The 57671-nt window shown below is 69.5% G+C and carries 50 protein-coding genes (1 of these 50 only partly in view); 25 read left to right on the top strand and 25 right to left on the bottom strand.

Features of this window, described 5'->3' with window-relative positions:
• Positions 1–463, bottom strand: the start of a protein-coding gene (locus H0524_RS01360) for a DUF3500 domain-containing protein (RefSeq protein WP_180197015.1). 485 nt of this gene lie to the left of the window's left edge; 463 of the gene's 948 nt are visible here — the first part of the coding sequence; the start codon lies at positions 461–463; its stop codon lies off the left edge, out of view.
• 395 nt (positions 464–858) lie between these two features.
• Between H0524_RS01360 and H0524_RS01355 the strand changes: the two genes are divergently transcribed.
• The 4 genes from H0524_RS01355 (at position 859) to H0524_RS01340 (ending at position 3904) form a co-directional block, all read left to right on the top strand.
• Positions 859–1353: a winged helix-turn-helix domain-containing protein gene (locus H0524_RS01355; RefSeq protein WP_180197014.1), complete on the top strand. Its 495-nt coding sequence runs from the start codon at positions 859–861 to the stop codon at positions 1351–1353.
• A gap of 202 nt (positions 1354–1555) precedes the next feature.
• Positions 1556–1954: a TraR/DksA C4-type zinc finger protein gene (locus tag H0524_RS01350; RefSeq protein ID WP_018725122.1), complete on the top strand. Its 399-nt coding sequence runs from the start codon at positions 1556–1558 to the stop codon at positions 1952–1954.
• A gap of 424 nt (positions 1955–2378) precedes the next feature.
• A complete protein-coding gene (locus tag H0524_RS01345) occupies positions 2379–2561 on the top strand; it encodes a hypothetical protein (RefSeq protein ID WP_029127764.1) in 183 nt (60 codons plus the stop codon).
• Positions 2562–2569: 8 nt separating this feature from the next.
• Complete coding sequence (locus H0524_RS01340) at positions 2570–3904, top strand: JmjC domain-containing protein (protein WP_180197013.1); 1335 nt, start codon at positions 2570–2572, stop codon at positions 3902–3904.
• Positions 3905–3924: 20 nt separating this feature from the next.
• On the opposite strand, the gene H0524_RS01335 is transcribed toward H0524_RS01340, so the two are convergent.
• The 5 genes from H0524_RS01335 to H0524_RS01315 all read right to left on the bottom strand — a co-directional run bounded on the left by H0524_RS01335 (position 3925) and on the right by H0524_RS01315 (position 8964).
• Entirely contained in the window at positions 3925–4590 is a 666-nt protein-coding gene (locus tag H0524_RS01335) for a hypothetical protein (RefSeq protein WP_180197012.1), read from the bottom strand.
• Positions 4587–7259, bottom strand: a complete 2673-nt coding sequence (locus H0524_RS01330) for an FtsK/SpoIIIE domain-containing protein (RefSeq protein ID WP_180197011.1) — start codon at positions 7257–7259, stop codon at positions 4587–4589. Before H0524_RS01330 ends, H0524_RS01335 begins: the two co-directional genes overlap by 4 nt.
• Positions 7252–8166 carry a hypothetical protein gene (locus H0524_RS01325; RefSeq protein WP_180197010.1) on the bottom strand — a complete coding sequence of 305 codons (915 nt, stop codon included), beginning with the start codon at positions 8164–8166 and terminating at the stop codon, positions 7252–7254. The genes H0524_RS01330 and H0524_RS01325 overlap by 8 nt, the downstream gene beginning before the upstream one ends.
• Before the next feature lie 8 nt (positions 8167–8174).
• Positions 8175–8435: a hypothetical protein gene (locus H0524_RS01320; protein WP_018215298.1), complete on the bottom strand. Its 261-nt coding sequence runs from the start codon at positions 8433–8435 to the stop codon at positions 8175–8177.
• Positions 8436–8583: 148 nt separating this feature from the next.
• Positions 8584–8964 (bottom strand): hypothetical protein, encoded by a 381-nt coding sequence (locus H0524_RS01315; RefSeq protein ID WP_180197009.1) that lies wholly within the window; start codon positions 8962–8964, stop codon positions 8584–8586.
• Between the two features lie 127 nt (positions 8965–9091).
• On the opposite strand from H0524_RS01315, the gene H0524_RS01310 reads away from it, so the two are divergent.
• The 3 genes from H0524_RS01310 to H0524_RS01300 are packed head-to-tail and all read left to right on the top strand — an operon-like array spanning position 9092 to position 12169.
• Entirely contained in the window at positions 9092–11635 is a 2544-nt protein-coding gene (locus H0524_RS01310) for an ATP-dependent Clp protease ATP-binding subunit (RefSeq protein ID WP_180197008.1), read from the top strand.
• Positions 11636–11651: 16 nt separating this feature from the next.
• Positions 11652–11819 carry a hypothetical protein gene (locus H0524_RS01305; protein ID WP_018725114.1) on the top strand — a complete coding sequence of 56 codons (168 nt, stop codon included), beginning with the start codon at positions 11652–11654 and terminating at the stop codon, positions 11817–11819.
• On the top strand, positions 11819–12169 hold the full coding sequence (locus tag H0524_RS01300) for a DUF3140 domain-containing protein (RefSeq protein ID WP_180197007.1): 351 nt from the start codon (positions 11819–11821) through the stop codon (positions 12167–12169). The genes H0524_RS01305 and H0524_RS01300 overlap by 1 nt, the downstream gene beginning before the upstream one ends.
• 65 nt (positions 12170–12234) lie before the next feature.
• Here H0524_RS01300 and H0524_RS01295 read toward each other — a convergent pair whose 3' ends face one another.
• Positions 12235–12474 (bottom strand): hypothetical protein, encoded by a 240-nt coding sequence (locus H0524_RS01295; protein ID WP_018725112.1) that lies wholly within the window; start codon positions 12472–12474, stop codon positions 12235–12237.
• A gap of 93 nt (positions 12475–12567) precedes the next feature.
• Between H0524_RS01295 and H0524_RS01290 the strand changes: the two genes are divergently transcribed.
• The 4 genes from H0524_RS01290 (at position 12568) to H0524_RS01275 (ending at position 17733) form a co-directional block, all read left to right on the top strand.
• Entirely contained in the window at positions 12568–13896 is a 1329-nt protein-coding gene (locus tag H0524_RS01290; protein WP_180197006.1) for a M20/M25/M40 family metallo-hydrolase, read from the top strand.
• Between the two features lie 53 nt (positions 13897–13949).
• Positions 13950–14612: a hypothetical protein gene (locus tag H0524_RS01285; protein WP_180197005.1), complete on the top strand. Its 663-nt coding sequence runs from the start codon at positions 13950–13952 to the stop codon at positions 14610–14612.
• Positions 14613–14881: 269 nt separating this feature from the next.
• A complete protein-coding gene (locus tag H0524_RS01280; RefSeq protein WP_180197004.1) occupies positions 14882–15823 on the top strand; it encodes a LysR family transcriptional regulator in 942 nt (313 codons plus the stop codon).
• Positions 15824–16251: 428 nt separating this feature from the next.
• Positions 16252–17733, top strand: a complete 1482-nt coding sequence (locus H0524_RS01275) for a LuxR C-terminal-related transcriptional regulator (RefSeq protein WP_180197003.1) — start codon at positions 16252–16254, stop codon at positions 17731–17733.
• Positions 17734–17829: 96 nt separating this feature from the next.
• Here H0524_RS01275 and H0524_RS01270 read toward each other — a convergent pair whose 3' ends face one another.
• The 6 genes from H0524_RS01270 to H0524_RS01245 form a co-directional block, all read right to left on the bottom strand.
• Complete coding sequence (locus H0524_RS01270; RefSeq protein WP_180197002.1) at positions 17830–19053, bottom strand: cytochrome P450; 1224 nt, start codon at positions 19051–19053, stop codon at positions 17830–17832.
• Positions 19050–22196: a non-ribosomal peptide synthetase gene (locus H0524_RS01265; RefSeq protein WP_180197001.1), complete on the bottom strand. Its 3147-nt coding sequence runs from the start codon at positions 22194–22196 to the stop codon at positions 19050–19052. The genes H0524_RS01270 and H0524_RS01265 overlap by 4 nt, the downstream gene beginning before the upstream one ends.
• A 6-nt stretch (positions 22197–22202) precedes the next feature.
• Entirely contained in the window at positions 22203–24017 is a 1815-nt protein-coding gene (locus H0524_RS01260) for an amino acid adenylation domain-containing protein (protein WP_180197000.1), read from the bottom strand.
• Complete coding sequence (locus H0524_RS01255) at positions 24017–24235, bottom strand: MbtH family protein (protein ID WP_180196999.1); 219 nt, start codon at positions 24233–24235, stop codon at positions 24017–24019. Before H0524_RS01255 ends, H0524_RS01260 begins: the two co-directional genes overlap by 1 nt.
• Positions 24236–24494: 259 nt before the next feature.
• Positions 24495–24686, bottom strand: coding sequence for a DUF5703 family protein (locus H0524_RS01250; protein WP_018215309.1), 192 nt, complete (start codon positions 24684–24686; stop codon positions 24495–24497).
• A gap of 90 nt (positions 24687–24776) precedes the next feature.
• Entirely contained in the window at positions 24777–25748 is a 972-nt protein-coding gene (locus H0524_RS01245; protein WP_180196998.1) for an aldo/keto reductase, read from the bottom strand.
• A 183-nt stretch (positions 25749–25931) separates the two neighbouring features.
• Here H0524_RS01245 and H0524_RS01240 point away from each other — a divergent pair, with 183 nt between their 5' ends.
• The 6 genes from H0524_RS01240 (at position 25932) to mshC (ending at position 31489) form a co-directional block, all read left to right on the top strand.
• The gene (locus H0524_RS01240) at positions 25932–26984 is read left to right on the top strand and encodes an LLM class F420-dependent oxidoreductase (protein ID WP_180196997.1); all 1053 of its coding nucleotides are present in this window, start codon (positions 25932–25934) and stop codon (positions 26982–26984) included.
• The gene (locus H0524_RS01235; protein ID WP_180196996.1) at positions 26981–27817 is read left to right on the top strand and encodes an undecaprenyl-diphosphate phosphatase; all 837 of its coding nucleotides are present in this window, start codon (positions 26981–26983) and stop codon (positions 27815–27817) included. The genes H0524_RS01240 and H0524_RS01235 overlap by 4 nt, the downstream gene beginning before the upstream one ends.
• Positions 27818–27893: 76 nt before the next feature.
• A complete protein-coding gene (locus H0524_RS01230) occupies positions 27894–28607 on the top strand; it encodes an MSMEG_4193 family putative phosphomutase (RefSeq protein WP_180196995.1) in 714 nt (237 codons plus the stop codon).
• A gap of 152 nt (positions 28608–28759) precedes the next feature.
• Entirely contained in the window at positions 28760–29347 is a 588-nt protein-coding gene (locus tag H0524_RS01225) for a DUF3090 domain-containing protein (RefSeq protein WP_180196994.1), read from the top strand.
• Entirely contained in the window at positions 29344–30183 is an 840-nt protein-coding gene (locus H0524_RS01220; RefSeq protein ID WP_180196993.1) for an SCO1664 family protein, read from the top strand. Before H0524_RS01225 ends, H0524_RS01220 begins: the two co-directional genes overlap by 4 nt.
• 67 nt (positions 30184–30250) lie before the next feature.
• Positions 30251–31489, top strand: a complete 1239-nt coding sequence (mshC, locus tag H0524_RS01215; protein WP_180196992.1) for a cysteine--1-D-myo-inosityl 2-amino-2-deoxy-alpha-D-glucopyranoside ligase — start codon at positions 30251–30253, stop codon at positions 31487–31489.
• 57 nt (positions 31490–31546) lie between these two features.
• Here mshC and H0524_RS01210 read toward each other — a convergent pair whose 3' ends face one another.
• Together H0524_RS01210 and H0524_RS01205 are read right to left on the bottom strand one after the other, a co-directional pair.
• Positions 31547–32338 (bottom strand): GntR family transcriptional regulator, encoded by a 792-nt coding sequence (locus H0524_RS01210; RefSeq protein WP_180197127.1) that lies wholly within the window; start codon positions 32336–32338, stop codon positions 31547–31549.
• 140 nt (positions 32339–32478) lie between these two features.
• Complete coding sequence (locus tag H0524_RS01205) at positions 32479–33348, bottom strand: PAC2 family protein (protein WP_018725092.1); 870 nt, start codon at positions 33346–33348, stop codon at positions 32479–32481.
• Between the two features lie 263 nt (positions 33349–33611).
• Here H0524_RS01205 and metH point away from each other — a divergent pair, with 263 nt between their 5' ends.
• The 5 genes from metH (at position 33612) to H0524_RS01180 (ending at position 42701) form a co-directional block, all read left to right on the top strand.
• Positions 33612–37127 carry a methionine synthase gene (metH, locus tag H0524_RS01200; protein WP_180196991.1) on the top strand — a complete coding sequence of 1172 codons (3516 nt, stop codon included), beginning with the start codon at positions 33612–33614 and terminating at the stop codon, positions 37125–37127.
• Positions 37128–37504: 377 nt separating this feature from the next.
• Entirely contained in the window at positions 37505–38845 is a 1341-nt protein-coding gene (locus H0524_RS01195; RefSeq protein WP_180197126.1) for a glutamate decarboxylase, read from the top strand.
• A 16-nt stretch (positions 38846–38861) separates the two neighbouring features.
• The gene (gadC, locus tag H0524_RS01190) at positions 38862–40340 is read left to right on the top strand and encodes a putative glutamine/gamma-aminobutyrate antiporter GadC (protein ID WP_180197125.1); all 1479 of its coding nucleotides are present in this window, start codon (positions 38862–38864) and stop codon (positions 40338–40340) included.
• 107 nt (positions 40341–40447) lie between these two features.
• Positions 40448–42022 (top strand): DHA2 family efflux MFS transporter permease subunit, encoded by a 1575-nt coding sequence (locus H0524_RS01185; protein WP_180196990.1) that lies wholly within the window; start codon positions 40448–40450, stop codon positions 42020–42022.
• A gap of 193 nt (positions 42023–42215) precedes the next feature.
• Entirely contained in the window at positions 42216–42701 is a 486-nt protein-coding gene (locus tag H0524_RS01180) for an iron chaperone (protein ID WP_180196989.1), read from the top strand.
• A gap of 158 nt (positions 42702–42859) precedes the next feature.
• On the opposite strand, the gene H0524_RS01175 is transcribed toward H0524_RS01180, so the two are convergent.
• From H0524_RS01175 to H0524_RS01155, 5 genes are all read right to left on the bottom strand, one after another.
• Positions 42860–43690, bottom strand: a complete 831-nt coding sequence (locus H0524_RS01175) for an ABC transporter permease (RefSeq protein ID WP_180196988.1) — start codon at positions 43688–43690, stop codon at positions 42860–42862.
• The gene (locus H0524_RS01170) at positions 43687–44637 is read right to left on the bottom strand and encodes an ABC transporter ATP-binding protein (RefSeq protein ID WP_180196987.1); all 951 of its coding nucleotides are present in this window, start codon (positions 44635–44637) and stop codon (positions 43687–43689) included. Before H0524_RS01170 ends, H0524_RS01175 begins: the two co-directional genes overlap by 4 nt.
• Positions 44612–45136: a VOC family protein gene (locus tag H0524_RS01165; RefSeq protein WP_180197124.1), complete on the bottom strand. Its 525-nt coding sequence runs from the start codon at positions 45134–45136 to the stop codon at positions 44612–44614. The genes H0524_RS01170 and H0524_RS01165 overlap by 26 nt, the downstream gene beginning before the upstream one ends.
• Before the next feature lie 136 nt (positions 45137–45272).
• Positions 45273–46049, bottom strand: a complete 777-nt coding sequence (locus H0524_RS01160; RefSeq protein ID WP_180196986.1) for an alpha/beta fold hydrolase — start codon at positions 46047–46049, stop codon at positions 45273–45275.
• A 244-nt stretch (positions 46050–46293) separates the two neighbouring features.
• The gene (locus H0524_RS01155; RefSeq protein ID WP_180196985.1) at positions 46294–47130 is read right to left on the bottom strand and encodes an AfsR/SARP family transcriptional regulator; all 837 of its coding nucleotides are present in this window, start codon (positions 47128–47130) and stop codon (positions 46294–46296) included.
• A 750-nt stretch (positions 47131–47880) separates the two neighbouring features.
• On the opposite strand from H0524_RS01155, the gene H0524_RS01150 reads away from it, so the two are divergent.
• A complete protein-coding gene (locus tag H0524_RS01150; RefSeq protein WP_180196984.1) occupies positions 47881–48711 on the top strand; it encodes an AraC family transcriptional regulator in 831 nt (276 codons plus the stop codon).
• Between the two features lie 298 nt (positions 48712–49009).
• The gene (locus H0524_RS01145) at positions 49010–50404 is read left to right on the top strand and encodes an NDP-hexose 2,3-dehydratase family protein (protein ID WP_180196983.1); all 1395 of its coding nucleotides are present in this window, start codon (positions 49010–49012) and stop codon (positions 50402–50404) included.
• A gap of 93 nt (positions 50405–50497) precedes the next feature.
• Here H0524_RS01145 and H0524_RS01140 read toward each other — a convergent pair whose 3' ends face one another.
• Genes H0524_RS01140 through H0524_RS01130 form a run of 3 tightly spaced genes read right to left on the bottom strand, consistent with a single transcriptional unit; the run spans position 50498 to position 52411 of the window.
• Positions 50498–51163: a sulfotransferase family protein gene (locus H0524_RS01140; protein ID WP_180196982.1), complete on the bottom strand. Its 666-nt coding sequence runs from the start codon at positions 51161–51163 to the stop codon at positions 50498–50500.
• Positions 51164–51207: 44 nt separating this feature from the next.
• Complete coding sequence (locus H0524_RS01135) at positions 51208–51621, bottom strand: carboxymuconolactone decarboxylase family protein (RefSeq protein WP_180197123.1); 414 nt, start codon at positions 51619–51621, stop codon at positions 51208–51210.
• Complete coding sequence (locus tag H0524_RS01130; RefSeq protein WP_033665819.1) at positions 51584–52411, bottom strand: gamma-glutamyl-gamma-aminobutyrate hydrolase family protein; 828 nt, start codon at positions 52409–52411, stop codon at positions 51584–51586. The genes H0524_RS01135 and H0524_RS01130 overlap by 38 nt, the downstream gene beginning before the upstream one ends.
• 470 nt (positions 52412–52881) lie before the next feature.
• On the opposite strand from H0524_RS01130, the gene H0524_RS01125 reads away from it, so the two are divergent.
• Positions 52882–54654 (top strand): FAD-dependent monooxygenase, encoded by a 1773-nt coding sequence (locus tag H0524_RS01125; RefSeq protein ID WP_180196981.1) that lies wholly within the window; start codon positions 52882–52884, stop codon positions 54652–54654.
• 159 nt (positions 54655–54813) lie between these two features.
• Here H0524_RS01125 and hemG read toward each other — a convergent pair whose 3' ends face one another.
• Positions 54814–56460 carry a protoporphyrinogen oxidase gene (hemG, locus tag H0524_RS01120; RefSeq protein WP_375371983.1) on the bottom strand — a complete coding sequence of 549 codons (1647 nt, stop codon included), beginning with the start codon at positions 56458–56460 and terminating at the stop codon, positions 54814–54816.
• A complete protein-coding gene (locus H0524_RS01115) occupies positions 56402–57508 on the bottom strand; it encodes a ParB N-terminal domain-containing protein (RefSeq protein ID WP_180196979.1) in 1107 nt (368 codons plus the stop codon). Before H0524_RS01115 ends, hemG begins: the two co-directional genes overlap by 59 nt.
• Positions 57509–57671 lie beyond the last annotated feature (163 nt).

The raw sequence follows: 57671 nt of genomic DNA, 5'->3' as shown, positions 1-57671 counted from the left end.
ACCGCACGGCGGCCGGGTTCGCCCCGAAGAAGATCGGAGCGGGGGAGACCTGGTCGGCGACGATGGTCATGCTGATCGACAGGTGGTGCCCCTCGACCCGCCACCCCCACGCCTCGTCCTGGATCGGGTCACCGAAAACCGCCACCCAGTAGTCGTCGCTGTGTCGGCCGCGGCGCCACCCCTCGGCTCTGTCGAGTACCTCCTCCAGCCCGATAATCGCTACCGCCTGCGCGTACGCCGACGGGCTCAGGGCGGTCGCCAGTAGCCGGTGGGTGGCTTTCCGGGCAGCGCGGGGCAGGTCGGCCAGGCAGACGCCGGGCCGGGGCCGGGGCCGGTACTCGATCCAGTGCCGCGCCCTCAGGTCGTCGAACCGGTGGGTCGCCCGGGCGTTCGCCGGCTCGTCCAGGGCGGTGAGCAGCGCCGCCGCGGCGGCGCGAAGCTGCTGGGAGAGCGAGTCCTCCACCTTTCCTTTATACCCCGCCGGAATGTGGTGACACGGGTCGTGGGGCTACGGAATGGTAAATGTGATTGCGGTGGGGACCCCCGGATCGGGGCCTCGCAGCGGCTCTGCTGTAATCAGTTGACCTCGTACGCAGAGCGAGCATACCGCTTCGATGTGTAAGTCAATTGTCACATTCATGCAACGCAGCTGCCCCTTGACCGCCGAACGGGTGCCGGGAAGCATCGGTGAAGCGGCGTCCCGGGCCGTTGGGGAGATACCCGGACCAGCCAAGGAGGACCATGTCGGTCAGCCCCGCTTCGTCGCGCGCCGGATGGCATTCGTCCCAACCTGCTGTTCCCGGTCGCCCGCCGGGAGGCCAGCGCCGTCCCACCAACACGGTTCCCCCGGTCCTCACGGTGACCCTGTCGATCCCGTTGGCCAGCGACGAGGCGCTGAATCCAGCGGCTCGGCGGTTGCTGGACGCGGCCCGAGAACTGATGGAGTGTGGAGACGGCACGGTCACCATGACCGGCAACGGGTTCTCGGAACGCCGCGTGGAACCGGTCCCGGCTGGCCGTTCGCCAAGCCGGTCGCTCGCCCCCACCATCCCCACCCTGCACATCCTCGCCTCCTCCCGGTCCGTGCTGCGCGACGGCGAGCCGTTGTCGTTGACCCGGCTGGAGTTCGATCTGCTGTTGCACCTGGTTGCCCACCCCCGCAGGGTTTTTACGCGGCTGCAACTACTCAATGCGGTCTGGGGCTACGAGCATGCCGGGGTGCGCACGGTGGACGTGCACGTCCGCCGGCTGCGGGGCAAGGTCGGCGTGGACGTCCCCCTGGTCACCACCGTCTACGGGGTCGGCTACCGGCTCGCCGACGACGCCCGGGTGGCCATCGACCGCAGCGGTTGACGGAGGCCGTCACCCGCGTTGGTCTGACGAAGCCGTCACCCGCGCTGGTGCTGCCTGCCGGGGCCCGGGTAGCCGGTTGGGCAGCGGTTTGGTCCGTGGCGGTGCGGGGTATTCGGTCGGCTCACACACGGGTCGTCAACCCGTGTAGCGACGACCAGCGCCGGTCCGGTGGACCGGAAGGCCCTCAGGAAGGCAGGCAGAAATGCTCGTCCACGACCCGGTCGACACGCCCCGACCCCAGGCGGAAGCCGATCAGATCCGGCAGTCCCTGCAGGCCCGCTACGACGAGCTCGCCGCCGAGTACGAGCAGGCTGTGGTGCAGAGTCAGGTGCTGCGCCTGGTCGAGGTCGGGGACACCGCGGGCGATGACCAGGCCGACAGTGGCACGAAGACCGCGGAGCGGGATACCGCGCAATCCCTGTTGCGTACGATCCTCGACCGCCGGGCACAGTTCGAGCACGCCCTGACCCGGCTGGAAGAGGGCACCTACGGCTTCTGCGAGGGCTGTGGCGCGGCTATTCCGGTAGAGCGGTTGGAGATCTTTCCATCTGCGACGACCTGCGTTACCTGCAAACAAACTCGGGAGCGTCGCGCGGCCTGACGCGTCGTCGCCGCCAGGGTGGCACGGCCGGAGCGGACGGAGGTGGCTGGAAGGTGACGCCGCAGACGAGAACGGAGCGCCGTCGGGGCGTCGTTGTCCACGTCGTCGGGACGCCCGGCGGTTGGCGCCGGGTGCCCCGGCCGGGCCGGTTCAGCCCGCTACGACAACGCCGCGGCCCGGTGGGGCCGCCGCGGCGAAACGACGATGGCCGGTGGGAGCCCGACGCTCGGGGGTGGAGCGACAGCTGAGCAGCCGCACCCGCCTGCCTTTCCGGGTGGCCGGGTGCGGACCCGGGCCGTTGACCGGCGAACGCCAACGTCGCAGTCCGGCGGCGGCTACCGTGTGGTGGGGAGGGCCGGAGGTGGGGTACACCCGCCGTAGGACGGACCCCGGCGTTCGGACGGGGCACAGCCGAGGAGCACCCATGGCACTCAACGACGACGACATGACGACCTCCGGCGGCGCCGGCCGCGCGGAGGGTCCGGCTGATGGTGGGGCGACCCCGGGTCAGCATGATGGTGGTGCCGACGGCAGCGCGGAGGGTCCGGCTGATGGTGGGGCGACCCCGGGTCAGCATGATGGTGGTGCCGACGGCAGCGCGCGCTGAACCACGCGGTGCCGTACCTCGACTCGCCGGGCGGCCCCGGTCGCCCGGCACTCCCGTTCGCCCCCGAGAAGCCCGAGCGAACCGGGGCGTCGGCGTTGACCCGGTGCGTCTCAGTCGAGCCGGCGAGGTTCGCTGCCGTGCACTGGGGACAGGCGCCGCTGCTGTCCCGCGCCGACGAGTTGCCCAACCAGAGCGGCTTCTGGGACCTACTCAGCCCGGCCGACGCGGACGAGTTGCTGAGCCGGCGCGGCTTGCGCACCCCATTCCTGCGGGTGGCGCAGGACGGCGTGTTGGTGCCGGCGGCCCGGTACACCGGTGGTGGGGGCGCAGGCGCCGAGATCGCCGACCAGGTTCTCGACGAGAAGATCCTCGACCTGTACGCCGGCGGCGCCACCCTGGTGTTGCAGGGCCTGCACCGCACCTGGCCGGCACTCATCGACTTCACCCGGGAACTCGGCTGGACGCTCGGGCAGCCGTTGCAGGTCAACGCCTACCTGACTCCTGCCGGCAGCCAGGGATTCGCCACCCACTACGACACGCACGACGTCTTCGTCCTCCAGGTTGACGGTGTGAAGCACTGGCGAATCCACCCGCCGGTGCTTGCCGATCCGCTGGAGCGGCAGCCGTGGGGCGGCCGAGCCGATGAGGTCTCGGCGACCGCCACGGGGGCCCCCAGCCTCGACGTGCTGCTCGCCCCCGGCGACGCGCTGTACCTGCCCCGTGGCTGGTTGCACAGTGCCAAGGCCCAGGAGCACAGCTCACTTCACCTGACCGTCGGCGTACGGGCGCTGACTCGATACACGCTGGTCGAGGAGTTGCTCGCGCTCGCCGCCGAGGAGCCGCGGCTGCGTGCCACCCTGCCATTCGGGATTGACATCTCCGACCCGGAGGCGGTGGAGCCCGAGTTGACGGAAACCGTGGAGGTGCTGCAGGACTGGCTGCGCTGCGTCGATCCGGCAGCGCTCGCCGCCCGGCTGCGGCAGCGCGCATGGCCGGCCGCCCGGCCGGCTCCGCTGTCTCCCCTTGCCCAGGTGGCCGCGTTGGGCGCGCTCGGACCGGACAGCCGGGTCACTCCCCGTCCGGGCCTGCGGTGGCAGCTCACCACGGCGGGAGAGCGGGTGACGCTGCGGGTCTTCGACCGCACGATCACCCTGCCGCAGATGTGTGCCCCGGCCCTGCGCGCGCTGCTCTCCGGGGAGGTCAGCCGGGTCGGGGACCTGCCCGGCCTGCCCGACGACACCGATCGGGTCACCCTCGTGCGCCGCCTGCTCCGGGAGGCGGTCGCCGTGCCTGCCCAGGGCAGCTGTCCGAACCGTCCCGATGGGGGCGCGACGGGTGACTGACGCTGCCGCGACTGACCGGCTCAGCGGGCAACGGCCAGGAAGAGCCCCGTCGTCAGCAGTCCGGCGACCACCACCACGGCCACCGGGCGCGGGCCGAGCACCGCATGTTGCCGGTCAGCGAGAATCTTCGCCGGGATCAGGCCGGCCAGCGGGCCGAGCAAGGTCACGACCAGCGCCAGCACCGGCAGCCCGACCGCCAGGTCGCCGCCGTACCGGTCGCCGGCCGTCCGGGCGACGGTGCCCAGGGCGTACGTGACCAGCGCACCGCCGAACCCGCAGCCGGCCAGCAGCGGATTGACGGATCCGGGCAGCTCACCGGGTTGACCGGTGCGGGCCAGGAGGTCCCGCACCGCGGCCAGCATCGGCAGGGGATTCCCGGCGACGCCGGCGACCGGGCCGGGGGGCCCGTCCAGCTGGCGGCCCGCCGGCCGAAACCGCCCGCGTAGCTCCTGCCACAACAGCCGGACTTCCGCCTCGACCCGCTCCTGCAGCCGGCGTGCTGCCGTCACCTCCCGTTCCGCGTGCCGGACCTGGTCCTCGGCATTCGCCACGGCCCGCCGCGCGGCCGCACACTGCTGCTCGTACCAGGTGTGTGCCTCGGCCCGCTGCGCCGACACCTGCTTGGTCAGGTCGGCCAGTCGTCGCACCTGCGCCGGGTACGACTCGCTCGGCACCGGCTGCCTCACCGCTGGTGCCCGTACGGGATGATGGTCCGCCCGGTGCGGTGCACCGCCCGGTCGAAGAAGAGGCCCCGCCATGGGCGGGGGTACCAGTCCGGCCCGCCGGTGCCGGGGTAGAGCGAGGCTCCCAGTTCCCCGCCGTGCGTGTCGAGTGCCACCCACGCGCCGATCTGGTCCGTGCGGGCGGCCGGTCCGCCGAGGTCGGCCCGCATCCGCGCGACTCCCCGCCACCAGGCCAGCACATGCGTCCGCCGCTCCGGCCCGTCATGCAGGACGCGGCGCAGCTGCTCCAGCCCGGTCTGGCCGCCAACCCGGGCGGCGAGCGCGCCGGCCGCCGCGTCCACGGCGAACAGCAGTAGGTAGTGGGGGGCACCGACGCCGGGGGCGCCCAGCCCGGCGGTGGTCTCGGCCATCAGCTCGGTTACGGTCTCCTCGTCGTACCAGGCGGCGTCGTCGGCGAGGTCGGTGTAGAGGGACCGGGCGGCGGCGTCGGCGTCCGGGTCCAGACAGGCGATGGAGAACCGTGCCGTTCCGGGACGGTGCTGCCGGGCGAGTGAGCGCCCCGCCGCGGCGAGTACGGCGCACGCCTCGTCAACGCGGGTGCCCAGCACGGCGAGGTTACGCCCGGGCGCGCGCGGCAGCCGAAGCCCTGCCGAGCGGGCCTGTACGTCGATGATCTCGCCGAGTATCGCCGTCGGGGCTCGCGGCGTCCCGGTCTCCGGTGCGCAGAGCGCCTGGTAGTCCGGGGCGTCGGTCAACCGGGGGATCGCGTCACCATCGAAGAGCCGCGCCGGGGCGGCGTCTGGCCGGCGCATCCGCCAGAGTCGGTGCTGCAGCTCGCTCCATGTCTCCCAGTCACTCGCCGACGGTATCCGGGCGACCTCGTTCCCCTCGGCCAGTCCCGACTCGGCGTTGACCACGGCGTGGTGGCGGGGTAGTGACTGTGCGGCGTCGTTGCGCTCGGCGAGGATCCGTAGCGCCTTGGGTAGGGCGATGCGGAGGGTGAACTGGGAGACCAGGGCTGGCCGCCCCCACAGCGCCTCGATTCCCCGGACGTCCTGCGAGGCGAGGACCAGGTGGATGCCCTGCGAGCGGCCGCGCCGGGCCAGGTCCTCCAGGAGGTCGGCGGCCTCCCGGGCGACAGCGTCGCGGCCGGCGAGCAGCATCTGGAACTCGTCGACCACGGCGACGATCCGCGGCCAGCGCCCGGCCGGGTCCACCGCGCGTAGCTCGGCGAGCTTCGTGACCTCGTACTCCTTCGCCGCGTCTGCGCGCCGGCGCAGCTCTTCGGCGAGGAAGCGAAGCAGGGCCAGACCGAACTCCCGGTCCGTGTTGACGTTGATGCCGACCAGCCGCACGTGCGGCAGCCAACTCGGGTCGCGGCGACCCTGTGCAAACCGGGCGAAAGAGACGCCCTCCTTGAAATCGAGCAGGTAGAGCTCCAACTCTGCCGGGGAGTAGCGGGCGGCGAGCGCACCGATCCAGGCGAAGATCAGGTTCGTCTTGCCGGTGCCAGATGGGCCACCGATCAGCGCATGCGGCGGATAGTCACCGATAGTGACCAGCACCGGTTGGCCGTCCGTTCCCTCGCCGATCGGCGCGATCAGGCCGGCCGCCGAATCTTCCCGCCACATCTGCTCCGGCGGTGGTAGCAGATCGCTGAAGGGCGTCGGCTCCGGGCCGGCGTTGACCCGGGCAGCGACGCCCCGGCAGGTCTCGGTAACCAGGGTCGCCGGGGGCGCCGGGTCGAGCGTGACCGGCGGTGCGCCGGCAAGCTCGACCTGGCCCGGTTCGACGCGGATCCGGGCTACGGGGGCGTCCTCCGGCAGGGTCAGGCCGCGTACCACCAGGTGTACGCCGCACGCCGCGCCGGTGCGGACCACCCGATCGAGTTGGCCGCGTACGTGCCGGGACGGCTCCTCCCCGCCGAGCAGTACCGCCACCCGCCACGGCTCTGGCCGCCGACCGGTGGCGGCGGCCAGCTCACGCAGGGACCGGTGCTCGCCCGCCAGAACGGTGGAGTTGATCCGGTGGATCTCCTCGACGAGGTCGTCGAGGAGCCGGCCCAGCCCGCCCGGTCCGACGAAGGTCAGCAGCCCGGCGGTGCCCAGCGGCGCGAAACCGGCCAGGCCGCCCCCGAGGTGCTCCGGGTCGTACCCGGTCAACCGAACCGCGCCCGGGTCGGCCCGGCCTACCGCCCGGAGCAGTAGCGCGGCCACCACCGCCTCGCCCGCCACCCGGTCGCTGCCGGTCAGCTCGACGTGCCCGGCGTCGAGTAGCGGCACCAGTGCGGGCACCGACTCCCCGCCCGGGACGGCGAGCGTGCCGACCCGTAGTGGGCCGGGCGGTTCCGTCCGGCGGGCGGGGGTTGGGTGCCACTGTGGCCAGTCGGTGGTGCCCGCGCCCGGGGCCTCCCGGCGGGCCGCGTCCGCCGCCCGCCGGGACAGCTCGGCGATCCGGGCCGAGTGATGGGAGTCGATCTCGGCGAGGCGTCGGTCACGCTCCGCGCCGACCCGTGCGGGCACTGCGGCGGCGGCCTGGCGGACCCGGTCGAGTCGGCCCTGTTCGGCGGCCAGTTCGGTCTGCGCCGCGGCCAGCCGGGTCCGCGTCGCACCGAGGGCCTCGCCGAGGGTTTGCCGGACCCGGGCCGCGAGCTGCGCCCGCCGGTCAGCCATCGGCGCCTCGTCGAGACGCGGGGTGCCCCGGGGTGATCGCCCCGCTCCGGCTCTCGGCCCGGAGCCGGTCCCTGGGTAGCTCGCGGCCGAGCCGGTCGAGCAGGACGCCGGTCAGCACCCCGGCGGTGACCGCCGGGTCGGCAGCATGTGGCTGCTCGGCGTCCTTTCGGCGGGGCGGCGGCATCCGGCAGACCCGGGCCAGCAGTGTCTCCACCACCGGCGCGGGCAGGCCCGGCAGTAGGTCGCGGGTCCGGCTGGCCAGGACTTGGCGGAGCCGCGGCAGGTCCTCGGCCCGGGGCGGGTGTCCAAGGAACTCCCCGGCCAGTTCCCGCAGCAGGGGAGGGGCCAGTGCGGCCAACCCCAACCCCACGTCGGCGTGGGCGCGGCCCAGCTCGGCGCGGAGTCGTTCCCGGTCGCCGGCGCGGACCTCGTGGACGACTCGCCGCAGCAGCTCGCCGGAGTCGGCGATCGCCTCATCCGGTGGCTCCGACCCGCTCCTGCCGCCGGTCAGCTCCGCGACCCGGACCGCCCACCAGCGGGGTGCGGCGGCCGGGCTCGGCGGGACAGTCGCCGTCGTCGGTGGCGTGGCACCACGGGGAGCATCGTGTGCCGGTTGCTGGTCGGGGGTGGTACGTGGGACGGGTGAGTCGTCGGCCGCCAGCCCGATCATGGCCAGGTACGCCGTCAGCTGCTCCTGGGCGACGCGCAGCGCGTAGCCGGCGGACTCGGCGTGTTCGACGGCGCTGGACAGCTCCGGCACCCCCAGCGGGTTGGCGGACTCCTGGCGTACCCAGCGCAGTCGCTCGGCGGCCAGCCCGAACCGGTCGAGCGCCTCGGCGAGTTGGCCGAGTGGCAGGTCATCGCTGGCGGCGCGCACCTGTGCGCCAAGATCTTCGACGATGGACACGGTGGCGCTCAGAGGGTCGCGACGTACAGCTGGGCCTGCTCGACCGCGACGAGTGTGGCCGCCAAGCACTCCTCCAACTCCTGCCCGGCCTGGGTCAGCGAGGCCTGGGCCGCATCCACCGTTTCGTGTCCGCTGCCCTCCAGCGCCCCGGCCAGCGTCTGCTGCGCCTCGGCCAGCTGCTCACCGGCAGCGTGCACAGCCTTCTGGCCGTCACCGATCTGTTGGAGCGCGACATCGATGGCTGCCTTGAGCTCGGCGACGCTCGCCACGACGGAACCTCCTGGGGCAAGGGGAGGCCTCCATTAGAGCCTATCGGCACCAGGAGAGAACATCCTCCCTGCCAGTATTCAGCCCTCCTGAGTGGTTGTCACCCAGAAGCGCGGGGAGGCCGACCACCCCGGATGTGTGGGGATGCGCTCAGCGGCCGGTCAACCAGCGTGGCCCACGTACCTCGGCCCCCCGCCGGAGCACGCGTTCTCGCAGCTCACGGTCGGCGGTGATGACGACCCGGCGGCGCTGCGGGTCGGCGGTGACCAGGTCCACCACCGCGTCGTCGCCGGACTGCTGGGCTGTCACCACCCGTACCCCCGGCACCGGCGGCACCCCGCGCGCCGCACCCTCAACCACCAGGACCACCTCGACCGGCGGCGGCAGCTCCGGTGGTACTCCGGCATCGGGCAGGCCGGTGAGGCTGTCCCGTAGTCGGGTGGTCGCCCCGACCCGGTCCCGCCACCAGCCGTCCGGCCGGGATCCCACCACATTGGCGGCGTCCACGATCAGCAGCGGTGTCCTGTTCATGCCGTCAGCCTGCCACCCGATCCGCCCGCGCCCGGGCACCCCTGGTGACCAGCCGGCGGAGTTTGTCCAGACGACTGCCGGGTAGCCCCTGGCGACCGTGCCGCGCCGAGCAGCGGAGGAGACAGATATGGGACCCGGCGACTTCGGCTCCGACCCATGGGACGAGTTCCTGGCCCGGTACTTCGGCCGGAGCGAGGGTGGGCGCCGGCCGGCACACCGGGTCGATATTACCCGGCTGATGACCGCCGACGCCCGCGAGATGCTCGCCGACGCCGCACGTCGGGCGGCTGAGCGGCACAGCACCGACCTGGACACCGACCACCTGCTCTGGGCCGCGCTGCAACGGCAGTCCCTGCGCGAGTTGGTCAAACGAGCCGGCGCCGAACCCGACACCCTGCTCAACGCGCTTGGCGGGCGGGGCGAGGGGGCGCCCGGGGGTGAGGTCCCGCCGAACTTGTCCCTCACCCCCGCCGCCAAGCGGGCACTGCTCGATGCCCACCAGCTGTCCCGCGCCATGAGCGCCAACTACATCGGGCCGGAGCACATCCTGATGGCGTTGCCGCTGAACCCGGAGTCACCCGCCGGCCGGATGCTCGCCGCCGGCCGGATCCAGCCGGAGTCGTTGCAGGCGGCGAGTGCTGACCGGGGTCCGACCACTGGGCCGCGGCCGGATCGGGGCACCCCCACTCTTGACCAGTACGGGCAGGATCTCACCGAGCTCGCCCAGAACGATCAGATCGACCCGGTCATTGGCCGGGCCGACGAGATCGAGCAGGCGGTCGAGATCCTGTCCCGGCGGACCAAGAACAACCCGGTGCTGATCGGTGAGGCCGGTGTCGGCAAGACCGCCATCGTGGAGGGGCTCGCGGAGCGGATCTGCGACGGCGACGTGCCGCAGACCCTGCTCGGCAAGCGGGTCATCCAACTCGACCTGGCCGGCCTGGTCGCCGGTACCCGCTACCGGGGTGACTTCGAGGAGCGGCTGAAGAAGGTCATTGACGAGATCCGGGCCCATCGCGAAAAGCTGATCGTCTTCCTCGACGAGATTCACACCCTGGTCGGGGCGGGTGGGGCCGGCAGCGAGGGCGGAATGGACGCGTCCAACATGCTCAAGCCGGCGCTGGCCCGCGGCGAGCTGCGGGTGATCGGCGCGACCACGCTGGACGAGTATCGCCGGGCCATCGAGAAGGACGCCGCGCTGGCCCGCCGCTTCCAGCCGGTCTTCGTGCCCGAGCCGGGGGTCGACGACACGGTGGCCATCCTGCGTGGCCTTCGCGACCGCTACGAGGCGCACCACCAGGTCCGCTTCACCGACGAGGCGCTGGTCGTCGCCGCGGAGCTCTCCGATCGCTACGTCACCGACCGCTACCTGCCGGACAAGGCGATCGACCTGATTGACCAGGCCGGCGCGCGGGTCCGGCTGCGCACCCGTACCCCGGACTCGGACGTACGCGAGTTGGAGACCCAGCTCGACGAGGTACGCCGCGACAAGGAGCAGGCCGTCGCCGACGAGCAGTACGAGAAGGCCTCCACGTTGCGCGACCAGATCGCCGACCTGGAGGCCCAGATCCGCCGGGTTCGCGGCGACGAGGGCAGCGCCAACCACGTGCCGCAGGTGGGGCCGCACGAGATCGCCGAGGTGGTGTCCCGGGCCACCGGCATCCCCGTTGCGCAGCTCACCGAGGAGGAGCGGGATCGGCTACTGCGGCTGGAGGGGCACCTGCACGAGAAGGTTGTGGGTCAGGACGACGCGGTCAACGCGGTCTCCGAGGCGGTGCGCCGTTCGCGGACCGGGTTGGCGGATCCGGACCGGCCGATGGGTAGCTTCCTCTTCCTCGGGCCCACCGGCGTCGGCAAGACCGAGTTGGCCCGGGCGCTTGCCGAGGCGTTGTTCGGCGAGGCCGACCGGATGGTACGGGTCGACATGAGCGAGTTCCAGGAGCGGCACACGGTCAGCCGGTTGGTCGGCGCGCCGCCCGGCTACGTCGGATACGAGGAGGCCGGGCAGCTCACCGAGGCGGTGCGGCGCCGCCCGTACGCGGTGGTGCTGCTGGACGAGATCGAGAAGGCGCACCCGGACGTGTTCAACATCCTGCTCCAGGTGCTCGACGACGGCCGGCTCACCGACAGCCAGGGCCGGACGGTGAACTTCAAGAACACCGTTTTGATCATGACGAGTAACCTCGGTTCGGAGCTGATCACCGGCACCCAGCGGGCAGTCGGCTTCGGCGCCGGAGCGGCCGGTGGGGAGAACGACGAGCTCCGCGACCGCCTGTTGCGCCGACTCCAGGAGAACTTCCGTCCAGAGTTCCTGAACCGCATCGATGAGATCATCATCTTCCGCCGTCTGGAGGCGGAGCAACTTCGGCAGATCACCGAGCTGCTGTTGGCGGAGACCCGCCGTCGGTTGCACGCGCAGGATGTCGATGTCGAGATCACCACCGCCGGCATCGACTGGCTCGCCGAGCACGGCTACCAGCCCGAGTTCGGGGCCCGCCCGCTGCGGCGGGTCATTCAGCGCGAGTTGGACAACCAGTTGTCCCGGATGCTGCTGGAGTCCGCGGTGTCGCCGGGCCAACGGGTGGTTGTGGACGCCCGTGACGGCCAGCTCACCATCGAGGTCGCCGAGGACGGCGGCTACACCGCGGCTACCACCACGCATCCCCGTTGAGCGCCGGGAGGCGGAGATGACCGTACCGGATGAGAACCAGGACAACACCGAACAGACCGAGCCGATCGTCGCCGCACCGACCGCGAACCCCGCCCGGGTACAGGTGCCACCTGAGGGCCCGGGGCAGGCCGGGACCGGCGAGCCGGACCCGGCGGCGACCGACGGCTGGCGAGAGGAGGGCTGATGGTACGCGAGCAGCGGCTCGATCCGCAGGTGGAGGAGCTCTGGGAGGGCTTCCACGAGCGGGTCAACGTGCCCTCCGAGAAGCTGCGGCAGTGGCTGCTCACCCGGGGCTCCGGCGAGGAGACGTTCGGCCCGGACCCCGACCTCGGCCTGCCCGAGCCGGGCCGGCACATCCTGCGGGTGCTCACCAAACGCAAGGTGGACCTGACCCGGGGCGACATCGAGACGATGCGGGACACGGTCGACGGGATCGAGAACCTGCTGGCGGCGAAGCCCTCGCGCGGCAACGCCGATGACCAGTGGCGGCATGCCCTGCTGGATCTGGGCCACGACGTCCTGGCGGAACGCTGACCGCTTCCGATCGGGTCGGGTGGGTCGCCGGCTTCGCGTTCACCAGCACCCACACCGACGGATCACTACGCACCGGGTTCCAGACTGGTGATCGTCAGGCCCGCCGCGTCGGCGGCGGCCTCCCGGTCGGCGCGGGTCTGCCGTTCCCGGGTGAGCAGGTTGGCGTACTCGGTGACGTCCGCCGGAGCGGGAACCGCCGGTAGCCGGCGCAGGAAGAGCTCCACGTCCCGGGCGGCGGCGGTGTGCGCGGCGGCCGTCTGCCGCAGTGTCTCGCGGTCGTCGGCGGCGGGGTATAGGTCGGTCATGTCCGTCTGTTACCCGGCGGCACGGCGTTCGCACCCCGTGGACCAGATCCGGCGCCACCCCCACCCTGGCCGCTCTCCTGGTATCAAGGAGCGATGAGGAGCGACGCCGCCTGCGCCCACCCCGCCCCCACCGACGAGGTCATCGGCCTCTGTCAGGATCTGCTGCGCATCGACACCACCAACACCGGTGACAACGACACCAGCGTCGGTGAGCGCCGGGCAGCCGAGTACGTGGCCGAGAAGCTCGCCGAGGTCGGCATCGACTCGGTGCTCTACGAGTCCGCGCCCCGCCGGGCCAACCTGGTCGCCCGGATTCCCGGCGCCGACCGGACCCGACCCGGCCTGCTCGTCCACGGCCACCTGGACGTGGTGCCCGCCGAGGCTGACGAGTGGTCGGTGCATCCGTTCTCGGGTGAGCTGCGGGACGGCTACCTCTGGGGTCGCGGTGCGATCGACATGAAGGACTTCGACGCGATGACGCTCGCGGTGGTGCGGCACTGGCAGCGCAGCGGGATCCGGCCGCCCCGGGACGTGGTGCTCGCCTTCACCGCCGATGAGGAGGCCGGCAGTGAGTACGGCGCGCACTTCCTGGTGGAGCACCACCCCGACCTCTTCGCGGGCTGCACCGAAGGCATCGGCGAGGTCGGGGGCTTTTCCTACTCGGTGAACGAGAACCAGCGGCTGTATCTGATCGAGACCGCCCAGAAGGGTATTGACTGGCTGCGGCTGCACGCCCGGGGGCGGCCGGGGCACGGCTCGATGGTGCACGACGACAACGCCGTCACCGCCCTCGCCGCGGCGGTCGCCCGGGTCGGCCAGCACCGCTTCCCGGTCGTCGTAACCGACACCGTGCGCGCGTTCCTCCTCGAGGTGTCCGAGGCGCTCGGCATCGAGCTGGACCCGGACGACCCGGAGACAGCCATCGGCAAGCTCGGCCCGATCGCCAACCTCGTTGGGGCGACCATCCGCAACACGGCCAATCCCACCCGGCTCGCCGCGGGCTACAAGGACAACGTCATCCCCGGACGCGCCAGCGCCACCATCGACTGCCGGAGCCTGCCCGGTCAGTCGGAGCTGTTGGAGCAGCAACTGCGCGGGTTGGTCGGCCCGGACATCGAGATCGAGTATCTGCAGCGCCAGCCCGCGCTGGAGACCACCTTCGATGGTGCCCTGGTCGAGGCGATCTCCGCCGCGCTGCGCGCCGAGGACCCGGGGGCCCGGCCGGTGCCGTACATGCTCTCCGGTGGCACCGACGCGAAGGCCTTCACGCGGTTGGGTATCCGTTGTTTCGGCTTCGCGCCGCTGCGCCTCCCCGCCGACCTGAACTTCTCCGCGCTGTTCCACGGCATCGACGAGCGGGTTCCAGTGGACGGACTACAGTTCGGCGTGCGGGTTCTCGACCGGTTCCTCCGCAACTGCTGAGCCGCTTCCGTACTTCGGCGCGGCGCCTTCCGAACACCGAAGGGACGCCCTACATGATCGACCAGCATGGTGAGCTGGACCCTGCCCTCGAACGCGTCATCGAGGCGGCCCGCCACCACCTGGCCGCCGTGCGCGCCGCGCAGGGCCGAATCGACGACGATGCCGTCTGGCAGGCGTACGTCGCGTTGAACAACGCCTCGTACGCCTACGACGAGCAGCTGATGGATGCCTTCGGCGAGGTTACTCCCTGGGATGTGCAGGCGATCGACCCGGAGGAGGCCGACGAGCGCTTCACCAGCCCCGACGGCTCCCCGGCCACCGACAGCCACCCACACGTCATCTCGGTACGGCAGCGTCGGGATTACCGGGTGCCGAGCGTCTCGGCGCTGATCCGGGCCGCCACGTCGGCCCGGCGGGCGGAGACCCCCGACGAGGACGAGCCGGCACCTGTCGAGGGGGTCGGCGAGGCGGTCCTGGAGCTGTTGCAGAGCGGGGACGGATCGCTCGCCGCGCTGGATGTGCCGGAGCTGGAGCCGATGGATGGCGTTGTCATGGTCAGTGAGGTTGACGCCGCGGTCGATCTCGAGGCCTTCGACGATGACGACCCGGTGGGTCCGTTTCAGCCCGCCGCCGAGGACCGGTTGGTCGGCCGGCTCGACGAGCACCCCTTCCTCGAGCTGGACGACGAGGAGTACGACCGCGCCCCACTAACGTGATCTTTGACCCGGGGTCGGTTGGTATCGACCCTGGCTGATCATGGCCGTAGCCCTTGGTTGATCGCTCTTCTTGTCGAGGGAAGAAGATCAGGACCAGGGGCTGCGGGATGATCAGCGATACCGCGGGCCGCTGACGGGCGGAGCGTCCTGGCCGCACTCGTTCGTGGTCGTCTTGGAGACCGGGCGTGATTCGCGGACAACCCAGCCGGCACCCCGCCGCGTGCCATGCGTCCAACGGCAGGATTTTCACAGCTCGATAAGCTGAGTGCATGGCTACGCTGCGTCAGCTCGAGTACTTCGTGACGATCATCGACGAGGGGTCCTTCACCCAGGCCGCCGCCCTGCTCAACATCACCCAGCCGGGGCTGTCGCACCAGTTCCACGCCCTCGAGAAGGAGATGGGCGGTCGCCTCCTGGAACGCCTGCCCCGCGGCCTGCGGTTGACCGCCGCCGGTCGGGCGATGCTGCCGTCCGCCCGAGCGACCCTGGCCGACGCCCGACGGGCCGTCACCGCGGCCCGGCGCGCCACCGGAGTCGCCTCGGGCGAGCTTCAGCTGGCCACGCTCTACTCGGTGAGCTACGGCATCCTGCCCGCGGCGCTGGCGCTCTGGCGCACCCGCCACCCCGATGTGCGCGTCACCCTGTTCGAGCACCGGCACACCACCGAACTCGCCGCCGCCATGGTGGACGGAGAGGCCGACATCGCCATCGGCCCGCCCCCACCCGGTGGGGAGGGCACCATCCGGCACCTGGGCGCGGAGGAGTTCTTCCTGGTCACCCACCCCGACGACCCCCTGGCCGCGGCCCCCGGCGGCACGGTCCGTCTCGCCGACCTGGCCGAGCGGGACTGGGTGCACTTCACCCCCGACAGCGGCCTGGCACAGCTCCTCGACCGGGCCTGCGCCGCGGCGGGCTTCCAGCCCCGGATCACCGTGCGCACCCAACAGGCGCCGTTCGCGGTCAACTTCGCCGCCGCCGGGCTGGGCCTGGCGCTCGTCCCTGGGAACGCTGTTCCTCCCCACTTCGAGGCAGCGCTGCTCCGCCCGGACCCCGCACTGCTGCGTCCCCTGACCGCGTACACCCGCAGCGAGCCCGACCCCATCGCCCACGCCTTCCTCGACATGCTTGCCGAGGAGGTTCCCCTCACCCCCACCCAGGTCCGCAGGCGCTTCCCCGCTCTGACGTCGGCGGACCGTACCACCATCCTCTGAGATCGTCCCGCGGTGGATGCTGCCACCGACGAGGCCCGCGCCCCTTCCTGACCCATTAATTGACCGATGTTGTCAGTAGCCTGTGCATCGATTTGCGACCGGCCCGTGAGCGAGAGGGCGAGCAGTCGTGATCCGGAGAGGCGACAATAATGTGGACTCGCCCGATTCCGGCACAAACGACTGGGCGCTGCTCAAACGCACGGCCTTCCTGAGTCTGCCACCGGCGTCCGCCGGGCGGGCCGCCCAATCGCCGCGGCCGGTCAGGCCGGCACCGCCTCCACGACCGTGTGTGACGCGGACCGCGAGGACGACGCTGTGCTGCTCGGTCAGATGGCCGGCGGCCCCGATGTGGTCGCCGGCGGCGACTGGTAGGGGAGTGTGGCCGGCTGGCGGGAGTGTAGGTCACTCAATATGATTCACCGACATAAATGTTACTTTTGGCAAAATGCGGAGGTCTTGATCCCTTGTGTCGGTGTAGTACCCTGGCTGTGTGCGCTAGGCGCCTCGGGGTGCGGGGTTCGGGAGAAAAGATCGCCGTGGATTCGCTAGCCGATGTGAACGACCGAGATCGTGATGGCTACCGCGTCCTGGTCCTCACCGACAATGAGCTGACACGTCGAGGTCTCAATGACATGTTGGGCAGTCTGACCGAGGTCACCGACGTAGAGACCCTTGTTGACATCCATCCGGATCACGTTCCGTTCGGTGAGCACGGTCCGGTCGATATTCTGGTGATCGCATGCGATGACCTGAACGGCAAGGAAGTCAACTGGGCCGCCAACGCCGCGGTCCGGCACGGCATCAAGATTCTCGTCCTGATCGAGCGCGGGGTCGACTGCCTCGACACGGTCATACAGTTTCCAAGCAACGGATTCCTCATCAAGGACAACGTGACCGAGAGGGCGCTCGCCTCGGCGCTGACCCAGATCGTCTCCGGTGAGGTGCCGATGCCCGCGATGCTCACGAAACGCCTGCTGGAGCGGGCGCGTGGCGGGGTGCCGCCGGAGCAGTCCGTCGCGCCGGAACTGACCCCGCACGAGCACGAGACACTGGTGCTGCTGGCCGGCGGGCTCAGCGACAAGCAGATCGCCCGCAAACTGCTGATCAGCCAGCACGGCGTCAGGCGCCTGGTGGCCAACACCCTCGCCAAGCTGAACTGTTCCAACCGGACGCTGGCCGTTGCGGTCGCCATCAAAGAGGGGCTGCTCTCGGAAATTAGCGGCGAGGAGTACGGCGAGGTGCTGTTCTCGCTGTTCGAGAAGTCGGGAATCGGGCTCGCCGTACTCGACCCCGCGTTGCGGGTGCTCGCCATCAACGACGTGTTCAGCCGGCAGTGCGGCTGCCCGCCCGAGGCCGTCAAGGACCGTAGCGTCCTCGGGCTCCTCGACCTCGATCTGCGTCCCGGCCTACTGCGCCAGCTCAGGCGGATGGTGCAGGGCGGCCACCGGGGGACCGCCCGGCACTGCTTGCGCGCACATTTCGAGCAGACCGGAATCGGTGGGCATCTGACCGTCCTGCCGGTGGGCGACGGCCATGGCAAGGTCCGCATGATCGTGGTGCAGTTCGCACCGGAAAGGAGTCAGGAGTCGGTTCCGGCGGTGCGGAGCCAGCGTAAGGTGACCGCCCTCGCTGCCCGCATTCTGGAGGGCGTGGCGGCCGGCGATTCCACGGTGCGGCTGGCGACCAAGCTCTTTCTGAGCCGGCAGGGAGTCGAATACCACGTGAGTATTCTGTTGCGGCAGTTCAAGGTACCAAACCGGACCGCGCTGGCTGCAAAAGCCTATTCGATGGGAATGTTCAGCGCCGGCTACTGGCCGCCCAAGGTGCTCCCGGAGTACATACGTGACGCCCCCTGCCCGGGCCTGAACCGGATGGGCCCGGCCGCGTCAACCGCAGCCCAGCACCCTTGATCTGCGCCAACCCGGCCGCCATCCGGTTTTTTGCGAGGCGGGCGAGCAGCCTCCGCTCGAACGCGATGCGGGCGGCCGAGATCACGGTCCATCCGGTCACCCATGCCGGCCGCCGCCAGCGGTGACGGGGTGTAGCTTGACGACGGCCCGGTCGAAGCCGTTGATGTGGTTGGACCGGACCCGCTCGACCGGCCCGGCCACCTCGATCCCGGCCACCCGGCGGGCCAGTTCGCCGAAGAGCACCCGCAGCTCGCTGGTTGCCAGTGCGCTGCCGAGACAGTAGTGGGCGCCGTGGCCGAAGGCCAGGTGCCGGTTGGGTTTGCGGTCGAGCCGGAACTCGTCGGGCTGGTCGAAGACCGCCTCGTCCCGGTTGACCGACCCGCCCCACACCACGACCTGCTGGCCCGCCTTGATGGCCCGGCCGGCGAGCTCGGTGTCGCCGACCGCGGTGCGCAGGGTGTGCGCACCCGGCGTGGTCCAGCGCAGGATCTCGTCCACGGCGGTGGGCAGCAGGTCCGGATTCGCGCGCAGCGCCCGCCACTGCCCGGGATCGGCGGCCAACGCGAGGAGCCCACCGACCGCGGCGTGCCGGGTGGTCTCGTTGCCGCCGGAGATCAGTCCGTCACAGTTGAGCAGGATCTCCTCGTCGGTCAGCGGCCGGCCGTCAACCTCGCCCTGCACCAGCGCGGTGACCACGTCCTCGCGCGGATCACGCCGCCGTTGCCGGGCCAGCTCGAGGTGGTACAGGAGGATGTCGGCGTGCGCCTCGACTGCCTCGGCCGTGGGGCTGCCGTGCTCGTCGACCGCGCCGAACGCCACGGTGGTGCGGTCGAGCAGGAAGTCCCAGTCCTCGCGGGGCACCCCGAGCAGGTCGCAGATGACCGAGACCGGCAGCCGGCCGGCGACCTCGACGAAGTCGCCGGCGCCCCGCTCGAAGGCGTGGTCCAGGCTGGCGGTGACGGTCTCCCGCATGTTCTGCTCCAGTCGCCGCACGGTACGCGCGGTGAACGCCGAGGCGATGATGCGCCGGAGGTCGGCGTGCCGGGGTGGGTCGGTGACGATGAGCATCCTGCGGGACGCGGCGGCGGCCGCCACCGGGTCGGCGCCCAGCCGGATACCCCGTTCCGACGAGAACGTCCTGCTGTCGCGCAGGACCCGCACCGCCTCCGCATGCGTGGTCACCGACCAGTAGCTGTCCTGATTCGGGCGTACGGTCCAGCGCACCGGGTCGTGGCGGCGCATCCACCGCCACACCGGGGGCAGCGCGCCGTCGCGGTGCAGCGTGGGATCCGCGACATCCACGTCGGTGACGGCCGTCATCGTTCGTTCTCCTCGGCCATCGCCAGCTCCATCAGCACCTCGGCGAGGTCCTCCAGAACCGGGTGCTCGAAGAGTAGGCGCACCGAGATGTCCAGGCCGGTCGCCGCCTTGATCCGGGCGATCACCTGCGCGGCGAGCAGCGAGTGGCCACCGGTCTCGAAGAACTGGTCGCGCACACTGATCCGGGGGGCGGCCAGCACGTCCTGCCAGATCCCCACGACGATCTCCTCCAGCGGGGTGCGCGGCGGCACGTATCCGGCCACCTCCGGCCGAGTCGGCTCACCCGCCTCGTCGATCAGGATGGTCAACGCGGCCCGGTCGACCTTGCCATTGCTGGTGAACGGCAGGCTCTCCAAAAAGACCCAGCGCGCCGGCCAGCAGTGGGCAGGCAGCTTCTCGGCCAGGTGTCCGCCCAGTTCCTCGGTGCCGGCCGCCGGAACGCCGGGCTCGCGGACCACGCAGGCGGTCAACCCGAGCACGCCGGCGGCGTCCTCGCGGGCCACAACCGTGCATTCCCGTACGCCCGAGACGGCGGTGATGGCGGACTCGATCTCGCCCGGTTCGATCCGAAAGCCGCGCACCTTGACCTGGTCGTCGGCCCGGCCGGCGAATACGAGCTCGCCGTCCGGCCGGCGGCGTGCCAGGTCACCGGTGCGGTAGAGGCGGGCGCCAGGCTGTCGGGAGTGTGGGTCGGGCACGAAACGCTCGGCGGTGCGGCGGGGGCGGCCGAGATAGCCGCGGGCCGTCCCGACGCCGCCGACGTACAGCTCGCCGAGAACGCCGGGCGGCACGGGGCGCAGGTTGTTGTCGAGCACCAGAGCGCTGTAGCCGGGGATCGCGGTGCCGATCGGCAGGCCGCCGTCCGGATCGGACGTCGCCGCCTCGTGCCCGGTGGCCCAGATGGTGGCCTCGGTCGGGCCGTACAGGTTGAAGCAGCGCGCCTGCGGCGTCCAGTGCCGCACCGTGCTGCCGGTGAGCACCTCGCCGGCCCCGATCACCACCCGCAGGCTCGGCACGTCAGCCCGGCCCAGCACGGCGATCGCGGACGGCGGTGCGGTCCACGACGTGACCTGGTGACGACGCATCAGCGCGGCCAGCGGTTCACCGGGCACGAGGTCATCCTGACTGCCCAGGGCGAGCGCGGCGCCCACACCGGCGGCCAGCCCGACCTCGAACATCGAGGCGTCGAAGCTGGGGGAGCAGAACTGCAGCACGGTGTCACCGGCGTGATGCGGCAGGCGGGCGCGTTGCGCGGCCATCAGCGCGGCGAACGATGCGTGGCTGATCTGGACGCCCTTGGGCTGCCCGGTGGAGCCCGAGGTGTAGATGACGTATGCGAGGTTCTGCGGCAGCGGGCCCGGTCCGGGCTCGGGGTTTTCGTGGTATGCGTCAGGGGCGACGAGCGGGATACCGGCCACCTCGGCGAGGTGCTCGGCGCCCGGGCCGGTGCCGATCAGAACGGTGGCGGCGGCGTCGGCCAGCATGTATTCGAGCCGAGAGGACGGATACTGCGGGTCAAGGGGCAGGTAGGCGCCGCCGGCCTTGAGCACGGCCAGCAGCGCGACGAGCCACTCGGGGCTGCGCGGCAGGCAGACACCGACCCGGGTCTCCGGGGCGACGCCATACGCGCGCAACGTGCGGGCCAGGCGGTTGGCGAGCACGTCGACCGCGGCGTATGTCATGGTCCGTTCGTCGAACCTGAGGGCTGTGGCGTCTGGTCGTTCCCGGGCCCAGCGCGCGAACAGTTCGTGTAGCAGCGGCGGGTCGGTCTCCACCGCCGGTACGGACGCGAGCAGCGCGGCCTGTTCCTCCTCGCCGAGCATCGGCAGCTCGGACAGCCGCAGCCCGGGCTCGGCCACCGCCGCCTTGAGTAGGGTCTGCAGGTGGGCCTGCAGGCGCTCGATGCTGTCCGCGTCGAACAGGGAGGCGTCATACTCCCAGGCGGCGGCCAATCCGGCGTCGGTGGGTGCCAGCGTCAGCGCCAGGTCGACACCGGGTGCCTGGGTGTCCATCCGCACCAAGTCGACGGTCAGGTCGTCGAGCCGGATGCTGTTCAGCGACACCTCGGCCATGTGCAGCACGGTCTGGAAGAAGGTCTGCCGGTCCCCGTCGCGGTCCGGGCGCAGCTCCCGCACCAGCCACTCCAGCGGTACCTCCTGGTGCTGGATCGCCTCCAGGGACACTTCGCGGACCTGCGCAAGCAGTTGCGCGAAGGTGGGATCCCCGCCCAGGTTGCTGCGGACCACCACGGTGTTGACGAAGCAGCCGATCAGCTCACCGAGGCCGGGCTCGGTACGGGCCACCACCGGGACGCCGACCATCACGTCGGTCTGGCCGCTGTGCCGGTGCAGCAGCGTGTCGAACACCGCCAGCAGCACCATGAAGACGGTGGCACCGCGCTCGGCCGCGAACACGCGGACGTCCTCGACCAGGTCGCCGGGCAGGGTGGACACCAGCAGACCGTCCCCGGCCGCCACGCCGTTGTGGCGCGGCCGGTCGGTGGGCAGCTCGATGGCGGCCCCGGCACCTGTGAGCCGGTGCCGCCACACGTCCATCGCCGGCCTGAGCGTCTCCGGCGTCAGGTTCTCGCGCTCCCAGACCGCGAAATCCGCGTACTGGATCGGCAGGTCGCCGGCCAGCGGTTCGCCGGCGCGCAGGCGCCGGTAGTTTTCCACGATCTCCTGGTAGAGCAGCTGCAGCGACCAGCCGTCGGCGATCAGGTGATGCAGGCCCAGGGCCAGGCGGTGCTCGTCGTCGCCGAGCCGCAGCAGCGCGGCCCGGAACAGCGGTCCGACCTCGATGTCGAACGGCCGTTGCCAGGCCCGCGACAGCCACTCGTCGGCCTCGGCCGCCGCATTGGTGCCACCATCGCAGGCCACTGTTTCCAGCGGGACGTGCAGCGCGGGGCACACCACCTGCATCGGGTCGCCGTCCCGGGCCACGAACGTCGTGCGCAGCGCCTCGTGCCGGCGGACCACCGCGTCGATCGCGGCCTGCAGCAGGCGGGGGTTGAGCGCACCACGCAGGCGCAGCACGGCCTGGATGTTCCAGGCGTGGCCACCGCCCTCCATCTGTTCGAGGAACCACAGCCGCCGCTGCGAGTATGACGTCGGCGCGACGAAATTATCCTCGATAAGATCCATGCCTACCTACTCCTTGACCTCAGACAGCCGCCGGGCGGGGCGCTGGACAGGGGTGATGGCCGGGCGTGCCGCGCCACCGCTGGCCGCCGCGGCGATCGCGGCGGCCAGCCCCTCGACCGTCCTGCCGTGCGTCAGGAGGGTCTCCAGCCGCAGATGTACGCCGTGCGACTGCTCGATCCGGGCGATGACCCGCGCGGCGAGTAGCGAGTGCCCGCCGGCCTCGAAGAAGTCGTCCCGGATCCCGATCTCGGACTGCCCCAGCACCTCCTGCCAGATGCCGACCAGGTCCTCCTCGACCGCCGTGCGCGGCGGGACGGGAGCGGCCTCGCGCCAGCGCTGGGTAGCCGCGCAGGCCAGTATGGCCTCGTAGTCGATCTTGTGGTTCGGGGTGAGCGGGAACTCCGGCAGCAGGATGATCGAGGCGGGCAGCATGTAGTCGGGCAACTCGCCGGCCAGGTGCTGGCGTAGCATGCCGCCGGTCACGCCGGTCTCCTCCGGCAGCGGGATTGCGTACGCGAGGATCTGCTGGCCCAGCAGGCCGGTCGCGCCGAGCAGCACCACCGCCTGCCGCACCAGTGGGTGCCGTTCCAGCGCCTGCTGTATCTCGTTGAGCTCGATCCGGTGCCCGCGGACCTTGACCTGGCCGTCGGCACGGCCCTGGAATTCCAGGGCACCGTCCTCCCGAAACCGGCCCAGGTCGCCGGTACGGTACATGCGCGCGCCCGGCACGTCGGAGAACGGGTCGGGGACGAACGCGGCCGCGGTCAGCGCCGGATGGCCCAGATAGCCGCGGGCCACCCCGACACCACCGATGCAGATCTCGCCCGTACCGCCGGGTGGCACCGGCCGGTCGCCCAGATCACCCACGACGTACAGCGAGACTCCCGGTAGCGGGTAGCCGATCGGCACCGAGGGGAGCTCGCCGAGGCATGGGGCGGCCCGGTAGAGGGAGGCGGCGACGGTGGTCTCGGTCGGTCCGTACCCGTTGAGGAAGCGGTGGCGGTCGGCGAAAGCCGCCGCCAGCTTCGGCGGACACGCCTCGCCTCCGGAGACGACCACGGTCAGGTCGGGGAACTCCCGGTCGGAGATGGTCATCAGGACCGACGGCGGAAGCGCCACGGTGTCGATGCGGTCGTCCCGCAGCCGGGCGGCCAGCTGGTCGGCGGAGGAGACCTCCTCCCTGGTCGCGATGACCAGTGTGCCGCCGTTGGTGAGGGTGGCCAGCGTGTCGACGACGGAGAGGTCGAAGCTGAACGACACGCATTGCAGGGTGCGCCGCCCCGGGCCGACCTCCAGCGCCGGCGCCATACCCGCCAGCAGGGCGCTCAGTGAGGCATGGGTGACCTGAACGCCCTTGGGCTGCCCGGTCGAACCCGAGGTGTAGATGACGTACGCCAGGTTCCCGGGTTGCGGCCGGAGGCCGAGGATGGCTTCCTCGTGATGGGCGTCGATGGCCAGTACGGGAATGCCGCCGGTGTCCGCGAGGTGGTCACCGATGATGACGGTGGCGCCAGAATTGGCGAGCATGTATTCGAGCCGTGCCGGTGGATATTCAGGATCGAGCGGCACGTAGGCGCCGCCGGCCTTGTGGACGGCCAGCAGCGCGACGACCCAGTCGGCGGTGCGGGGCAGGCAGATACCGACGCGAGAATCGGGGGCTACGCCGTGGGCGCGCAGGGCGTTGGCGAGGCGCTTGGCGCGGGCGTCGACCTCGGCGTACGTCAGAATCTGGTGGCCGGTTCCGACCGCCGTGACGTCTGGGTATTCGCGCGCCCACCGCTCGAACCGCTGGTGTGCCAGCAGGGCCGGGCCGTCCTCCATCAGCAGGCCGTCGCCTGCTGTTCCATGCGCTTACGCAGGCTGAGTGGGCGCATGTCGGTCCAGACCTCCTCGATGTGCGCCAGGCACTCCTCGCGGGTGCCGACGGTGCCCTCGTCGCGCCAGCCCAGGGCGTTCTCCCGACCGGCCGGCCAGATCGAGTACTGCTCCTCGTGGTTGAGCACCACCTTGTAGGGCTGGCTCTCCTGGGAATCGCTCATCGCTTCTCCGTCGAGTGGGCGGGACATGCCGGATCCCATTCGATCGTGACCGCGGCCCTTCCCGCCGCCGCACGAAGAGGGTCTAGGACAACACCTGGACTTCTCCCGTGCCGGTGGCCGAGGCGCTGCCGGGAATGACCGAAACGGCGAAGGGAAGCATTGGGCGGGTAGTGGTTTCGCTGGACCAGCGTGGTCGCCCTCGCCGCCGCTCACTGGTATCTCGACCGCCGCCCGGTGCGGGACCCGCTCCCGCGGCTAGCTAGTAGGAGAGGCCGGGCGGTGGCGGGCTGATCCGGCGACGGCGCAGCACGACCTGCCGGGTCCCATCCCGGAACAGCCGAACCCGGGCCAGCTCCCAGCCGGAGAACTCCGCCTGAATGGCGAGCTGCGCGGCCGCGGTCAGCCGGTCAACATTCGGGGGCAACCGTAGCGGCGCGTATTCGTAGTCCATGGCCCCATGCTGCCCATCCGCCCAGCCCGGCGCCACCCTGCCCGGCCCGGTTATCCCAGGCCAGGCGGGGTGCCCCTCCCCGGCCGGGGGTCAGCCGTCGCGCTCCGGGTAGCCGACCGGGACGGCGGAGACGTCGTCGAGCGCTGTTCTGATCTCCTCCGGCAGGGTCATCTGCTCGACCTGGAGGGCGCCGAGTAACTGCCCCACCGTGCGCGCGCCGAGGATCGGCGCGACGACCCCGGGCCGGTCGCGGATCCAGGCCAGCGCGACCTCCAGCGGGGAGACGCCGAGGCCGCCGGCAGCGGTGGCAACCGCTTCCACGATGCTGGAGCAGCGCGGTTCCAGGTAGGTCGCGACGAACCGCTCGAAATGCGGTGAGGCCGCCCGAGAATCCGCTGGTCGGCCGTTTCGGTACTTGCCGGTCAGGACTCCCCGCCCCAGCGGTGACCAGGGCAATACCCCCAGCCCGAGAGCCGCGCAGGCCGGTAGCACCTCCCGCTCGATGCCGCGTTCCAGTAGCGAGTACTCCACCTGGGCGGCGACCACCGGGGCGCGGCCGGGCCAGGCCGCCTGCCAGGCCGCGGCACGGGCGGTTTGCCAGCCCGAGAAGTTGGCGACGCCGACGTACCGGACCCGCCCGCTGGCGACCGCGTGGTCCAGTGCCGCGAGGGTCTCCTCCAGCGGTGTGTCCGGGTCATAGCCGTGCACCTGGAACAGGTCGACGTGGTCGGTGCCGAGCCGCCGCAGGGACGCGTCCAGGGTGCGTAGTAGGTGCCCACGGGAGCCGTCGCGACGCCGGCCGTGGCCCGGGCGCAGCCCTGCCTTGGTCGCGATCAGCAGCTCCTCGCGGGGGACCAGGGTGCCGAGCAGCGAGCCGATGACCGATTCGGCGTCACCGTCACCGTATACATCGGCGGTGTCGACCAGGTTGCCGCCGGCGTCGAGATAACCTTTCAGCTGGGCCGCCGCATCGTCAGCTTCGGTGTCCCGGCCCCAGGTCATGGTGCCGAGCGCGAGCCGCGAAACCGCCAGCCCGCTTCGGCCGAGCGGTCGCTGTTGCATGGTTGAATCTTATTTCCATCACGGGTCGCACCGATATCCTCGCTGCCGTCCAGTCTGCCGCCTGTTCGTCGCCGCGCCTCCTCGGGTACCTCGCTGCCGGCGCTGTTGCGTGAGCCGGTGATCGAGGGCGGCGATGGTATTGCGTAACCTGATGCGACCTGTGGTGTGGATGGGGGAGGACTAGTGCGACTCGGGCTCAGCCTCGGTTACCAGACGGCGTGGAGTACACCTGCAGACCATCTGGCTCTGGCCCAGGAGGCGGACCGGCTCGGCTACACGGTGGTGTGGGCGGCGGAGGCGTACGGCTCCGACTCGCCGAGCATGCTCGCCTGGATGGCCGGCCAGACCAAGCGGATTGAGCTCGGTAGCGCGGTGATGCAGATTCCGGGCCGCACCCCGGCGATGACCGCGATGACCGCCGCGACCATCGACGCGCTCTCCGGTGGCCGGTTCCGGCTGGGCCTGGGGGTGTCCGGTCCGCAGGTCTCCGAGGGCTGGCACGGCGTACGGTTCGCCCGCCCGCTCGCCCGGACCCGGGAGTTTGTCGACATCGTTCGGCTGGCGGTGGCCCGCAAGCAGGTCGCCTACACCGGCGACTTCTACACCCTGCCGCTACCCGACGGACCGGGCAAGGCGCTGCGTCTGGGCTTCCACCCGCCCCGGGAGTACATTCCGACCTACCTGGCCGCCGTCGGTCCGAAGAACCTGGAACTCGCCGGCGAGATCGCCGACGGCTGGCTCGCCGTCTTCTACGCGCCGGAGTTCGCCGCGGAGCAGCTCGCTGCGATCCGCGCCGGTCGGGCCCGCGCCGGGAAGGAGCTGTCCGGCTTCGATGTGGTTCCCTCGGTGCCGGTGGTGATCGGTGACGATGTCGCCAGCTGCGCCGAACTGGTCCGCTGGTACGCCGCGCTCTACATCGGCGGCATGGGCAGCCGGCAGCAGAACTTCTACAACCAGCTCGCCACCCGGATGGGGTACGGCGAGGCCGCGCGCGAGGTGCAGGAGCTGTACCTGGCCCGGCGGCACCGCGACGCGGCCGCCGCGGTGCCGCTGGAGCTGATTGACCGCACCTCGCTGCTCGGCCCGAAGGAGCGCATCGCCGAGCGGATGCGGGAGTTCGCCGCTGCCGGCGTCACCACGCTGTCGGTGACCCTCTTCGTGGCCGACCGGGACAGCGGCGTGCAGACCCTTCGGACCGTCGCCGAGGCGCTGGATCTCGCGGGAGTCGGCGAGTGACCTGGGTCGAGGCCATTGTCCTGGGCATCGTGCAGGGCCTGACCGAATTCCTGCCGATCAGCTCGTCGGGCCATCTGCGGATCACCTCCGCGATCTTCTTCGAGCAGGACGCCGGGGCGTCGTTCACCGCCGTCACCCAGCTCGGCACCGAGGCGGCGGTGCTGCTCTACTTCGCCAAGGACATCTGGCGAATCAGCCGTACCTGGGTCGTTGGAATCTGGGATCGGTCGGTGCGCAGCAGCCTCGACTACCGGATGGGCTGGTACGTCATCGTCGGCTCGATTCCCATCGGCGTCTTCGGCTTCTTGTTCAAGGACCAGATCCGGGAGACTGCGCGGAACCTGTGGCTGGTCGCCAGCACCCTGATCCTGTTCGCCTTCGTACTGGCGTTCGCCGAGTACTGGGGCCGGCAGACGCGGACGCTGCAGAACTTCCGGATGCGCGACGGTGTGGTGATGGGTTTCGCGCAGGCGATGGCGTTGATTCCCGGCGTGTCCCGGTCGGGGGGGACGCTCACCGCCGGCCTGCTGCTCAACCTGACCCGGGAGACCGCGGCCCGATACTCATTCCTGCTGGCCATTCCCGCGGTGGTGATGTCGGGCGTGCTCAGTCTCGAGGACGTCTTCGCTCCGGCGGCGCCGGGCACCTCGGTGCCGAGCGGGGCGCAGATGATCGTGGCCACTGCGGCCGCCTTCGCCGTGGGTTACGCGGCCATCGCCTGGCTGCTGCGCTACGTGGCGCACCACACCCTGTACATCTTTGTGCTGTATCGGGTGGCGTTGGGAACGCTGGTGCTCGCCCTGCTGCTGACCGGCACAATCAGCGCCACCTGACCCGTTGTCGCCGACGCGCCCGGGTGCGGACACCGCCCGGGCACATCGGTGGGCCAGGCGTGGGGCAGGCTCTAGGGTGGTCACCGTGGCGACGCTACTGCTCTTGCGACACGGCCGGACGACCGCGAACGCTGCCGGCGGGCTGGCCGGTCGGCAGCCGGTCGAGCTGGACGAGACCGGCCGCACCCAGGCCACCGCGGTCGGCGAGCGGCTCCGGCTGCTTTCCTGCCCGACCGTGGTGACCAGCCCGTTGGTCCGTTGCCGGCAGACCCTGGAGCGGGCGTTGCCCGAGGCCGTGCCGGTGGTGGAGGAGGGGCTGACCGAGTGCGGATACGGCAGCTGGGAGGGGCAGCCGCTGAAACAGCTCGCCAAGGACGCGCTCTGGCCGGTCGTGCAGCAGCACCCCAGCGCGGCGGTCTTCCCGGGCGGGGAGGCGATGGCGAGCATGGCGGCCCGGGCGGTGGCCGCGGTGCGCACCTGGGATGCTCGGGTGAGCGCGGAGCACGGGCTGGACGCGGTCTGGCTGGCCTGCACCCACGGCGACGTGATCAAAGCGATCGTGGCGGACGCGCTCGGCCTGCACCTGGACCTCTTCCAGCGGCTCATCGTGGATCCGGCCTCGGTCACGGTGATCCGCTACACCCCGCTGCGTCCCTTCCTGGTGCGGCTCAACGACACCGGCGGCGATCTGACCGCATTGGTCCCGCCCCCGCCGAAGCGGGGCAGGCGGAAGCGTCGTACCGCGGACTCGGACGCCACGATCGGGGGCGGCGCTGGGGCAGGGGTCTGACCCGTTCCGGTGATCACGTCGGCGCTGGCGAGGGGCAACGCGGCCCGGGCGGCCACGGCGGGACCGAGGGGGCGTCGCGATGCGGAGGCGCCTCGCGGCGATTCCGGTCGGTGGGGTGCGCGCCCTGCGGGTGCGCCGGATAGGGTCGAGGTATGACCCACCAGGTGTACGCCTTCGAGCCGCCGGAGCGGTTCGTCGCCGGAACCGTCGGGCCGCCGGGGGATCGCACGTTCTTTCTCCAGGCCCGCGGCGGTGGCCGGCTGGTCAGCGTCGCGCTGGAGAAGGTCCAGGTCTCACTGCTGGCGGAGAAACTTGAGGAGTTGCTCTCCGAGGCGCAACGGCGGTTTGGGGTGAAGCTGCCGGAGACCGGCCCGGTTGGTGGGGACAACGACCCGCTGGACGCCCCCGTCGACGAGGAGTTCCGGGTCGGCACCCTGGGGCTGGCCTTTGACGTGGACACGGAGACGGTCGTGATCGAGGCGATCGCGGTCGGCGAGGTCGAGGCTGAGGTTGGGGCCGCCGAGGCTGCGGCTGAGGTCGAGTTGGACGAGTCGGACGACGAGGAGCCAGACGACGACCTGGACCGGCTGCGGGTGCGGTTGACCCCGGAGGCGACCCGCGAGTTTATTGGACGGGCCCGGCGGGTGGTAAACGCGGGCCGACCGCCGTGTCCGCTCTGCGGCCAGCCCCTCGACCCGGTCGGTCACCTCTGCCCGCGCCACAACGGCTACCACCGGTGACCTCATCTGAGCTGCACCGGAGCCGGGATTGGCACCAGCCGCACCAGGACGGTGATCAGCTGCTTCGGCTGCTGCGGGAGGGTCCGCTCGAGTTGGAGGGGCGGCTGGTGGACGCCTCGAACACGACGCTCCGCGCGGTCCTGACGTTGGACGGGATGACCGCGCGTTGTGTCTACAAGCCGGTGCGGGGTGAGCGGCCGCTCTGGGACTTTCCAGATGGCAATCTCGCCGGGCGCGAGGTCGCCGCGTACCTGGTGTCGGCGGCCACCGGATGGGACCTGGTGCCGCCGACGGTGCTGCGCGACGGCCCGCTCGGCCCCGGCTCCTGCCAGCTGTGGATCGACGGGCCGGTGGAGCCGGAGCCACTGGTCGGGTTTGTTCCGACCGACAAACTGCCGTCCCGGTGGTTGGCGGTGGCCGCGGCCCGGGACGAGGAGGGCATCCCGTACGCCCTGGCGCACGCCGACGACCCGCGGCTCGCCCGGCTGGCCGTACTGGACGCGGTTATCAACAACGCCGACCGCAAGGGCGGACATGTTCTGGTCGGCCCGGACGGCCGAATCCACGGCGTGGATCACGGGGTCAGCTTCCACGTGGAGGAGAAGCTGCGCACGGTCTTGTGGGGTTGGGCGGGCCGCGAGCTGCCGACGGACGTGGCGGAGGCGCTCGCGACACTCGCCGGCGCGGTCGCCGGGGAACTGGGCGGTGCTCTCGCCGAGCACCTCACGGTCAGCGAAGTCGCCGCGGTGGCTTCCCGGATCGGGCGGCTGCGGGCCGCCGGACGATTCCCGTTGCCGTCGCGTCAGTGGCCGGCGATGCCGTGGCCACCCATGTGAGCGGCTGTCACGTTAGTCACCTCTCGTGTTCCCCGGAGCCCGCTGACGGCTGGTTAGGCTGGCGGTCATGGACTCTTGGGCGGGACACGAGGTGCCGCGGCTGCCGGGCCAGGGCGGGCCGCTGATGTTGTTTGACTCGGCCCGGCGGGGCGTGGCCGCCAGCGCGCCGACCGGCACCGGCACCATGTACGTCTGCGGCATCACCCCGTATGACGCCACCCACCTCGGGCACGCCGCCACCATGATCGCCTTCGACCTGATCCAGCGGGCGTGGCGGGACGCGGGGCGGGACGTGACGTACGTGCAGAACGTCACCGACATCGATGATCCGCTGCTGGAGCGGGCCGCTCGGGATGGCGAGGACTGGAAGGTCCTGGCGATGCGGGAGACCGCGCTGTTCCGGGAGGACATGGCGGCGCTGCGGATCCTCCCGCCGGAGCACTACGTCGGTGCGGTGGAGTCGATCCCGGACATCGCCGAGCGGGTCCTGACCCTGGTGAAGGAGGGTGCTGCCTACCGGCTCGAGGACGGGACCGGCGATGTCTACTTCGACATCGCGGCCGCCCCCCGATTCGGGTACGAGTCCCACCTGAGCCGGGAGCAGATGCTGGAGATCTTCCCCGAGCGCGGCGGTGACCCGGATCGGGCCGGTAAGCGCGACCCGCTCGATCCGCTGTTGTGGCGTGGTGCCCGCGCCGACGAGCCGTCGTGGCCCGGCGGGGAGCTGGGCCCGGGCCGCCCCGGCTGGCACATCGAGTGCGCCGTGATCGCGCTGGACCTGCTCGGTGCGCAGATCGATGTGCAGGGTGGCGGGAATGATCTGATCTTCCCGCACCATGAGTGCTCGGCCGCCCACGCCGAGCTGTTGACCGGGCAGACCCCGTTCGCCGGGCACTACGTGCACGCGGGCATGATCGGCCTGGACGGCGAGAAGATGTCCAAATCCCGCGGCAACCTGGTCTTCGTCTCCCGGTTGCGAGCCGATCAGGTGGATCCGATGGCGGTCCGGCTGGCCCTGATGAGCGGGCACTACCGCGGCGACCGCACCTGGAACGACGAGCTGTTGGCGACCGCGCGGGAGCGGCTGGGCCGATGGCGGCGGGCTGCCGCGTTGCCCGGCGGTCCGTCCGCGGAGGCGTTTCTGGCCACGCTTCGGGCGCGCCTCGCCGACGATCTCGACACCCCGGGGGCGCTCGCTCTGGCGGACTCCTGGGCGGAGGCGGCGCTCCTCGGTGCCGGCAACGACCCGGGGGCACCCGCGCTCTTCTCCCGGGCGCTGGACGCCCTGCTCGGCGTCCGTCTGTGACCTACTGGGCGGTCCGACGGCCGGAAGATGGCCCCCTCGGCGCGGGTGGCCTCGCCATCAGCCCAGGACGAGACCCGGGCCCGGCTCCGGTTCGGTCGCCGGGGCCGGGATCTGGTACGCCTCGGTCAGGGTGGTGACCGGGCCGGGCCAGGTGGCCTGGGCGACCTCGATCGGTTTACGGCGTTCGTCGTAGGCGACGTGCAGCAGGTGTAGCACCGGGGTGTCGGGGCGGATCTGGAGGGTCTCCGCCTCGTCTCGGCTGGGCTGCCGGGCACTGATCGTGTCGGTCGCGGTAGCGTACCGCCGGCCGGTGGCTTCCTCGGCCTCCTGGTAGAGGGGGCGGCCGAAGGCCTCGGCCCGCTCCAGCGAGGTGCCGGCGGTGTCGGTCGGTAGGAACCAGGCGGCACCGACCTCCACCGGGGAGTCCTCGGCCCGGACCAGGTGTCGACGACAGAGCAGCTCGGTGCCGTCGGATACGCCGAACGCGTCGGCGACCTCGGGCGGTGCGGGGGCGGGCCCGACGGAGACGAGCTGTTGCCGGTACCGGGCGGCGAGGTCGGTGTGGTAGCCACGGAAGCCGCCGTACCGGCCCCGGGAGAGCCGGTTGAGGCGGCGTCGGGTGCCGCGGACGTACGTACCGGAGCCAGGCTTCGTGATCAGGATGCCCTCGACCCGGAGTTGGTCCACGGCGCGTTGCACGGTCTGCTTGGCGACGCCGAACATTTCGGCGATGGCCGGGATGGAGGGTAGCCGCTCGCCGGGACCCCAGTCACCGCGGCGCACCTGTGCCTTGATCTGCGCGGCGATCTGTCGGTGCGGGAATTCGGCCGCTCCCGGGTTGATCTGCATGCCCGCCTCCTCGGTCATCAACTAGGTTCCTAGGATGCCGTAGCGAGTGGGTTCCTGTCCACAACCGACTGGGGCAGACAGAAAGACAGTGGCCCGCCACCGGTGAAGGTGGCGGGCCACGAGGATCAGCGCGCTACGGGCTACCAGGAGCCGGCGGTAGGACCGGCGGAGCCGCCGCGCCGGCGCAGGTACTTCTCAAACTCCTGGGCGATCTCGTCCCCGGTCAGTGGGGTGATGCCGGCGTCGCCGACCCGTTCCTCCAACTCGCGGACGTACTCACCGAGCTCGGCGTCCTGCTCGGCGGCGCCCCGGACCCGCTGTTCCCACTCGGCGGCCTCCTCGGCGAGGTCCGCCATCGGCACCGGCAGATCCAGCACCTCCTCGACCCGGTGCAGCAGGGCCAGGGTCGCCTTGGGGCAGGGTGGGTTGTTGGCGTAGTGCGGCACATGCACCCAGAACGACACCGCGTTCACCTCGGCCCGTGCGCAGGCATCGTGCAGGACCCCGACAATGCCGGTGGGCCCGTCGTACCGGGTGGGAGTGAGCTGGAAGCGCTGTGCCGCGCCCTTGTCGGAGGCGCTTCCGCTGATCGGTAGCGGTCGGGTGTACGGCACGTCGGCCAGGAGCGCGCCGAGCAGCACCACCCGTTCGACCTCCAGGCTGTGGCAGATCTCCAGCACCTGCTCGCAGAAGGTGCGCCAGCGCATGCTCGGCTCGATGCCGCGGATCAGCACGACATCCCGCTCGGTACCGGCAGGGCTGGCGGCCATGAACCGGGTGGTGGGCCACTCCACCCGTCGGGTCTCGCCCGCCGACATCGCGATCGTGGGGCGGCTGACCTGGAAGTCGTAGAAGTCCTCCGGATCCAGCTCGGTCACCGGCCGGGCCTGCCACACCTGTTCCAGGTGTTCGACGGCGGCCGTCGAGGCATCGGCGGCGTCGTTCCAACCTTCGAAGGCGGCGATGGCCACGGGGGACCGCAGGACCGGCAGTCCGTCGAACTCGGTCACGCGGTCACCTCGTCCCGCCCGTCGGGGGCGGTGCCGGGCAGGTGCCCGATCGGCCGGCCACCATGCGTCGTGGCGTCGCTGTAGTCCCTCACGTCCGTCAGCCTACGTGCCAGGGGTGGGAACCGGACCGTCGGCCGCGCCGATCTGTCAAGCGACGAAACAAACACTCGGGTGACAAAGGGGCAGCGGGTACTGGATACCCCACGTGGGATCCGGTAGCCGGGGATCGACCACACCCCGTGTGGTCGCAGTAACCTGAAGCTGTGGTGATCTCCGTGCTCGACGCGCTGGCCGACCGGATTCTCGTCGCCGACGGGGCGATGGGGACCATGTTGCACGCGGCAGACCTGACTCTCGATGACTTCGATGGGCTGGAGGGCTGCAACGAAATCCTCAACGTGACCCGGCCGGACGCTGTCCGTGGCGTGCACGAGGCATATCTGGCCGTGGGTGCAGACTGCGTGGAGACCAACACGTTCGGCGCGAACCTGGCGAACTTGGCCGAGTACGGCATTGAGGGGCGCATCCGTGAGCTGTCCGAGGCTGGCGCCCGGCTGGCCCGCACCGCCGCCGACGCGTACGCGACACCGGAGCAGCCGCGCTTCGTCCTGGGCTCGATCGGGCCGGGCACGAAGCTACCCACCCTGGGGCACGCCACGTACGCCGCGCTGCGGGATGCGTACCAGGAGAACGCCGTTGGCCTGATCGCCGGCGGATCCGATGCGCTGATCATCGAGACGTGCCAGGACCTGCTCCAGGTGAAGGCAGCGGCAATCGGCGCGAAGCGGGCGATGGCCGAGCTGGGCGGCTCGGTCCCGATCATCTGTCATGTGGCGGTGGAGACCACCGGCACCATGCTGCTGGGCAGCGAGATCGGCGCCGCGCTCACCGCGATCGAGCCACTCGGCATCGACCTGATCGGGCTGAACTGCTCCACCGGGCCGGCGGAGATGGGTGAGCACCTGCGCTACCTGTCCCAGCACTCCCAGACTCCGGTGTCGGTGATGCCGAACGCCGGCCTGCCGGTCCTCACCTCCGACGGTGCGTACTTCCCGCTGACGCCGGACGAGCTGGGCGATGCCCTGGCGCAGTTCGCCACCGACTACGGTGTGGCGCTGGTCGGCGGCTGCTGCGGGACCACGCCGGAGCACATCCGGGTGCTGGCCGGACGGATGCGGGGCCGACCGCCGGCGGTGCGCGAGCCACAGCCCGAGCCCGGCGCCTCGTCGATCTATCACCATGTCCCCTTCGCGCAGGACGCGAGCGTGCTGATGGTGGGGGAGCGGACCAACGCCAACGGCTCCAAGGCGTTCCGTGCGGCCATGCTCGCGGAGGACTGGCAGGCGTGCGTCGAGATCGCCCGTGGCCAGGCGCGGGATGGCTCGCACCTGCTGGACCTCTGTGTGGACTACGTGGGCCGCGACGGCACCCAGGACATGCGCGAGCTGGCCAGCCGGTTCGCCACCGCCTCCACGCTGCCGATCGTGCTGGATTCGACCGAGCCGGGCGTGATCGAGGCGGGGTTGGAGACACTCGGTGGGCGATGCGTGGTCAACTCGGTCAACTTCGAGGACGGCGACGGCCCCGACTCCCGATACGCCCGCCTGATGTCCGTGGTCAAGGAACACGGCGCCGCGGTGGTGGCACTGCTCATCGACGAGGAGGGGCAGGCGCGTACCAAGGACTGGAAGGTACGCGTGGCCACCCGGCTGATCGACGATCTGACCGGCCGGTGGGGGATGGCCCGGTCGGACATCCTGATCGACGCCCTGACCTTCCCGATCGCCACCGGGCAGGAGGAGACCCGGCGGGACGGGATCGAGACCATCGAGGCGATCCGGGAGATCGCCGCCCGCTACCCGGGGGTCAACTTCACCCTGGGTATCTCCAACGTCTCGTTCGGGCTCAATCCGGCGGCCCGGCAGGTCCTCAACTCGGTGTTCCTGCACGAGTGCGTCCAGGCCGGGCTGACCTCGGCGATCGTGCACGCCAGCAAGATCCTGCCGATGTCGAAGATTCCCGATGAGCAACGGGAGATCGCACTCGACCTGGTCTACGACCGACGCCGCGCAGGGTACGACCCGGTCCAGCGCTTCATCGAAGCCTTCGAGGGGGTGGACGCGGCCTCGGCGCGGGCCAGCCGAGCGGAGGAACTGGCCGCGCTGCCGCTCCAGGAGCGGCTCAAGCGCCGGATCATCGACGGCGAGCGCAACGGTCTCGAGGCCGATCTGGACGCGGCCCTCGCCACCGGGTTGGCGGCGATGGTCGTTATCAACGACATTCTGCTGGACGGGATGAAGGTGGTCGGCGAACTGTTCGGGGCCGGCCAGATGCAGCTGCCGTTCGTACTCCAGTCCGCCGAGGTGATGAAGTCCGCGGTGGCGTACCTGGAGCCGCACCTGGAGAAGGCCGATGACGGCGGTAAGGGACGGATCGTGCTCGCCACCGTGAAGGGCGACGTCCACGACATCGGCAAGAACCTCGTCGATATCATCCTGTCGAACAACGGCTACGAGGTGGTGAACATCGGGATCAAGCAGCCGATCAACGCCATCCTCGACGCCGCCGAGCAGAACCGCGCGGACGCGATCGGCATGTCGGGGCTGTTGGTGAAGAGCACCGTCATCATGAAGGAGAACCTGGTCGAGATGGCCACGCGGGGCGTTGCGGAGCGCTGGCCGGTCCTGCTGGGGGGTGCGGCGCTGACCCGCGCGTACGTCGAGGACGACCTGCGATCGATGTTCCCCGGCCAGGTGCACTACGCCCGGGATGCCTTCGAAGGGCTCTCCCTGATGGACCGGGTGATGGCCGCCAAGCGCGGTGGCGCACCGGTGGAGGACCCGGAGCGGGAGGCGGCGTTGGCCGCGCGGCGGGAGCGGCGGGTGCGGCAGCGGGCGATCGTCAGCCAGTCGTTGCCGGGGCTGGACGACGCCTCGGTCCGCTCCGACGTGGCCACCGATGTCGAGGTGCCCACCCCACCGTTCTTCGGCACCCGGGTGGTCAGGGGGCTGCCCCTCGCCGACTACGCGGCCCTGATCGACGAACGGGCGACGTTTCTCGGGCAGTGGGGGCTACGCGGTGCCCGCGGCGGGAAGGGCCCCAGCTACGAGGAGTTGGTGGAGACCGAGGGCCGGCCGCGGCTGCGCTACTGGCTGGACCGGCTCATCGCCGACCAGGTACTGGAGGCAGCTGTGGTGTACGGCTACTTCCCGGCCTACTCCGACGGCAACGACCTGGTCGTGCTCGACGAGAACGGGCACGCGGAGCGGGCCCGGTTCACCTTCCCCCGGCAGCGCCAGGAGCGGCGGCTCTGCCTGGCCGACTTCTTCCGTCCTCGCGGCGGCGAGCTGGACGTGGTGGCGCTGCAGCTGGTCACGGTTGGCCAACTGATCAGCGAATATACGGCGAAGTTGTTCGCCCGCAACGAGTACCGCGACTATCTGGAGGTGCACGGGCTGTCGGTGCAGCTCACCGAGGCTCTTGCCGAGTACTGGCACCAGCGGGTCCGCGCCGAGCTGAGCCTGCCCGACGACCGTACGGTGGCCACCACCGACCCGGCTGACCTGGCCGGGTTGCTGCGTAACGACTACCGGGGCTGCCGGTATGCCTTCGGCTACCCGGCCTGCCCGGACCTGGAGGACCGGGCGAAGCTCGTGGACCTGCTGGGTGCGGAACGGATCGGTGTGCAGCTGTCGGAGGAGTTCCAGCTCGTTCCGGAACAGGCCACCGACGCAATTGTCGTGCACCACCCGGAGGCGGGTTACTTCAACGCCAAGTGACACCAGGTCCGTCCGGCCAGGTCTCGGTGAAGTGATCCACCTGTCGCTAGCCGGGCAGGGGGGTGGGTGAGATCCACGCCAGCTGACCGCTGTTCTGTATCGCCTCGCCCATGGTCGCGACAACCGATCGGGAGTTGCGGTGCGGTGCCAGCCAGATGGTGAGCCGGTGTCGGTGGTGTTGTCGGTCGGGTGAGGCTGTTGCGATTGCCGGCGCGGGGATCTGCTGTGGGCGTAGGGTGTGTCCGACGAGCCTTTGCCGCCGGGAACGCTGTTGGCCAATCGTAGCCCCTGGCCGCTGGCAAACCCTGGGAGGGTAAATGCCGGACATGGAACAAGATTTTGACATGGTTGCCTCGGATTCACTTCTGTTGAATCCGATGTTCGCGCGTCCAGGCCAGTCGACGGAGCGTACCCGGTTTTCGATTCCGGACGCCGCCACTCTGCCCGAGACCGCATACCAGATCGTGCACGACGAGGTGGCCCTCGACGGGAACGCCCGACTGAATTTGGCGACTTTTGTTGGCACCTGGATGGACGATCATGCCGAGAAACTGTTCGCGGAAACCTTCGACCGAAATCTTATCGACAAGGACGAGTATCAGGCAACCAGTGCAATAGAGAAGCGATGTTTGGTCATGCTGGCAGATCTCTGGCATGCCCGGGACCCGCGGAGCACTATCGGTGCGTCCACGACCGGTTCCTCGGAAGCCTGCATGTTGGGGGGGTTGGCGCTCAAGCGTCGTTGGCAGCATGCGCGTCGCCGTGCGGGCAAGCCGACCAGTCACCCCAACCTGGTGATGTCGAGCGCGGTGCAGGTGTGTTGGAAAAAGTTTTGCAACTACTGGGATGTGGAGCCCCGCTTCGTTCCGATTTCCGAAGAGCACAAGACCTTGGACGGTCATGACCTTGCATCGTACGTGGACGAGAACACGATCGGGGTCGTCGCGATTCTTGGCGTGACGTATACCGGAATGTATGAGCCGGTCCAGCGCATCGCGGCTGCCTTGGACGAAATTCAGGACTCGACCGGGCTTGATGTAGAAATTCATGTGGACGGAGCTACCGGTGCGTTCGTGGCGCCCTTTGTTCAGCCAGACATGGTCTGGGACTTCCGGCTCCGGAGAGTAGCGTCGATCAACGCCTCCGGTCACAAATACGGACTGGTGTACCCCGGGCTGGGATGGGTGGTCTGGCGAGACGAGGCGGCGTTGCCCGAGGACCTGATTTTCTGGGTTAACTACCTGGGTGGCGAAACACCGACGCTCGGGCTAAATTTCACCAGACCGGGGGCTCAGGTGCTCTTGCAGTACTATCTCTTCCTGCGTCTCGGTCGAGAGGGCTTTCGGCGGGTGCAGCTCGCCATGCATGATGTCGCGCGGTACTTGTCCCAGGAGGTCGCAAAGATACCGCATCTCGAGCTGTGGAGCGATGGTAACGATATTCCGGTGCTAGCCTGGCACCTGCGGGGTGGGTACACCAAGAATTGGAACCTGTATCATCTGTCCGACCGCATGCGTATGAAGGGATGGCAGATTCCCACCTATGCAATGCCCGATAATCTCACGGACCTCATGGTGCAGCGGATCGTGATTCGCAATGGGCTCAGCCGTGACCTCGCCGAGGTGTTTATTGCTGAACTTCGTGGCGAGATAGCGCACCTTGACTCTCTCGAGTCTCCTATACCCGCGGTCGGTCAGCGACCTGGGTTCCATCATTGAATCTTTGCGAGAGCGCATGGCTCCGTCAGATAGCCGACCCGCGGGCAAAAACTCGGCGAAGATCAGTGTCCTGGGGCTGGCGATGCTCAACATCGTCGCGGTGGTCAGCCTGAGTGGCCTGCCGGCTGAGGCCGAGTACGGGTTGAGTGCTGCCTTCTACTATGTCTTCGCTGCGGTCTTCTTTCTCGTGCCAGTCTCGCTGGTCGCCGCTGAACTAGCCACCGGGTGGCCGGAGAAGGGAGGCGTGTTCCGGTGGGTTGGTGAGGCGTTCGGGGCCCGTTGGGGATTCGTGTCCATCTTTCTACTGCTGGCCCAGGTGACGATCTTTTTTCCGGTTCTTCTCACCTTCGGGGCGATCTCGCTCGCCTACACCGGCCCGGAGGCAACGCTGGATGAGAAGTTGTCCGGCAACCGACTGTACATTCTGCTGACTGTGCTCGCGGTCTTCTGGGTCGCCACCGCGATCGGCGCCCACGGGATTGCCGCGTTTACCCGTGTCGCGAAGTGGGGCGGCATCGTCGGCACTATTCTTCCCGCCTTGCTCCTCGTGATCCTCGGTCTTGTCTACCTGAGCTCGGGCGGGCAGTCGCAGACGCCGCTGGGTTGGGGTGAGGTGGTCCCGGATTTCGCGCGGTTCAGTAACCTGGCGTTGGCCGCGAGCATTTTTCTCTTCTATGCCGGCATGGAGATGAATGCGATCCATGTGCGGGACGTGGAGAATCCCACCCGGCACTATCCGCTGGCGGTGCTGATCGCAGCGGTGGGAGCGATGAGCATCCTGGTGCTGGGCACACTGACGATTTCCTTTGTCGTACCGCGATCCGAGATAGACCTGACGCAGTCACTATTGATAACTTTCCTTGATGTTTTCCGCTGGCTCGGCCTTGCCTGGGCGGTGCCGATAGTCGCGGTCGCCTTGGTGATCGGTGTTCTGGCCGGCATCGTAACCTGGGTCGTCGGCCCGTCAACCGCGATGCTGGCGGTGGCAAAGGCCGGCTATCTGCCGCCTTTCTTTCAATTGACCAACAAATACGGGATGCCTACCAGAATCTTGCTGTTCCAGGCGATTTCGGTTAGTGTCCTGGCAGTGCTGTTCATTGTTATGCCATCAGTGGAGGCGGCCTTTCAGGTCCTCAGTCAGCTCGCTGGTATCCTCTATCTTCTCATCTATCTGGGAATGTTCGCCGCGGCGATCCAGCTACGGTACAGCCAACCTGATCGACGACGGCCGTACCGAGTTCCGGGTGGGCTTCCGGGAATGTGGGTCATCGGTGGCATCGGTTTCGTCGCCTCGGCGCTCGCACTCGCCTCCAGCCTTGCACCCCCAGATCAGATCGGTGTCGGAAGCCCCACCGTCTATATAGGACTGCTTGTGGGGTTGGCGGCCATGATCATCGCGGTGCCGCTCAGCGTGTACGTACTGCGTAAGCCGGACTGGTGTGACCCTGGTCGTGATGTCGCGCCGTTTAGCTGGGAGACGCAAGGCGATCGCTAACCCGGTCGGTGCGCTGGGGCGCCGGGGTGACGGTTGACCGGCGGCAAGGATTCACCGGAACCGCCCAATAGCCCACGGGTCGCCGATGGTCCGCCTACCGTGACCTCGTGGACGCCGGAGCGGAAGCTGAGACAGGCGAGGGGCGCCCGTGGACGCGGGCCCAGAAGTGGACGATAGTCGCGGCTGGCCTCGGCGTCTTCATCACCCTGCACGACGTGCTGGTAGCGAATGTGGCGCTGCCCCGAATTCAGGCATTCTATGATTTGGGGGAGTCCGGGCTGCAGTGGATCGTCGCCACCTACACCATGGGAATGGCTATCGCCATCATGCCCGCGGCCACCGTGGCTGATCGGTTCGGGCGGCGGCGGCTGTACCTGACCGCAGTGGTGGTCTTCACCGCGGCCTCGGTGACGGCCGGACTAACCTCGACCTTCACCGTCATGCTGGTGGCGCGGGGGATGCAGGGAGTGGCCGCGGCCGTCATCACGGTCACCGCACTGGCCCTGGTCTCGGCGACTTTCCCGCACAAGCGGCAGCGTTTTTTCGCCCTCGGGCTCTTCGCCGCGGTCGCGGACATCGGGCTGGCGCTCGGCCCGCCGCTCGGCGGAATCCTGACCGAGGTGGCGAGCTGGCGGGTCGTCTTCTTCGTCAATGTTCCGGTCGCCGTGCTGGCGGTCGGGCTTACCCTTCGGTACGTCGCCGAGTCGCGCGAGTCCACCCGCCGTGTTGTCGATCTACCCGGGCAGCTGCTGTTTGTGATAACAGTCGGTGCGTTTACTTTTGCCGTTATCGATGGCCATGACCTGGGCTGGGGATCGCCGCTAATTCTGGTGGCGTTCGTCGCCTTCGCCGTTGGTCTCATTGCCTTCATTGTCCATGAGCTCCGCACCCGTTCACCGATGATGGATCTGCGGCTCTTCACCAGCCGCGCCTACCGGTTGGGCAATATGGCAATATTTTTCGGTTTTTTTACAGTGTATGGTGCTTTGTTAATCGTCACCCAATACTTTCAGAACGTCCGGCTCTACACCCCGGTGGAGGCGGGTCTGCTCATCTTGCCGTCCTCCCTCGCCTCGGTGGCGGTTTCCCCGGTCGCTGGCTTCATCGCCGCCCGCCGTGGCGCCCGCCTGCCGGCCCTCGTCGGCCAGACTCTGCTCGTTGTCGGACTGGCCATCATGGTGGTCGGGGTGGCATGGAGTGTCGTCGCCGTCGTGCTGGGCTTTCTGCTCCTGGGTGCCGGTCTCTCCCTGATCATCCCGCCGGTGCAGGGGCTGGCGTTGAATTCGGTGCCGGTGGAGCGCGCCGGCATGGCCTCGGGCATCATAGCCACCCAGCGAGGTCTTGGATCAACCGCCGGCTACGCGGTACTGGGAACGATCGTCTCGGTATGGGTCGCTTCTTTCTTGGACGACGACCTGGCCAGCACCATTCCCGACCGTGCCGAACGGGCTGCTGTTGTCGAGCAGATCGTTGACGATACCAATCCGAACGCTTTTGAGGCGATAGTCGGGCCTGGTCGGCCCGTTGACCATCCCGAGCCCGACCAGGTGGCGGCGATTCGGACGGTCGCAGACCACACCTTTGTGCGGGGTATGCAGCTCGGCCTGGGGCTCGCCGCTCTGGTCGCCCTGATCGTCCTGGCGATCCTCATCCGGAGTTTTCGCGACTCCCAAGATCGATAGATTGTGGTCCCTAGCTCGGGCCTGCCCTCCGAGTGATATGCGAGGTGAAATGTCGCTGCTTCCGTGGGAGGAGGTGGTGCCGGGCGCCACGCTGATGATGGATTGGTGTGGAATCGAGAAGGCGTTGCCCGCTACAGGTGGTTAGCTGGAGAAACATGTTGAGTACCGGACGGACAAGAGGAGCAGTGCGTACGTGAGCGTTACGTCGAAAGCTGGTAAGGACAGCAAGCAGACAAAGTCGTCCCAGGAGGAAGGGTTCTCCGAGGTCGAGCGGGCCGCCATCAAGGACCGGGCGGCGGAGTTGAAGTCGGAGGCTCGCCGTAGCAAGAGCGCGAACAAGGCGGCAGCCGACGAGAGAGACGTCCTCGAGAAGATCAGCAACATGGCGCAGCCGGACCGCGCGTTGGCGCAACGCCTGCACGCCGTCATCACCGAGACCGCCCCTGAGCTGGCACCGAAGCTGTGGTACGGCCAGCCCGCCTGGGCCAGGAGCGGAAAGGTGGTCTGCTTCTTCCGCAGCGGGCAGGGAGACAAGCAGCGTTACTCGACGTTCGGGTTCTCGCCGGAGGCGAAGCTCGACGACGAGCAGGGTCTGTGGGCGACATCGTTCGCCCTGACCGAGCTGACCGACAAGGCCGAGGCAACGATCAAAAAGCTACTGCGGACCGCCCTGGGCTGAGGTGGACGATGCCACGGCCCGGCCCGGGTGCGAAAGGTATCAGCTGAGACGTTTGGTGTTGCTCGCGGCCGCCACCAGCCCATCGGCCCACCGCTGACCATCCGTCCGTTCTCGGGCGCTCCCCGGCGATGGGGAGCGCCCGAGGCGACGCTAGTGGATCAGGCGTCGCGGCGATTCAGAAGGAAGGCCGCGAGCGCCAGCAAAGCAGCGGTCCACAGGCCGAACACCCCGAAGCCCTGCCAGGGGGTGAGGAGACTGCCCTCCTGCTGGGTGGCCTGGCCAATCAGGATTCCAGCCTCGGTCGGCAGGTAGGCGTGGGCGTACTCGCCGAACTTGCCGGGCAGTAGTTGCACCAGGGGAGCGAGCACGAGCACGAACATGATCACACCGGTGATCCCCGCCGCGGTACGCCGCACAATGGCACCGATAGCGAGGGAGAACAGGCTGAGCATGGCCAGGTAGAGGCCGGTGCCCACCACTGCCCGCAGCGCACCGGGATCGCCGAGGGATGCCTCAACCCTCTCGCTGAGCATCGCCGCGCCGATGAAGAACGAGACGAACGCCGCTGCCAGGCTCACTGCCAGGACTACCAGGCTCAGCACCACGCCCTTGGCGGCGAGCATGGACAGCCGGCGGGGCTTCGCCAGCAGGCTGGCTCGGATCATGCCGGTGGAGTACTCCGACGCGATAACCATGACGCCCAGGACACAGATGGCGGGTTGGCTGATCAGAAAGCCGCTGCCGAGGATGACGGTCGTCGGATCACCGATGATCAGCTCGCGGTCGCTGGCAGCAGTGTCGTCCCACGCGGCGGTGGTCAAGCCGACGAGCAGTGCGGTGAAGGCCGGGTACAGCAACGCGAGTAGTCCGAGCGACCAGCCGGTCGACCGGACCGATCGGAGCTTTGTCCACTCGGAGCGCAGCAGCCCGGCAAAGCTGGCGCGGCTGGCCACCGTGCTGGCGGTGGGGCGGGCGGCGGTCGCGGTCATCGGGCTTCCCCTCCGGACGTCGGGGCGTCGGCATCCTGGGTTGAGCCAGTGCCGGCGTACTCCACGCTCTCCCGGGTCAGCGTCATGAACGCCTCCTCCAGGGTGCCGCGTTGCGGGACCACCTCGTGGAGGACGTGCCCACCGGCCGACGCGATCTCACCGATCCTGGTGGCCTCCATGTCCTCAACGCTCAGCTCGTTGTCGTCGTTGCGGGTCACCGTGCCGCCCGCCCGGGTGAGGGCCTCGGCCAACTCGTCGGCGTTCGGGCTACGGACGAGCACCGTCTGCTTCTGTCCCCGCTCGATGAACTCCTGGGTTGGGCAGTCCGCGATCAGGCTGCCGCGGCCGATGATGATGAGATGCTCGGCCGTCACTGCCATCTCGTTCATCAGGTGGCTGGAGACGAAGACGGTTCGACCCTCGGCCGCCAGCTGCCGCATGAAGGTGCGAACCCAGAGGATGCCCTCCGGGTCAAGCCCGTTGACCGGTTCGTCCAGCACCAGCACGGCGGGGTCACCGAGCAGGGCGGCGGCGAGCCCAAGTCGTTGTCCCATGCCGAGGGAGAAGCTCCCGGCCCGCTTGTGTGCCACTTCGCGTAGCCCGACCAGGTCGAGTACCTCCGAGACCCGCTTCTTGCCAATGCCCTGCGACTGGGCCAGGCAGAGCAGATGGTTGTGGGCGGTCCGGCCCGGGTGCACCGCCTTGGCCTCCAAGAGGGCGCCGACCGCGGCGAGCGGGGTGGTCAGGTCCCGGTAGCGCTTGCCGTCGATGGTGGCGGTGCCACGATCCGGATGGTCGAGACCGAGCAGTAGGCGCATGGTCGTCGATTTGCCGGCGCCGTTGGGGCCGAGGAACCCGGTTACCTTGCCGGGCCCGACCGTGAAGGAAAGATCCCTCACGGCGACCTTGTCGCCGTAGCGCTTAGTCAGGTTCTTGGCTTCGATCATCCGTTCCGTCCTGAAGAGGCCGATGGTTGGGAAAATGGGGATTACCGGAGCCACCACCGTCGCCGGTGCTCTTTCTCCGGCGGCGGATCTGGGAGAACCGCAGCGTGTTGCCGGCCGGGTCGCGGAAAGCGCAGTCCCGGACGCCCCAGGGCTGGTCGGTCGGCTCCTGTACCACCGTTGCACCCCCGGCGCGAAGGTGCTCGAAGGCCGCGTCACAGTCCTCGGTGCGGAACACCAGACCGGGCAGCAGGCCCTTCACCAGCAGCTCCGCCAGGGCGTGCTGGTCAGCGGGCGAGGTTTCCGGGTAGACGACCAGGGACTGCAGAACGATGTCGGCATCGGGCTGCCCAGGCGACCCGAGGGCAATCCAGCGCAATCCCTCGGATGTGTGGTCTTGGCGAACCTCAAGGCCGAGAACATCCCGGTAGAAGGTGAGCGCACGTTCATGGTCGTCGACGGCGACGAAGCGCTGCGCAACCTTGACTCCCATGTGCTTCATGCTACGAACGGCGGGCCTCCGGGCGCTTCTTGATTCCTGATGGACCTGGGGCGAATTGCGGTTGACCGGTCCGTCAGCCGCCTCCGGTGCGCGCGTGCTCATCCGGCAGCTCCTTTCGCGGGTGGTGGGGGAGGTATCAGGTCGTGGCGAACTCGACCAGAACCCGGCCCAGCGCCGCCATCTCGATCCGGTGCCAGGAGCCGGGCAGTTCCCTTCCCGAGCCGTTCGGCAGGGCCGCCGCCGTCGCCTGGGCCGCGGCACGCAGCCAGTCGCTGGTGCCGTTGCTGTTGACGACCAGCGTGGGAGTCCGCAGGGCGGCCAGCCGATCGACCGGGAGGCTGAAATCGCCACACAGAGTGACGTCATAGGCGAGCGTGTGGGCATTCGCCTCGTTCGTCGCCCAGAGTGGGCCTTGCCGCCACTGGGCGATTGCCGTTGGGGGCAGGTCCATCAGCACATTCAGGAAGTACTCCGCAGCCGCGCCCCGTTGGCCGTCGGCGACCAGCGCGCGTAGTTGGTCGGCGGCATCGAGGGGCGGCCGTGGGTGGTCACCGACCCGGAAGTAGGGTTCGTGCAGGGCCAGTTTGGTGATCGGGGTGTCGGCCATAGCTGCCTCCAGCGCGAGATTCGCGCCGCACGATCCGGCGAACACCACCGCGTGGCCACCCGCCTCCTCGATCACGACGGCGAGGTCCTCAATCTCTCGTTCGATGGCATATTGGGCGGAATCTGTGCTCTGCCCCCGTCCCCGGCGGTCGTAGACGTAGGTGGTGCAGTGCGCTGTCAGCTCTGGGACGAGTGCGTCGAAAATTGTGTGATCGCGGAATGCGCCATTCAGGAGTACGATCGCCGGCCCGGCGCCGGCCCGCTGGTAGGCGATCGTGGTGCCGTCCCGCGAAAGAGCCTTTCGCATCTAGTTCTCCTCGGTGTCGCCACGGCTGTTTGCAGCCAATTTCTGGCCAGGTGGTTGACCTCTCCTCGAGGCTTGGTCGGGCCGCCGAACTCCTACGCCCGTGGGCCAGCTTTCGCTGTTTTCGTTTTGGTGCCCACGGGGCTGCGGGACAGGAAGGTCTGCCCGGGGTGACCGGCCTGGGATGGTGTGGCGGAGTTGGAATCCGCATGGGTGACAGAGTTCCGGTCCCGCGAGCAGACCGGGGTTAGGGGTGGCGCACCGTGAATTTACTGGGGGGTGATAGCGGTGACGTCTCCTCCAGTTCGGGATCGCCGGCAAGTATGGCGGCCAGGAGTCGCTGTACCCGTGGTCCTGGTTCGACGCCGAGCTCTTCGTTGAGGATGGAACGGAGGCGATGATATGCCTGAAGTGAGCGCCCAACGTGGCCGGCGCGATACATGGCCATCATTCGTAGCGCGCACAGGTTTTCGTTCATCGGGTTCCGTGCCGTGACGAGCGTTAGTTCTGCCAGCAGGTCGGAATGCCGGCCCAGGGCCAGGTCCGTTTCGATCCGGCGTTCCAGCGTGCAGAGCCGGCTTTCCTCCAGTGATGCCGCCTCGATCTCCAGGATCGGGCCCATTCGGACATCGACCAGGGCTGCGCCGCGCCAGACCTGAAGTGCGTGACTGAACTCCTGTGAGGCTCGGTGCTGGTCGCCCGCCTCGGCCGCGGTGCGACCGGCGACAAGGTGCCGGTTGTACACTTCGACATCTGTTTCGCACGCGAACCCCTCGAGTAGATAGCCATTGTGGCGGGTGCCGATTATCTGTCGGGCTTCCGGGCTGCCGTACCCGGCCGTGGCGAGTGCGTTTCGCAGCTGCAGAATGTATGTCTGCAGGGTTGTGGCGTGGCTTCGTGGTGGACGGTCCCCCCACAGTTCCTCGATGAGCATCGGCACGGTGACGACGCGTCCGACGTTCAAGGCGAGTAGGGCGAGCACCTGACGTTGTTTGGGTGCGCTGGTCTCCACCGGCATGCGACCGTAGTGGAGCGAGAGTGGGCCGAGCAGCCCGAAGCTCAGAAGTGTCTGGTCCCTTTCCACCCGATCTCCTCCGTGTAACGGATTATCAACTTCAAGCCTTTCGCACTGGCCTGATGGCAGGCTTGGGCTGACATAGAAATGGAGCCGAATTGTTTGGTGAAGCGAGTCCGGTAGCGTAAGCATGCCGGGCTGGGGAAACGATTTCAGGGGCGCCGACAGGTAGGCGCGGCTACGTGTTCTATGTTTCTCCCCCCATCGATCCAGTCCCTGGGTGTCGCAGGTAATTGCGTAATATTGTGCCATGATCCAGCGATCCAGGGAACTGTTGATAACTCGGTGGTCGTAAGGTAGAAATGTCGGTTCCAGGTGAGAAAGTATTTGTAGGGTTCGGTGGAGGTTTGCAGCGGTTTCGTCGTGATTTCCTGGGCGTAGTTGACCCGTCTACCTGCCGGCAGGGTTGGTTGTCGTTTTCATCCAGGCCAAGGCGGGGAGGTGGATCGCCGTTTCGGGTTGGCTGGCGTTCTGGGCGCCGGCGCAGCGCCGATGTAAATATGTCTTTAGCGCCTCGAATCATGCTTTCCCGCCATTTTTGGGGTCTCGCGCCCGTCCGGAGCGCTGATCGCATCGGTGCTGGCCCGTCGTGGTCGTAGGTGTCGCGGTGAAACGGGTCGCTCCACTGTCGGTGACAAATTGTGGCGACCCTTTCGCTGTCGGTGATGGCCGGTTCAGATCCGGTCCCCATTGCTGCTCGAGCTGATCCCGACGGAGGGCGGTCACCATGGTGGTCGGCGACGATGCAGTGAGGTGCGCATGGACAGTGCAGTCGAACGGGCCATCGAGTATCTCTGGGAGCGTTACGACCGGCCGCTGACGCTGGCCGAGATCGCGGAGAGCGCTGGGTTAAGTCGGTTCTACTTTGCCCGACTTTTTCGCAATATAACCGGAGTTACTCCCGGCCGGTTTCTAGCCGCTATTCGGATTCATCAGGCCAAGCGTCTTCTTCTTGATACCCCGCTGCGGATAACGGATGTCTCCGTGCTGGTGGGGTACAGCAGCCTCGGCTCCTTCAGTAATTGTTTCACTTCCAGTGTCGGGGTCTCACCCGGCCGGTTCCGTCGCCTTTCGCCTATTGGTGCGACCGAGCTATCTGGCCGTTCGGCCACCCTCCTCGGCGCCGGGGCGATCGCTGGGACGATCAGCCTGCCGGAAGGACACGGCAACGCGCAGGTCTATCTGGGCGCGTTTTCGACCCGGATCGTGCAGCACCGCGCAGTCTCGGCGATGGTCGTTGACGTGCCGGGCGGTCGGCCGTCCTGTTACCACCTGCCGCACGTGCCCAACGGCACCTGGTTCGTGCACGCGGTGGCGGTAGCTGACGGTGTTGGCCCCGAAGCTCGCCGTTCCACCGCCCTGATCGGCATGCACCCCCTGGTGACGGTCGTTGCGGACGGTGTGACCAGTGCTGCGGTCCGCCTCCGGCGCCGGCGGGTGATCGACCCACCGGTGCTGCTCGCGCTACCGGAACTCACCCCCCGGTCCGTCCCGGCAGCCGGCGGATGCCCGGCCACCACGGCACGGCAGGCGCCCCTCGCGCGCTCCGCGGAGCCACGGCGATCGGCGCTGGCCCGAACGCTGCCCTGACCCGCGGGCTCGCCGCCCGGCGGCCCGTTCGACTGACGTCACCAGTGCGGTTGAACTTCCCCCGGGCAGTCGGTGGTCCCGAAGCAGCGCCACCCCCCGAGTCCGGGCCGCCAGACGAACTGATCAGGTTCGGCAGTGTGACCGTGGCCGGGGCAACGTCGAGGATGCCCGGATGGGCGGTCCCTGAGCACCATGGCGGGACCGGTGCCCGGGGGTGTTTCGGTGATGCCCGCCGAGCGGCGAGTGCCGCCACCGGTGACCCCGCAACGGCTCGCGCGCTAGGAAGTGGTGATCGACCGTGACCTCAGCAGTACTGCTCCAACCGCGTTGCGGCACCGAACTCGCCGAACGGCTCGCACGCTCGGCAGCGGCTACCGATGGCGCCGGGATCGCAACCTCCGATGTGTTGGACTGGCTCGCTGCCGAGCGGGCAGCGTGCCGCACCCGAGTGCGGCGGATCCCATTCGCGGAGTTGGACGGCTGGTCGTTCCAGTCCGAAACCGGGAATCTGCGCCACCGTAGTGGAGGGTTCTTCACGGTGGAGGGCCTGCACGTCGTCCGACCGGATGTGGGCGCCGAGTGGCAACAGCCGATCATCGTGCAACGGGAGATCGGCATCCTCGGGATCCTGGCGAAGGAGTTCGACGGCACGCTGCACTTCCTCATGCAGGCGAAGGTGGAGCCGGGTAATCCCAACCTGGTGCAGCTGTCACCCACCGTGCAGGCCACCCGAAGTAACTACACGAAGGCGCATGGCGGGACGGCGGTGAGGTACCTGGAACACTTCCTTGATCCGCCTCCGGGCCGGGTGCTCACCGATGTCCTGCAGTCCGAACACGGCGCCTGGTTCTACCGCAAGCGCAATCGCAACATGATCGTCGAGGTGAAGGGTGAGGTGCCAGCGGACGAGCGCTTTCGCTGGCTCACGCTGGGTCAGCTGGGTCAGCTGCTCCGGCAGGACAACGTGGTCAACATGGACTCGCGGACGGTGCTGGCGAGCGCACCGCTGGCGTATCCCGAACACGGTGCCGTCTGCTCCGACGCCGAGGTGGCTTCCTGGTTCACCGGTCAACGGGCCAGCCACGAGGTGCGGGCCCACCGTGTTCCGCTGGCGCGGATAGCCGGCTGGTGCCGTGACGAGCACAGCATCTACCGTCCGGATCAGCGGCATTTCCGGGTGCTAGCGGTCGCTGTTGAGGGCGCGAACCGAGAGGTCTCCAGTTGGAGTCAGCCGCTGATCGAGCCGGTGGCACCGGGCGTGGTGGGTTTTGCGTACCGGACCTTCGGCGGGGTGCCGCACGTTCTCGTGCACGCCCGGGTGGAGGGGGGCTTCCTCGACACCGTGGAACTGGCGCCCACCGTGCAGTGTGTTCCGGCGAGCTACCCCCAGCTGCCAGCGGCGCAACGCCCTCCGTTTCTTGACCTGATGTTGGACCCGTCCCCGGAACGGGTCCGGTATGCAGCGACGCATTCCGAGGAGGGCGGTCGGTTCCGCAATGCCGAGAGCCGCTATCTGGTGGTCGCCACCGACGAGACGGCGACGCCGACCGAGGCGCCGCCCGGCTACCACTGGATCACCCCGGGCCAGCTCAGCTGGCTGGCCGGGCACAGCCGCTACGTCAACGTCCAGGCCCGGACCCTGCTGGCAATCCTGCAGACCCGGGCCGCCGAGGTCGGCCAGGACTCGTGGTGAGGTGCGGTACGGGCCGCTGCCCTGCGGCGGCCCGTACCCCTGGTGGGGTGGCCCTCGGCCTGCCCCGGCTGCCCGTCACACTCGCCGACTGGCTCAGGCGGTCGCCACCCCAGCGGCCCCGCCGCCCACGTCTCGGATGACCTGACGCATCGACCCGCTGTCGTTGGCGTGGGGGAAGTCCTCCGCCGGCACCGCGACCCCGAGGAACGCGCACAGTGGTTCCCATCCCTGCTGCACGTCATAGGTGAGCAGGTTGTCGGGGGCGACAGAGCTGGCGACCGCCTCGTTGTGCCGGTGAAAGACCCGAATGGCGTGACCCTTGTCGGCGAAGCGTCCACCGAAGAGACCATCCCAGACCATGGTGTTGACGAACCGATATATCCGGGCCGGCACGGAGCCGGGTTCCGGTGGATTGTCGCGGCTCCGGACGGCGAACTGGTACAAGGTGTCGTACGTGCTTCGGTACCACTCCTCGCTGTCCCGTACGGTCAGGATTACCTTCGCCTTCGGGAATGCCCGGATGATTTCCTTGTGGTAGATGGCGCTGGGCCCGTCCGCGACGGAGACGAAGCCGTCGAACAGCTCCTCCCAGTCGGGCCGCTGCCCGTCACAGACGACCTTTTCCCACTGCTGGAGTCGGTCCGAATCGTTGACGATATTGAACATGTGAGAGCAGGGTCCGTAGCCGAGGCGCTCCAGCGCCAGCTTCAGTGACGTGGTGCCGGTCCGGCCCAAGCCGGTGTTGATGAGCCGTAACATATGTGAACCCCTCCTGCCGGTCCTGGTGGTCGGGTGGCCCGGAATCAGCGCCAGTCCCCTGGGTCCTGTCGAGTGGATAGATTGATGCAGTTCCAGAGGCTTACCAGCCCGACATGCATGATCAATGCGCTGAGTTCCGGCTCGGTATAGTGCCGGACAGCCTCGTCCCAGACCTCGTCCGGCACCGGATCCACGCGGTCACCGAGACGGGTGGCGGCCTCGGCGAGCGCCAGCGCCGCCCGCTCGGCATCGGTGAAACAGTCGGCCTCACGCCAGGACGCCACGATCGACAGGCGGTGATCGATCCGCGACGCGGCCTCCGGACCGGCCGGCAGGATCCAGACTCGGCCATTGAGCTGGCTGACCCGCATCCGGACCAGATCGAGGGTCCGGACCGGCACGCCGACCTGGTTGATCACTTTACCGAGTTCGAGCAGGGGCGGCAGCGCGTCGGGCACGACCAGAGACGGGTTGTTCATCCGCGATGCCATCAGCTTCTCCCGGGGTTGGGGGTCGTTGTCTCGCACGTTCGGCGGCGTCGGCGAGCGCGCGGTGCAGCCGGTCGTCAGAGTCCTGCCCGGCCTCCCACTGCACCCCGAGCACGAACGGGTGCCCGATCGCCTCGATCGCCTCGACGACTCCGTCCGACGCCCGGGCGGTCACGGTGAGACCCGCACCGACCCGGTCGACACCCTGGTGGTGGTGGCAGGCGACGGTGGGGACATCGGCGCCGTAGGCAGCGGCGGCGAGGCTGCCGCGCTGGAGGTGCAGGTGGTTCCGGCCGAGGGTGAAGGTCGCGGTCTGCGGGCAGTGGCCGTCGTGGTTCACGGCCTCGGGCAGGTGCTGGTGCAGGGTCCCGCCCGACAACACATTGAGCACCTGCATCCCGCGGCAGATGGCCAGGACGGGCCGGTCGGCGTCGAGCGCTGCGCGGAGCAGGGCCAGTTCGACCCGGTCCGCGGCAGGGTTGCCGCATCGGGTCCTGGTGTGCCGGGGCTGCCCGTACAGCTTCGGGTCCAGGTCTGGCCCCCCGGGTAGCAGTAGGCCGTCGAGGTGCGGCACCAGGTCCTCGGCGCCCGGCAGCAGCGGTACCAACAGGGGGGCGCACCCCGCGGCGGCGAGCATGTCCACGTGGGCCTGCAGCGCCAGGCTGACGGTCGTGTCGAGCCCCTGCACCGTCACTGGAGTCGTTCGTGCGCAGACCCCGATCACCGGCCGTGCCACGTCGTTGTTCCGCACTGAGCTCATGCGCACCCACCATTGTTCGGAGGTCACACCGTCCGGGGCAGCACGCCCCACAGAACGGTGGCAGGACAGTTCATATCCGGCCGGGGTGGTGTGGTCGATTCCGTCCGCGCCGGACTATTCGACGACCACGGGGTGAACCTATAACGGTGCCCTGACCAATGGCAACGGTCGGATGTGCAGTAATCAGCTGTTCCCCGAAAGCGGTCGGCGGTATGCGGATCCCTTCGTTCAACCGCCCGGTGAAACGCAGTCGAAACCGCTGACCGTTGCTCGCTGTTTCGGGCCGGCAATAGGGTTGTCGAATCAATCCGTCCTTGACCGGGACTGCAGCGGCTCTCGGCAGACTGCGAGCGGTCCGGCCCGATCGTCGATTCCCCTCTCCACGCGCCGGTCGACAGCCATGGGTCGGCGAGCCGCGAGCGGGGCCACGTACCCGCCCAGCCGGGCGGTCACCACTCGGAAGGACGACAATGGCAACGATAGAGGTTCCGGTTCTGATCGTGGGCGGCGGTGGATGTGGCCTGGCTGCCTCCGTCTTTCTGTCCGACCACGGTGTACGCCACCTGCTGGTGGAGCGGCACCCGGGTACGTCGAGAATGCCGAAGGCGCACTATCTCAACCAGCGGACGATGGGCATCTTCCGCCAGCACGAGCTCGATGCTGAGGTGGCCCAGCAGGGGGCGTGCCTGGCGGAGTTCGGCAAGCTGCGCTGGCTGACCTCGCTCGGTGGGGAAGGGCCCCTCGACGGTCTGGTCATTCAGGAGATGGACGCGTTCGGCGGCGGCGCGTTGCGGGAGACCTACGAGGCGGCTGGGCCGGTACTTCCGGTCAAGCTACCCCAGGTCCGGTTGGAGCCGATCCTGCGGCAACACGCCGAGCGGCGCGGCCCGGGAGAGATCCGGTTCGGTCATGAACTGGTTACTTTCGCCGAGGAGGGCGACCGGGTGGTAGCCCAGGTCCGAGCGGTCGGCACGGGCGAGGTCACCACGGTGGTGGCCCGCTACCTCATCGCGGCTGACGGCGGCCGTACCGTCGGCGCGGCGCTCGGCGTACAGATGCGGGGCCTTCCGGGGTTTCTCGACGTCACCACCGCCTACTTCACCGCGGACCTGTCGCCGTGGTGGCGGGAGGGCACCCTACTCACCCACTTCCTCAATCCGCACGACCCCGACCTGTCCAGCAACCTCATCGAGATGGGCCCCACCTGGGGCAAGCACTGCGAGGAGTGGGTGCTGCACTTTCCGCCGGGTGACCCGCAGCGCTACCCCGCGGAGACCATCGTCCCCAAGATCCGTGAGGTCCTCGGGCTGCCCGACCTGGAGCTCACGCTGCGCCAGGTCACGAACTGGTCGGTGGAATCCCTGGTCGCCGACCAGTACCGGGTCGGTCGAGTGCTCCTTGCCGGTGACGCCGCCCACCGGCAGCCCCCCACCGTCGGGCTGGGACTGAACACCGGGATTCAGGACGCACACAACCTCGCGTGGAAACTCGCCGCGGTACTCACCGGCCGCGCCCCCGACAGCCTGCTCGACACCTACCAGGCCGAGCGGCATCCGATCGGCCGGCACAACGTCGACTGGGCGGTCTCCGCGGCCCTGCACCACCACGCGATCCTCGAGGCTGTCGGGGTCGGTCAGCACACCGCGCCGCAGCGTCGGGAGCGAGCGTTCGCGGCGTTCGTCGACCCATCCCCGATCGCCGCGGCGGCGCGGGCGCGGGCGGCCGAGCTGTTCGCCACCCACCGGGGTGGATGTCAGGCACACGACGTCGAGCTGGGTTTCGCGTACGAACAGGGTGCGGTCATCCCCGACGGAAGCCCGCCGCCACCGCGGGAGCCGTTGCGGGACGTCTACCACCCCACCACCCGGCCCGGGCATCTGCTGCCGCATGCCTGGATCACCCGCGCCGGCCGGGTCCGGTCCACCCACGACCTGACCGGTTCCGCCGGCAGCTTCGTGCTGATCATCGGCCCGAAGGCGGAGCGGTGGCGGGCGGCGGCCGCGGCGGTGGCGGAGAAGCTCTCGGTGCCGATCGACACCGTCGCCATCGGGGTCGGGGCTGAGTACACGGCCGCCGACGACCGGTGGTCACGCGTCCGGGAAATCGCCGACGAGGGCGCCATTCTGGTCCGCCCGGACAACCACGTGGCGTGGCGCAGCAGGGGCGCCGGCGCGAACCCGACCGGTGAGCTGGCCGGGGCCCTCGGACGCATCCTGGAGAACGCGGGGCCGGCCCGAGCCTGACCCCGGCAACAGCAGATCCCCCGTGCCCGCCCGGCCGGTCGGCCCGGGCGGGCACGGGTATGTCCGCGGCGTCCCCCGGTGGGGCGGGGCGAGGATACCGACGCGGCCGCGGTCGGGCGGCGCGGCCGGTGCCCGCGCCACCGGGGCGGGGAGGGCACCTCAGCTCAAGGCGGCGGGGGTGGTTCCGGGCAGCCCTGTGAGCACCTGGTCAACGGCTTTCTGCGCATCGGCGATGCACGTGCCGACCCCCACTCCCTCGTACGCGGCACCGCAGACGGCGAGCCCCGGCGAGCCACCGACCGCCGTCCGGATCCGGTTCACCCGATTCAGGTGGCCGACGGTGTACTGGGGCAGCGCGCTCGGCCACCGGGTGACCCGGGTCGCCACCGGGACACCGTTCGCCCCGGTTGCCGCGGCGACCTCGGCGGTCACCAGCCGGACGAGGTCGGCGTCATCGCGGTGGAGCGCTGCCTCGTCGCCGACCTTCCCGACCGAACAGCGCAGGATCTCCACCTCGCCCGCCAGGTGCGGCCACTTCACCGTGGAGAAGGTCACTTCGTTGACGGCCCGTCCGTCCACCGCCGGAACCCGGTAGCCGCAGAACCCGCGCGTGGCGAGCCCACCGGCGAACGCCGTACGGGGGTAGGCCAGCGTGATGCTGCCGACACTGGCGTACGGGAGCTGCGCCAGCTCAGCGGCGGCCGGCGCCACTCCGGGTACGCCGGCCAGCAATCGGCCGGCAGGCCCGGCGGGGACGGCGACGATGACCGCATCCGCGGTGAGCTGTTCGGTCCCGGCGTCGGCGTTGACGGTCAACCGCCACCCCTGCCGCTCCGGAGCCAGGCCGGTGACCTCCGCCCCGGTTCGTACCCGCGCGTCGGGCGAGTCGGCGAGAACTGCGTCGACCAACACCTGGGGTAGGTTGCCGAGCCCGCCGGTCAGGGTACCGATCCCGGTTGGCGGTTCCTGCCCGTCTGGCGGTGGCGGGGGGACCAGCGAGCCCGCTGCCTGGATCAGCGACGGGTACCTGCGGGCCGCGTTCGCCAGCGGGGCCAGCATGGCCTCGAAGGACAGCTGGTCGGAGCGGCCGGCGCAGACATCGCTGAGGAACGGGTCAACGAGGCGGTCCAACACCTCCTGGCCGAGTCGCTGCGAGACGTAGGCCGCGACGGTGACGTCGCCGTCCCGTTCGGTCGGTGGCAGCCCGAGGTCGCGGCGGGCCGCGGCCACCCCGCCCGGCGAGAGGATGCCGGAGTCGGCGAGCGCGTCCAGGTCCGCGGGGATGCCCATGAACTGGCTGGCCGGCAGGGGCCGGAGTGCGCCCCTGCTCCAGATCGCGGTTGTGGTGGCGCCGGCCAGGGCGAGCTGATCGCCGAGACCGGCCGCGGTGAGCAACCGGGTGGTCTTGGGCCGCCGGGCATAGAGCCCTTCCGCCCCCTCGTCGACGAGGACGCCCGCCACCTCCGAGGCGGACAGCTTCCCCCCGAGCCGCGGTGCGGCCTCGAGGAGGGTGATTCGTACTGGCTCGTTCCGGAGGTAGAACGCCGCGGTCACCCCCGTGATGCCACCCCCGACGATGACCACGTGGGGCGCCGTACCTGCCCGATCCTGTTCGTTGTCCACCATGTCGCCTGCTCTTTCGTGGGCTGCGATGTGGTAGCAGTCTCCCCGCGCTCCCGCGAATTCCGGTCGAGTGAGAGTTGACCCGGGCAGGTGGCGGCGGTCGGCCGGGGTGTGGCGGGTGGCGTTACGTTCCGTCCTCCTGCTTGCGTTTGAGTTGTTCGGCGAAGAGGCCCCACTCCGCACTGATGCTGTCCGCGAGCGGGGCGATCACGCTCAGCCAGTGCGGCGGTATCGAGCCGGCGACCTCCCGCCAGCGATGTGGGGCACCGGCGTGCCACGCCATCCACCGAATGAACGCCCGGCCGCCCTCGGTGTACCGGATGGACGGATCGGTAGCCAGCTTGTTCGCCACCCCGGCCCAGGTCAGTGGCGCGTCCGCCGGCCCCCGGCGCCGGACCGCACCACCGCGGGGCGCCGGCAACGTGGGGGTGGGCGCCGCGGCTCGCCGGGCTGGTCCCACCGGCTCCTCGACCGGGGGAAGGCGGTGCCCGGTGCGCTCCGGGCTGATGCCCCGGCGCAGCCGAGCGCTCACATCATGGACGGTGCCCAGCGATACGTCGGCCTCGCGGGCGACCTGCCGCAGCGGGGCGTCCGGGTGCGCGCTGAGGTAGGCGGCGGCGCGACGCCGGCCCTCCACGGCGGTGACCGGACGACGCCTTCCGTCCCGGCCGATCCGCTTGCCGCCGGCCCCTGCTGCCCCTGGCGACCGGGTACGCAACGATGCGATCGTCTTCGCGCTCAATCCCGTGATGGCGGCGAGGGCCCGGTCAGACCAGTCCGGATACTCCGACAGCACCCGGTTGGCGCCGGCGAGCCGGTCGGCTCGGGACAGCGGTAACCCATGGGCGATGTTCGCCTGCATCGCCAGGATGAGGGCCTCGGCGTCGGTGCAGTCCAGGAAGCGTGCGGGGATGACGTGATCGCCGCGGATCCGGGCGGCCTCGAGCCGGTGCAGCCCGTCGATAACCCGCCAGCCCTCCTCCTGGACGAGGAGAGGCGGTAGCTGCGTGGTGCCGCCCGCCTCCACGAGTAGCTGGACGTGGGCTCCGCTCGTGCCACCCTGCCGCAGCCGCAGGCTGGGCGACAGGGCGTCCAGGGGAACGTCTCGTGCCGGCAGTCGCTCGAAGTTCTTCAGATCGAATTTGTCGTTACCCGTCGCTTCGTCGCTGCCCGCAATGGCGAGCCTGAAGCCTTCCGTGGCCAGCGCAGCTTGCCCGTGGTGACGAGACATCCGGTACGCCCTCCTCGGTCGCCGTTTGGCTGAGGGTGGCAGGGGTGTCTTTAGCCGTAGTCGAGACGGGGTGGACCGGCGGCCGGTGCCGGTCCGCTCGGTGCGGTTCCGTTCTGGGGGGCGCCGAACCAGCGGGTGAGGGCGTGGGTGAGGTCGTGGGTGC

It is taken from the genome of Salinispora sp. H7-4, from assembly GCF_013416675.1.
In the GTDB taxonomy this organism is placed as follows: Bacteria; Actinomycetota; Actinomycetes; order Mycobacteriales; family Micromonosporaceae; genus Micromonospora; species Micromonospora vitiensis.
Note: the sequence above shows the minus strand (reverse complement) of the source record. Positions and strands in the feature narration are given on the sequence as shown.

Excerpts from the sequence above, each read along its gene's own strand:
- H0524_RS01350 (WP_018725122.1), top strand. The coding sequence starts at position 1,556 with ATGCTCGTCCACGACCCGGTCGACACGCCCCGACCCCAGGCGGAAGCC.
- H0524_RS01345 (WP_029127764.1), top strand. The coding sequence starts at position 2,379 with ATGGCACTCAACGACGACGACATGACGACCTCCGGCGGCGCCGGCCGC.
- H0524_RS01330 (WP_180197011.1), bottom strand. The coding sequence starts at position 7,259 with ATGGCTGACCGGCGGGCGCAGCTCGCGGCCCGGGTCCGGCAAACCCTC.
- H0524_RS01315 (WP_180197009.1), bottom strand. The coding sequence starts at position 8,964 with ATGAACAGGACACCGCTGCTGATCGTGGACGCCGCCAATGTGGTGGGA.
- H0524_RS01310 (WP_180197008.1), top strand. The coding sequence starts at position 9,092 with ATGGGACCCGGCGACTTCGGCTCCGACCCATGGGACGAGTTCCTGGCC.
- H0524_RS01305 (WP_018725114.1), top strand. The coding sequence starts at position 11,652 with ATGACCGTACCGGATGAGAACCAGGACAACACCGAACAGACCGAGCCG.
- H0524_RS01300 (WP_180197007.1), top strand. The coding sequence starts at position 11,819 with ATGGTACGCGAGCAGCGGCTCGATCCGCAGGTGGAGGAGCTCTGGGAG.
- H0524_RS01295 (WP_018725112.1), bottom strand. The coding sequence starts at position 12,474 with ATGACCGACCTATACCCCGCCGCCGACGACCGCGAGACACTGCGGCAG.
- H0524_RS01290 (WP_180197006.1), top strand. The coding sequence starts at position 12,568 with ATGAGGAGCGACGCCGCCTGCGCCCACCCCGCCCCCACCGACGAGGTC.
- H0524_RS01285 (WP_180197005.1), top strand. The coding sequence starts at position 13,950 with ATGATCGACCAGCATGGTGAGCTGGACCCTGCCCTCGAACGCGTCATC.
- H0524_RS01280 (WP_180197004.1), top strand. The coding sequence starts at position 14,882 with ATGGCTACGCTGCGTCAGCTCGAGTACTTCGTGACGATCATCGACGAG.
- H0524_RS01275 (WP_180197003.1), top strand. The coding sequence starts at position 16,252 with ATGTTACTTTTGGCAAAATGCGGAGGTCTTGATCCCTTGTGTCGGTGT.
- H0524_RS01270 (WP_180197002.1), bottom strand. The coding sequence starts at position 19,053 with ATGACGGCCGTCACCGACGTGGATGTCGCGGATCCCACGCTGCACCGC.
- H0524_RS01265 (WP_180197001.1), bottom strand. The coding sequence starts at position 22,196 with ATGGATCTTATCGAGGATAATTTCGTCGCGCCGACGTCATACTCGCAG.
- H0524_RS01260 (WP_180197000.1), bottom strand. The coding sequence starts at position 24,017 with ATGGAGGACGGCCCGGCCCTGCTGGCACACCAGCGGTTCGAGCGGTGG.
- H0524_RS01255 (WP_180196999.1), bottom strand. The coding sequence starts at position 24,235 with ATGAGCGATTCCCAGGAGAGCCAGCCCTACAAGGTGGTGCTCAACCAC.
- H0524_RS01250 (WP_018215309.1), bottom strand. The coding sequence starts at position 24,686 with ATGGACTACGAATACGCGCCGCTACGGTTGCCCCCGAATGTTGACCGG.
- H0524_RS01245 (WP_180196998.1), bottom strand. The coding sequence starts at position 25,748 with ATGCAACAGCGACCGCTCGGCCGAAGCGGGCTGGCGGTTTCGCGGCTC.
- H0524_RS01225 (WP_180196994.1), top strand. The coding sequence starts at position 28,760 with ATGACCCACCAGGTGTACGCCTTCGAGCCGCCGGAGCGGTTCGTCGCC.
- mshC (WP_180196992.1), top strand. The coding sequence starts at position 30,251 with ATGGACTCTTGGGCGGGACACGAGGTGCCGCGGCTGCCGGGCCAGGGC.
- H0524_RS01210 (WP_180197127.1), bottom strand. The coding sequence starts at position 32,338 with ATGCAGATCAACCCGGGAGCGGCCGAATTCCCGCACCGACAGATCGCC.
- H0524_RS01195 (WP_180197126.1), top strand. The coding sequence starts at position 37,505 with ATGTTCGCGCGTCCAGGCCAGTCGACGGAGCGTACCCGGTTTTCGATT.
- gadC (WP_180197125.1), top strand. The coding sequence starts at position 38,862 with ATGGCTCCGTCAGATAGCCGACCCGCGGGCAAAAACTCGGCGAAGATC.
- H0524_RS01175 (WP_180196988.1), bottom strand. The coding sequence starts at position 43,690 with ATGACCGCGACCGCCGCCCGCCCCACCGCCAGCACGGTGGCCAGCCGC.
- H0524_RS01170 (WP_180196987.1), bottom strand. The coding sequence starts at position 44,637 with ATGATCGAAGCCAAGAACCTGACTAAGCGCTACGGCGACAAGGTCGCC.
- H0524_RS01165 (WP_180197124.1), bottom strand. The coding sequence starts at position 45,136 with ATGAAGCACATGGGAGTCAAGGTTGCGCAGCGCTTCGTCGCCGTCGAC.
- H0524_RS01160 (WP_180196986.1), bottom strand. The coding sequence starts at position 46,049 with ATGCGAAAGGCTCTTTCGCGGGACGGCACCACGATCGCCTACCAGCGG.
- H0524_RS01150 (WP_180196984.1), top strand. The coding sequence starts at position 47,881 with ATGGACAGTGCAGTCGAACGGGCCATCGAGTATCTCTGGGAGCGTTAC.
- H0524_RS01140 (WP_180196982.1), bottom strand. The coding sequence starts at position 51,163 with ATGTTACGGCTCATCAACACCGGCTTGGGCCGGACCGGCACCACGTCA.
- H0524_RS01130 (WP_033665819.1), bottom strand. The coding sequence starts at position 52,411 with ATGAGCTCAGTGCGGAACAACGACGTGGCACGGCCGGTGATCGGGGTC.
- H0524_RS01125 (WP_180196981.1), top strand. The coding sequence starts at position 52,882 with ATGGCAACGATAGAGGTTCCGGTTCTGATCGTGGGCGGCGGTGGATGT.
- H0524_RS01115 (WP_180196979.1), bottom strand. The coding sequence starts at position 57,508 with ATGTCTCGTCACCACGGGCAAGCTGCGCTGGCCACGGAAGGCTTCAGG.